At 71.6% G+C, this 57,392-nt stretch carries 47 protein-coding genes (1 of these 47 only partly in view); 18 read left to right on the top strand and 29 right to left on the bottom strand.

Annotated elements, in window-relative coordinates; translation table 11 throughout:
• Window positions 1–701 carry the 3' portion of a mannitol dehydrogenase family protein gene (locus tag ABEA10_RS38720; RefSeq protein WP_345472642.1) on the top strand. It extends 772 nt beyond the left edge of the window, so only the last 701 of its 1,473 coding nucleotides appear in the window; the start codon falls outside the window, past its left edge; the stop codon is at window positions 699–701.
• 4 nt (window positions 702–705) lie between these two features.
• Here the strand turns inward: ABEA10_RS38720 and ABEA10_RS38715 are convergent, their stop codons facing one another.
• The gene (locus ABEA10_RS38715) at window positions 706–1,704 is read right to left on the bottom strand and encodes a helix-turn-helix transcriptional regulator (protein WP_425551016.1); all 999 of its coding nucleotides are present in this window, start codon (window positions 1,702–1,704) and stop codon (window positions 706–708) included.
• A gap of 157 nt (window positions 1,705–1,861) precedes the next feature.
• Between ABEA10_RS38715 and ABEA10_RS38710 the strand changes: the two genes are divergently transcribed.
• From ABEA10_RS38710 to ABEA10_RS38700, 3 genes are all read left to right on the top strand, one after another.
• On the top strand, window positions 1,862–2,269 hold the full coding sequence (locus ABEA10_RS38710; protein WP_345472638.1) for a VOC family protein: 408 nt from the start codon (window positions 1,862–1,864) through the stop codon (window positions 2,267–2,269).
• A gap of 25 nt (window positions 2,270–2,294) precedes the next feature.
• Window positions 2,295–3,401 (top strand): winged helix DNA-binding domain-containing protein, encoded by a 1,107-nt coding sequence (locus tag ABEA10_RS38705; protein WP_345472636.1) that lies wholly within the window; start codon window positions 2,295–2,297, stop codon window positions 3,399–3,401.
• Window positions 3,402–3,807: 406 nt separating this feature from the next.
• Window positions 3,808–5,190, top strand: a complete 1,383-nt coding sequence (locus tag ABEA10_RS38700; RefSeq protein ID WP_345472634.1) for a helix-turn-helix domain-containing protein — start codon at window positions 3,808–3,810, stop codon at window positions 5,188–5,190.
• A gap of 44 nt (window positions 5,191–5,234) precedes the next feature.
• Here the strand turns inward: ABEA10_RS38700 and ABEA10_RS38695 are convergent, their stop codons facing one another.
• The 12 genes from ABEA10_RS38695 to ABEA10_RS38640 form a co-directional block, all read right to left on the bottom strand.
• On the bottom strand, window positions 5,235–7,124 hold the full coding sequence (locus ABEA10_RS38695) for a serine/threonine-protein kinase (protein ID WP_345472632.1): 1,890 nt from the start codon (window positions 7,122–7,124) through the stop codon (window positions 5,235–5,237).
• A gap of 183 nt (window positions 7,125–7,307) precedes the next feature.
• The gene (locus ABEA10_RS38690) at window positions 7,308–8,309 is read right to left on the bottom strand and encodes an NADPH:quinone reductase (RefSeq protein WP_345472630.1); all 1,002 of its coding nucleotides are present in this window, start codon (window positions 8,307–8,309) and stop codon (window positions 7,308–7,310) included.
• 126 nt (window positions 8,310–8,435) lie between these two features.
• A complete protein-coding gene (locus ABEA10_RS38685) occupies window positions 8,436–10,634 on the bottom strand; it encodes a heavy metal translocating P-type ATPase (RefSeq protein WP_345472847.1) in 2,199 nt (732 codons plus the stop codon).
• 69 nt (window positions 10,635–10,703) lie between these two features.
• On the bottom strand, window positions 10,704–11,594 hold the full coding sequence (locus ABEA10_RS38680; RefSeq protein ID WP_345472628.1) for a hypothetical protein: 891 nt from the start codon (window positions 11,592–11,594) through the stop codon (window positions 10,704–10,706).
• Window positions 11,595–11,652: 58 nt separating this feature from the next.
• Window positions 11,653–11,862: a heavy-metal-associated domain-containing protein gene (locus tag ABEA10_RS38675; RefSeq protein WP_329244704.1), complete on the bottom strand. Its 210-nt coding sequence runs from the start codon at window positions 11,860–11,862 to the stop codon at window positions 11,653–11,655.
• Window positions 11,863–12,221: 359 nt separating this feature from the next.
• Window positions 12,222–13,718: a hypothetical protein gene (locus ABEA10_RS38670; protein ID WP_345472625.1), complete on the bottom strand. Its 1,497-nt coding sequence runs from the start codon at window positions 13,716–13,718 to the stop codon at window positions 12,222–12,224.
• A gap of 85 nt (window positions 13,719–13,803) precedes the next feature.
• Window positions 13,804–15,048, bottom strand: coding sequence for a hypothetical protein (locus tag ABEA10_RS38665; protein ID WP_345472623.1), 1,245 nt, complete (start codon window positions 15,046–15,048; stop codon window positions 13,804–13,806).
• A gap of 64 nt (window positions 15,049–15,112) precedes the next feature.
• Window positions 15,113–16,258 (bottom strand): N-acetylglucosamine-6-phosphate deacetylase, encoded by a 1,146-nt coding sequence (locus ABEA10_RS38660; RefSeq protein WP_345472621.1) that lies wholly within the window; start codon window positions 16,256–16,258, stop codon window positions 15,113–15,115.
• Window positions 16,255–17,013, bottom strand: coding sequence for a sugar isomerase domain-containing protein (locus ABEA10_RS38655; RefSeq protein WP_345472618.1), 759 nt, complete (start codon window positions 17,011–17,013; stop codon window positions 16,255–16,257). Before ABEA10_RS38655 ends, ABEA10_RS38660 begins: the two co-directional genes overlap by 4 nt.
• Complete coding sequence (locus ABEA10_RS38650; RefSeq protein WP_345472616.1) at window positions 17,003–17,755, bottom strand: 6-phosphogluconolactonase; 753 nt, start codon at window positions 17,753–17,755, stop codon at window positions 17,003–17,005. The genes ABEA10_RS38655 and ABEA10_RS38650 overlap by 11 nt, the downstream gene beginning before the upstream one ends.
• Window positions 17,736–18,995, bottom strand: a complete 1,260-nt coding sequence (locus ABEA10_RS38645) for an AGE family epimerase/isomerase (protein ID WP_345472614.1) — start codon at window positions 18,993–18,995, stop codon at window positions 17,736–17,738. Before ABEA10_RS38645 ends, ABEA10_RS38650 begins: the two co-directional genes overlap by 20 nt.
• Window positions 18,988–20,514 carry a sodium:solute symporter family protein gene (locus ABEA10_RS38640; protein ID WP_345472612.1) on the bottom strand — a complete coding sequence of 509 codons (1,527 nt, stop codon included), beginning with the start codon at window positions 20,512–20,514 and terminating at the stop codon, window positions 18,988–18,990. Before ABEA10_RS38640 ends, ABEA10_RS38645 begins: the two co-directional genes overlap by 8 nt.
• Window positions 20,515–20,658: 144 nt before the next feature.
• Here ABEA10_RS38640 and ABEA10_RS38635 point away from each other — a divergent pair, with 144 nt between their 5' ends.
• The 4 genes from ABEA10_RS38635 to ABEA10_RS38620 all read left to right on the top strand — a co-directional run bounded on the left by ABEA10_RS38635 (window position 20,659) and on the right by ABEA10_RS38620 (window position 23,560).
• Window positions 20,659–21,690, top strand: coding sequence for a LacI family DNA-binding transcriptional regulator (locus tag ABEA10_RS38635; protein WP_345472610.1), 1,032 nt, complete (start codon window positions 20,659–20,661; stop codon window positions 21,688–21,690).
• Between the two features lie 149 nt (window positions 21,691–21,839).
• On the top strand, window positions 21,840–22,508 hold the full coding sequence (locus ABEA10_RS38630; protein WP_345472608.1) for a hypothetical protein: 669 nt from the start codon (window positions 21,840–21,842) through the stop codon (window positions 22,506–22,508).
• A gap of 95 nt (window positions 22,509–22,603) precedes the next feature.
• The gene (locus ABEA10_RS38625) at window positions 22,604–22,909 is read left to right on the top strand and encodes a trypco2 family protein (RefSeq protein ID WP_329244733.1); all 306 of its coding nucleotides are present in this window, start codon (window positions 22,604–22,606) and stop codon (window positions 22,907–22,909) included.
• A 9-nt stretch (window positions 22,910–22,918) separates the two neighbouring features.
• Window positions 22,919–23,560, top strand: a complete 642-nt coding sequence (locus ABEA10_RS38620; RefSeq protein WP_345472604.1) for a S1 family peptidase — start codon at window positions 22,919–22,921, stop codon at window positions 23,558–23,560.
• A gap of 74 nt (window positions 23,561–23,634) precedes the next feature.
• Here the strand turns inward: ABEA10_RS38620 and ABEA10_RS38615 are convergent, their stop codons facing one another.
• Window positions 23,635–24,792: an RNA-guided endonuclease InsQ/TnpB family protein gene (locus ABEA10_RS38615; RefSeq protein ID WP_345472602.1), complete on the bottom strand. Its 1,158-nt coding sequence runs from the start codon at window positions 24,790–24,792 to the stop codon at window positions 23,635–23,637.
• Here ABEA10_RS38615 and ABEA10_RS38610 point away from each other — a divergent pair.
• Window positions 24,764–25,861, top strand: coding sequence for a HEAT repeat domain-containing protein (locus tag ABEA10_RS38610; RefSeq protein WP_345472600.1), 1,098 nt, complete (start codon window positions 24,764–24,766; stop codon window positions 25,859–25,861). The genes ABEA10_RS38615 and ABEA10_RS38610 overlap by 29 nt on opposite strands.
• Here ABEA10_RS38610 and ABEA10_RS38605 read toward each other — a convergent pair.
• Complete coding sequence (locus tag ABEA10_RS38605; RefSeq protein ID WP_345472598.1) at window positions 25,851–29,810, bottom strand: S8 family serine peptidase; 3,960 nt, start codon at window positions 29,808–29,810, stop codon at window positions 25,851–25,853. The two genes, ABEA10_RS38610 and ABEA10_RS38605, sit on opposite strands and share 11 nt — an antisense overlap.
• Window positions 29,811–30,038: 228 nt before the next feature.
• On the opposite strand from ABEA10_RS38605, the gene ABEA10_RS38600 reads away from it, so the two are divergent.
• The 3 genes from ABEA10_RS38600 (at window position 30,039) to ABEA10_RS38590 (ending at window position 33,110) form a co-directional block, all read left to right on the top strand.
• Entirely contained in the window at window positions 30,039–31,169 is a 1,131-nt protein-coding gene (locus ABEA10_RS38600) for a helix-turn-helix transcriptional regulator (RefSeq protein WP_345472597.1), read from the top strand.
• A 145-nt stretch (window positions 31,170–31,314) separates the two neighbouring features.
• On the top strand, window positions 31,315–31,890 hold the full coding sequence (locus tag ABEA10_RS38595; RefSeq protein WP_345472595.1) for a winged helix-turn-helix domain-containing protein: 576 nt from the start codon (window positions 31,315–31,317) through the stop codon (window positions 31,888–31,890).
• Window positions 31,890–33,110 (top strand): MFS transporter, encoded by a 1,221-nt coding sequence (locus ABEA10_RS38590; protein WP_345472593.1) that lies wholly within the window; start codon window positions 31,890–31,892, stop codon window positions 33,108–33,110. Before ABEA10_RS38595 ends, ABEA10_RS38590 begins: the two co-directional genes overlap by 1 nt.
• Window positions 33,111–33,122: 12 nt before the next feature.
• Here the strand turns inward: ABEA10_RS38590 and ABEA10_RS38585 are convergent, their stop codons facing one another.
• Complete coding sequence (locus ABEA10_RS38585) at window positions 33,123–33,857, bottom strand: GH25 family lysozyme (protein ID WP_345472591.1); 735 nt, start codon at window positions 33,855–33,857, stop codon at window positions 33,123–33,125.
• Between the two features lie 36 nt (window positions 33,858–33,893).
• Window positions 33,894–34,367 carry a hypothetical protein gene (locus ABEA10_RS38580; RefSeq protein WP_345472589.1) on the bottom strand — a complete coding sequence of 158 codons (474 nt, stop codon included), beginning with the start codon at window positions 34,365–34,367 and terminating at the stop codon, window positions 33,894–33,896.
• 279 nt (window positions 34,368–34,646) lie between these two features.
• Here ABEA10_RS38580 and ABEA10_RS38575 point away from each other — a divergent pair, with 279 nt between their 5' ends.
• On the top strand, window positions 34,647–36,623 hold the full coding sequence (locus ABEA10_RS38575) for a WD40 repeat domain-containing serine/threonine protein kinase (RefSeq protein WP_345472587.1): 1,977 nt from the start codon (window positions 34,647–34,649) through the stop codon (window positions 36,621–36,623).
• Window positions 36,624–36,626: 3 nt separating this feature from the next.
• On the opposite strand, the gene ABEA10_RS38570 is transcribed toward ABEA10_RS38575, so the two are convergent.
• The 6 genes from ABEA10_RS38570 to ABEA10_RS38545 form a co-directional block, all read right to left on the bottom strand.
• Window positions 36,627–37,265 carry a nucleoside/nucleotide kinase family protein gene (locus ABEA10_RS38570; protein WP_345472585.1) on the bottom strand — a complete coding sequence of 213 codons (639 nt, stop codon included), beginning with the start codon at window positions 37,263–37,265 and terminating at the stop codon, window positions 36,627–36,629.
• Window positions 37,258–37,419: a hypothetical protein gene (locus ABEA10_RS38565; protein WP_345472584.1), complete on the bottom strand. Its 162-nt coding sequence runs from the start codon at window positions 37,417–37,419 to the stop codon at window positions 37,258–37,260. Before ABEA10_RS38565 ends, ABEA10_RS38570 begins: the two co-directional genes overlap by 8 nt.
• A gap of 69 nt (window positions 37,420–37,488) precedes the next feature.
• Window positions 37,489–38,490, bottom strand: a complete 1,002-nt coding sequence (nrfD, locus tag ABEA10_RS38560; protein WP_345472582.1) for an NrfD/PsrC family molybdoenzyme membrane anchor subunit — start codon at window positions 38,488–38,490, stop codon at window positions 37,489–37,491.
• Window positions 38,487–39,368 carry a 4Fe-4S dicluster domain-containing protein gene (locus ABEA10_RS38555; RefSeq protein WP_345472580.1) on the bottom strand — a complete coding sequence of 294 codons (882 nt, stop codon included), beginning with the start codon at window positions 39,366–39,368 and terminating at the stop codon, window positions 38,487–38,489. The genes nrfD and ABEA10_RS38555 overlap by 4 nt, the downstream gene beginning before the upstream one ends.
• 2 nt (window positions 39,369–39,370) lie before the next feature.
• Window positions 39,371–42,634, bottom strand: a complete 3,264-nt coding sequence (gene fdh, locus ABEA10_RS38550) for a formate dehydrogenase (protein ID WP_345472578.1) — start codon at window positions 42,632–42,634, stop codon at window positions 39,371–39,373.
• 118 nt (window positions 42,635–42,752) lie between these two features.
• A complete protein-coding gene (locus tag ABEA10_RS38545; RefSeq protein ID WP_345472576.1) occupies window positions 42,753–43,613 on the bottom strand; it encodes a DMT family transporter in 861 nt (286 codons plus the stop codon).
• Between the two features lie 173 nt (window positions 43,614–43,786).
• Here ABEA10_RS38545 and ABEA10_RS38540 point away from each other — a divergent pair, with 173 nt between their 5' ends.
• The 3 genes from ABEA10_RS38540 to ABEA10_RS38530 are packed head-to-tail and all read left to right on the top strand — an operon-like array spanning window position 43,787 to window position 49,941.
• On the top strand, window positions 43,787–45,586 hold the full coding sequence (locus ABEA10_RS38540) for a thiamine pyrophosphate-requiring protein (protein ID WP_345472574.1): 1,800 nt from the start codon (window positions 43,787–43,789) through the stop codon (window positions 45,584–45,586).
• On the top strand, window positions 45,576–46,757 hold the full coding sequence (locus tag ABEA10_RS38535) for an enolase C-terminal domain-like protein (RefSeq protein ID WP_345472572.1): 1,182 nt from the start codon (window positions 45,576–45,578) through the stop codon (window positions 46,755–46,757). Before ABEA10_RS38540 ends, ABEA10_RS38535 begins: the two co-directional genes overlap by 11 nt.
• 28 nt (window positions 46,758–46,785) lie before the next feature.
• Window positions 46,786–49,941: an FAD-binding and (Fe-S)-binding domain-containing protein gene (locus ABEA10_RS38530; protein ID WP_345472570.1), complete on the top strand. Its 3,156-nt coding sequence runs from the start codon at window positions 46,786–46,788 to the stop codon at window positions 49,939–49,941.
• A 36-nt stretch (window positions 49,942–49,977) separates the two neighbouring features.
• Here ABEA10_RS38530 and ABEA10_RS38525 read toward each other — a convergent pair whose 3' ends face one another.
• The 3 genes from ABEA10_RS38525 to ABEA10_RS38515 form a co-directional block, all read right to left on the bottom strand.
• Window positions 49,978–50,523 carry a DUF421 domain-containing protein gene (locus ABEA10_RS38525; RefSeq protein ID WP_345472568.1) on the bottom strand — a complete coding sequence of 182 codons (546 nt, stop codon included), beginning with the start codon at window positions 50,521–50,523 and terminating at the stop codon, window positions 49,978–49,980.
• Window positions 50,524–50,598: 75 nt separating this feature from the next.
• The gene (qcrB, locus tag ABEA10_RS38520; RefSeq protein WP_345472566.1) at window positions 50,599–52,209 is read right to left on the bottom strand and encodes a cytochrome bc1 complex cytochrome b subunit; all 1,611 of its coding nucleotides are present in this window, start codon (window positions 52,207–52,209) and stop codon (window positions 50,599–50,601) included.
• Window positions 52,210–52,214: 5 nt separating this feature from the next.
• Window positions 52,215–52,646, bottom strand: a complete 432-nt coding sequence (locus ABEA10_RS38515; protein ID WP_345472564.1) for a phage holin family protein — start codon at window positions 52,644–52,646, stop codon at window positions 52,215–52,217.
• A gap of 113 nt (window positions 52,647–52,759) precedes the next feature.
• Between ABEA10_RS38515 and ctaD the strand changes: the two genes are divergently transcribed.
• Window positions 52,760–54,406, top strand: coding sequence for an aa3-type cytochrome oxidase subunit I (gene ctaD, locus ABEA10_RS38510; protein WP_345472562.1), 1,647 nt, complete (start codon window positions 52,760–52,762; stop codon window positions 54,404–54,406).
• Here the strand turns inward: ctaD and ABEA10_RS38505 are convergent.
• Complete coding sequence (locus ABEA10_RS38505; protein ID WP_345472561.1) at window positions 54,396–54,695, bottom strand: hypothetical protein; 300 nt, start codon at window positions 54,693–54,695, stop codon at window positions 54,396–54,398. The two genes, ctaD and ABEA10_RS38505, sit on opposite strands and share 11 nt — an antisense overlap.
• 102 nt (window positions 54,696–54,797) lie before the next feature.
• On the opposite strand from ABEA10_RS38505, the gene ABEA10_RS38500 reads away from it, so the two are divergent.
• Window positions 54,798–55,175 (top strand): cupin domain-containing protein, encoded by a 378-nt coding sequence (locus ABEA10_RS38500; protein ID WP_345472560.1) that lies wholly within the window; start codon window positions 54,798–54,800, stop codon window positions 55,173–55,175.
• A gap of 28 nt (window positions 55,176–55,203) precedes the next feature.
• On the opposite strand, the gene ABEA10_RS38495 is transcribed toward ABEA10_RS38500, so the two are convergent.
• Both ABEA10_RS38495 and ABEA10_RS38490 read right to left on the bottom strand, forming a co-directional pair.
• Window positions 55,204–55,446, bottom strand: coding sequence for a hypothetical protein (locus ABEA10_RS38495; RefSeq protein ID WP_345472559.1), 243 nt, complete (start codon window positions 55,444–55,446; stop codon window positions 55,204–55,206).
• A 119-nt stretch (window positions 55,447–55,565) separates the two neighbouring features.
• Window positions 55,566–57,044, bottom strand: coding sequence for an aminotransferase class I/II-fold pyridoxal phosphate-dependent enzyme (locus ABEA10_RS38490; protein ID WP_345472558.1), 1,479 nt, complete (start codon window positions 57,042–57,044; stop codon window positions 55,566–55,568).
• Window positions 57,045–57,392: the final 348 nt, after the last annotated feature.

The following is a 57,392-nucleotide window of genomic DNA, read 5'->3' as shown; positions in this document are numbered from 1 at the left end:
AGCCGTTCTGCCAGTGGGTCGTCGAAGACCGCTTCCCTTCCGGCCGGCCCGCGCTCGAGCGCGTCGGCGTTCAGTTCGTCGATGACGTCGAGCCGTACGAGCTGATGAAGCTTCGCCTCCTCAACGCCGGTCACCAGGCGCTCTGCCACCTCGGCTATCTGGCCGGGTACCGATTCGCGCACGAGGTCTGCCGCGACCCCTCGTTCGTCCGGTTCGTCCGCGCCTACATGGAAGAGGAGGCGACCCCGACGCTCGAGCCGGTGCCCGGCGTCGACCTGCCCGCGTACAAGACGCAGCTCATCGAACGCTTCTCCAACCCGGAGATCAGCGACACCCTGGCCCGGCTGTGCGCCGACGCCTCCGACCGCATCCCCAAGTTCCTCCTGCCCGTCGTCCATGCCCGCCTGGCGGCGGGCGAGGATGTCCGGCGGTCCGCCCTGGTGGTCGCGGGCTGGGCCACGTACGCGCAAGGAGTCGACGAACGGGGCGAGCGGATCGACGTGGTCGACCGGCGTCGAACCGACCTGACGAACCGGGCGGCTCGCCAACGCACCGACCCCCTGGCCTTCCTCGAGGACGAGACGCTGTTCGGCGACCTCCGTCATCAGCCCGCCTTCGTCGAGCCGTACGTCAAGGCCCTCGACAGTCTCCACAGCGTCGGCGCCCGAGCCACCGTCGAGCAGTGGGAGGGCCGCCTGTGACGCCTCAGGAGCGCCGTGCGGCGTTGGCGTAGCGCTCGGCGAGGCGCGCGAACGCGGTGGTCAGCTGCGGCGGGCCGATGACCTCGATGTCGGTGTCGAAGCGGCCGATCGCGGCGGCCAGGCCGGTCCATGACCAGGAGCCGAGAGTGAGCCGGCAGCGGTCGGGGCCGAGTTCTTCGACGATTCCGTCCCGGGCGAAGGGGGCCACGGCCGTGGCGGGGAGGTTGAGGACGACTTCGCCGCGGCAGGGCCAGTCGGTGGTGGTGCCGTCGGTGCCGCGGAAGCGGCCGGTGACGAAGGCGGACACGTCGCCTCCGGGGAGCTCGCGCGGGGTGAAGCGCGGGCCGGTGGGCGTGCGGGGGCGTACGCGGTCGGCGCGGAAGGTGCGCCAGTCGTCGCGGTCGAGGTCCCAGGCGATGAGGTACCAGCGGCCCTGCCAGGTGACCAGGTGGTGGGGCTGCGTTCTGCGAGGTCGCTCAGCGGCGGGGTGTCCCTGGTCGTAGTCGAAGCGAAGCTCCACACGGGCGTGGATGGCGTTGCTCAGGTCCATGAGCAGCCGCGTATCGCCCGGTGAGGCGTTGTCGTTCGGTGAGGCGTTGTCGTTCGCCGGTGGCTGGACGGCGGTGATCCGCAGCAGGTCGATGCGGTGACGCAGACGGGGCGGCATGACCTGCCGGACGGTGGACAGGGCCCGGGTGGCGTCTTCGCCGATCGTGGTGTCGGTGGCCGCGGTCTGGAGTGCGACGGCCAGGGCGACGGCCTGGCCGTCGTCGAACAGCAGTGGGGGCAGCTGAGAGCCGGCGTCCAGCCGATAACCGCCGGAGGGCCCCTTGAAAGCCGTGATCGGGTATCCGAGTTCCCGCAGGCGATCGACGTCGCGGCGTACGGTCCGCGGGGTGACGTCGAGCCGCTCGGCGAGCTCCTCACCGGACCGGTCACGACGCGTCTGAAGCAGCGAGAGCAGCGCGAGCAGCCGCGAGGACGTTTTCTGCACGCTCACCATTCTGCGTCGGTACAGGACACGACCTGTCCGCTACTCCTGCGATGGTGGCCACCAGAGCCACCGAGGGGCATCGCCCCCGGCGACGGGTCGCCGCGCCCGTGGGCTCTGTCGTGGCAGCGGCACACGTCCGTCGAACACAAGAGCCAGGAGCAGAGACATGTCCGTCACCACCACCACCCACCTGAACTTCCGGGGTGCCGCGCGTGACGCGCTGGACTTCTACCGGTCCGTCTTCGGCGGACGCGTCGTCGCCGTCACGTACAAGGACGCCGGCGACGTGCGGAACGAGAACGAGGCGGACTGGGTGATGTGGGGTGAGGTCGCCGGCGACGACGGTTTCCACGTCATGGCGTACGACGTGCCCTCCCACCTGCCCTGGAACCAGGGGGAGAACCCGTTCTTCGTCTCCGTGCGCGGCGATGACGCCGACGAGATCAGCGCGCTGTGGCACAGGCTGGCGGAGGGATCGACGGTGGTACGCCCCCTGGACGCGGCGCAGTGGGCACCTCTGTACGGCATGCTCACCGACCGCTTCGGCGTGACCTGGGTCCTCGACGTCGCATGATCCACCAGGCGATGGACGAGCAGCCATGACCGTCCTCGGCGCAGGCGCCCTCAACCGCGCGACCCTCGCCCGCCAGTACCTGCTCGAGCGCGCGGACGCGCCGGTCCGCGACGCCGTGGCGCACCTGTGCGGCATGCAGGCGCAAGAACCGCAGGAACCCTTCATCGGCCTGTGGTCCAGGCTGCGCGCCTTCAAGCCCGAGGAGCTGGACGGGGCGCTGACGGACCGTACGGTCGTCCGCACGCACCTGATGCGCCGCACCGTCCACCTGGTCACCGCCGACGACGCACTGGCCTGGCGGGCCCGCCACGACGCCATGCTGCGTCAGCGGGTCACGGCCACCTACCGGCGCGAACTCGCCGGAATCGACCTGGAGGAGGTCGCCGCGGCCGGCCGGGCGGTCATGGCCGACCACCGGCCGCGCACCATGGCCGACCTCGTCCAGGCACTCGGAGACCGCTGGCCCGGGCCGCCACGCCGTGCCCTGGGCGAGCTCCTCGTCGCGGCCCTCATCCCGATGGCCCAGCTCCCGCCGCGCGGGTTGTGGCACACGAAGGCCGGCGTACGGAATCTGCCCCTGGCCGGCTGGATCGGGCGTGAGATCGCCCCGCTCTCCGCCGAGGCGGACGATCCGGTCGGGCAGCGACTGGTGCGGCGCTACCTCGCCGCCTACGGGCCCGCGGCGACCGCCGACGTCCGCGCCTGGTGCGGTCTCGCCGGCCTTCCCGCCGCCGTCACGGCCATCCGCGAGCAGCTCGTCACCTTCCGCGACGAACGCGGACGCGAACTCCTCGACCTGCCCGACGCACCGCGCCCGTCCCCGGACACACCCGCCCCGGTCCGGTTCCTCCCAGCCTTCGACAACGCGATCCTCGGCCACCACGACCGCGGCCGCATCATCGACGACGCCCACCGCGGTCTGTCCGTCGCGGGCGAACGCGTCGTGCTCGTCGACGGCCGCGTCGCCGCCACCTGGGCCGTGCGCGACCAGCGGCTTCACGTCACGCCGCTGCGGCTCCTCACCGCCGCGGAGCGAGAAGCCGTCGGCGAAGAAGCCCACGACCTCGCCGTCTTCCTGGACGAGGGCATCGCGCACGTGGAGATCGGCCACCCATGCCGGCCGTCAGGGTGAGGTGCCCGCCGTCACGGCGGCGTGCCGGAGTCGGAGGCCGCGGCGACCAGCGCGGCGTTGTAACCGGCCTGGAACCGCCGCTCATGGCCGCTCGCAGGTCGGCGCCCTCACCGGGTCTGAGCGTGAGGACCGGCACGGGGGTGGGGCGGTTCAGCACCGCGGCCGACGCCGCCGGTGACACGGTGGCCCAGACCGTGTACGACGCCTACGGCCTGAAGCACTCCGGAGGCCGGTGACCGCGGGCGGCGCGTGGGTGCCTCTTCCCTTGCCCGTACCGGCGTGAGGGGAGTGGCACCCGCGCCGCGCTCGGCGATTCATTGGGCGCTGAACCTGCGGTCCCGGTTGTGATCCGGGTTCGTGTCGAAGAAGCCGAAAAATTTTCGGCAACCGGGAGATGCAGCGAGCGGTGACGCGTCCGGACGGCCTCGAACGCCTCCTGCGCTGGCTGGCGCGGCGCGTGTCGGGCCCCGCGGTCCTGCTCGACCGGGCCGGCGTGCCGCGGCACGCGTTCCCCGGGCTCCCCGAGGACGTCATCGAGCAGGCCTCGGCCGACGTCGAGCGCGTGGTGAACGGCGAGGCCCGCGCCGCCGCCGCGGACATCGGTACCGGGGTGGTCCACATCCAGGCGATCGGCGAGCGGACACGGGACGCGGTGCTCGTCGTCGCGCGGCCCGAGCCGTTCTCCTCGGCGACACGGGCCGTGATCGGCGACGCGTCGCGGCTGCTCGCGCTGCGCTGGCGCGCCGAGGACCTCGGCCGCCGCCGGCACGCGCTCGACGAGGCGGAGGCGCACGCCAGGGAGGCGGTGCTCCATCTGCTCCTGGTCGGTGAGCTGCAGGCCGCCCGCCGTGTCGCCGAGACCATGGGACCGAGCCTCGCCGACGAGATCCGCGTCTATGTGGTGGAAGGCCCGCCGGAGCGCAGGGACGAGTCGGCCGCCCAGTGCGACCGGGCGTCCGGCGGCCGGGCGTGGGTCGTACGGTGTCCCATCTACACCGGGCACGTCATCGCGCTCGCCCCGGCCCCGGAGCCGGCCGGCGTCATGGAGGGGATGCTGCGACGCTACGCCGCCCGGTCGAGCGGCGTGGCCGTCGGTCGCGGCGACACCGTCCCGCTGCCGGAGATGGCGTCGGGGTACGGGCAGGCGTTCCATGCCCTCGCGGTCGCACGCGGGAACGCCGAGCACTACGCGGTGTTCAGCCCGAGAGGCGACCTGGCCGCGCTGATCCGGCCCCGTGGCCATGCGTGGGCGCGGGGCGAGCTCGCACCGCTTCACGACTACCGGCCCAGCCGCGTCCAGGATCCCGACGCGGCGGAGCTGACCGCCACCCTCGGGTCGTGGCTCGACTTCTACGGCGGCGCGGCGCGGCAGCTGAAGATTCACCGCAACACCCTGGCGGCCCGGCTCCGCCGCATCGAAGAGCTCCTCGGCCGCGACCTGGACGACCTCGAAACACAGGCGAGGCTCCATCTCGCGCTGCGCGTGCTCGACGGCCGGGGACGGATCGGTGTCGCGGCGCCCCTCGAGACGATCCTCCGAACCCCGGACGTACGGCACTGGGCCGAGATGCAGCTGTCTCCGCTGGCTTCGCGGCCCCTCCTGGAGACGTTGCGCGTGTGGCTGGGCGACGACGCGCGCCTGGAGGCGACCGCCGCGGCACTCGGCATCTCGGCACCCGGCGCGCGAAAGCGCCTGACCCGCATCGAGGGACTGGTCGGACGGTCACTGCTGAACGGCCCGTCGGCACGCTATGACCTGTGGTTCGCCCTGAAAGTGCATGACTCCTGACCCCGAGGCCGCTCGGCGTGGTCGCGGCGTTCGTACGAGATCGCTCAGGCCTGGCGCAGCGCGGCGGCGGCCGAGCGGGCGAGGCCGGTCGTGATCGAGCAGAGGCGTGTGGTGGACGGAGCGCCCTGGACCACGAGGTAGAGCAGCTCGGCGGTCTGGTCGCCGCTCCGGTCGATGTACGTCCGGTAGACGGCCTGGGCCACGCACGTGTCGTCACCGTCGCCGCGTGGCTGGACGAACGCGCGGTAGCCGCTGAGCCGGATCAGGCGGCCGTCGTCGGAGGTGAGGGGCTGGTTCCGGTCGAAACGCAGGTTCACCTGGATGTCCTCACTGGTGCTGGACCACCTGCAGTCCCATCCGGCGAACCCGGCGTCGACCTTTCGCGCGTCGATCCCCGGGACGGCCTTGAGCGCGCCGGCGTCCAGCAGCGCGCAGGCGTCGTGGTGTGCCAGCGAGCCGGCCGGCAGGGGCGGGGAGCGCCGTGCGAGCCGCCCCTTGCCGAGGGCCTTGGCGGCGCTGAGCGTGGCCACGTCGGCCACCTCGCACAGGGGCGCCGATCCCTTCCCGTTCCGCTTCGCGGTGACCGTGACGTTGGTGTCGCCGTCGGGCGGCGACAGCAGAAGGGTCCGGCTGCACTCGTCGCCGTCGAGCCGGTCCGCGATGACGGCGATGCCCTCGACGGTCTTCGCCCCGGTGGTCTGGTCCGGTCCGGGCTCGCTGTCGAGGTCGACCTCCACGTCCACGACGTTCTCCCCGCCCGTGTGGATGAGCACGTCGCAGCGGTTGAAGTTGCCGTAGTCGTCGTCGACCTCCGTACGGCCGTATCTCCCGAGCGGGGCCGGGTCGGTCAGGGCGCACGGGTCGGCCGTGCGTGGTTCGCCGATGACGGACCCGCCCGGTGGCGTCGCCGGCGGGCGGTTCGCGCCCACGTGGTGGTCGTGCCCCGTCATCAGCGGCGTGAGCGCGAGCCCGGCCACCAGCGCCACGGCGACCGCGACCCCGGCGATGCGCCGCGGACGGCGCTTGACGAACGTCGTCACCTCTCGCCAGAGCGCCGGCCTGCCGCCGTACGACTCGGGCCCCGGCTCCGGCGGCCGGGTCTCCAGGCCGGTCAGCGTCGGAATCGCGTGGAGCGGGAGTTCGGGTGCCGCCGTGCCCGCGACCGCCAGCAAGGACCTGTGCGCCTCGGCGGCGTCCGGGCGATCCGCCGGGGCGGGCCGGAGCATCGCCGCCAGGACCTCGCGCACCGGCCCGGCGTCGGCCACCGTCTCGAGGTGGCCGAGGTCCGCGGCACCGGAGACGCCACCGCGAACGGGCTCACCGGTGATCAGCGCGGCGATCGTGACACCGAGCGAGAACACGTCCGACGCCGGCTCGGGCCGTCCTCGGATGACCTCGGGGGCGGCGTACGCGGGCGTGTGGCTGATGGCGCCGTTCGGCGTCACCGTCTTGCGGCCGTCGATCCGGTAGGCGGCACCGAAGTCGGTCAGCTTCGCCGTGCCCTTCGCGGTGACGACGATGTTGCCCGGTTTCACGTCACAGTGCACGATGCCCTCGGCGTGCAGCGCGGCCAGCGCCTCCGCGATCTGCGCGCCGATGTGCGCCGCCGACTCCGGCGAGATCCTCGGCCACCGATCCAGGCTCCCGCCGGGGACGTACTCCAGCACGAGCCACGAGGCGAGGCGCGTTCGCGTTCTCACGCGGACGGCGTCGTACAAGGTCACCACGTGCGGATGGCTGAACCGCGCCAGCGCGCGGGCCTCGGCCCTCAGCCGGTCGAACGCGGGCGCGCTGTCGTCGCCGAGCAGGGCGCGTTTGAGCACCACGGGCCGGCCCAGCTCCTCGTCGTGGGCCAGCCAGATCTCGCCCGCTCCTCCTCGGACGGGTCCCTCGGTGAGCCGGTACCGTCCCGCGACCTGCGCTCCCAAGCGCACCGTGTTCCACCTCCGCGGCGACGCCCACTGCTCTGCGGCCGAACCCAACCTACTGGGTGAGCTCCCGGACACACAGGGCATCGGTGATGTCCGGGACGTCCCGGCGTCGTTGTGGCGCGGTACAGACCCCGGCGGGAGCGGGAGCGGGAGCGGCCCGGCCCGCGCCCGCGAGCGGTCCGTCCGTCAGGGCAGGACGACGATGCGTCCTCGCGGCCGTTGCGGTCCCCTCGTCTCCTGGAGACGGTGCGCGTCGGCCGCCCTGGTCAGCGGAAGCGTCGTCCCGATGCGGGCGTGCAGGCGGTCCGCCGCGAGCAGGGCGTTGATCGTGGCGGCGGCGGACCGGAGATCGGCCACCGACGCCTTGCTGATGACGAAGCCGTGAACGCTCACGTCCCGGGTGTAGATCTCGCCCACGGGCAGGATCGGCCGGCTGCCGGGCCCGGACATGACGATGATCCGCGCTCCGTCGGCCAGCACCGGCAGTGCGGCCTCGATGTCGTTCCTTCCGGTGTTGTCCCAGAAGATCGCCGCCCCTTCCGGCACCGCCTCCCCGACCCGGTCCATGGCCTGCGGATCGTGGTGGTCGATCACGGTGTGCGCGCCGAGCGAGCGGCACCATTCGGCGTCGCGTCCGGACGCCGTCGCGACGACCTTCGCGCCCGCGAACGACGCGAGCTGGACGAGGGCGCTGCCGACACCGCCCGCCGCTCCGGTCACGACCACCGTCTCACCCGCGCGGAGTCGCGCCTCGCGGAACAGGCCGATGTGCGCGGTCGCGGCGGTGTGCAGCACCGCCACCGCGGCGCCGGGGTCGGCCGCGTCCGGCAGCCGGTAGAGCCGCTCGACCGGGACCAGGGCGTACCGGGCGAACGAGCCCTGCCGGCCGGCGTGTCCGAGGCTGTTGCACCACACGCGGTCCCCCGCGCGGAACTCCGCGACCCCGGCCCCGCGGGCGGCGACGGTGCCGACCAGGTCGCGGCCGATGACGAACGGGAACGGCGTGTGCGTGCGGTAGGAGCCCGACCGGACGAACGCGTCGACGTGGTTCACCGCCAGGGCCTCGGTGCGGACGATCACATCCGTGGGTCCGGGCTCGGGGACCGGCAGTTCGCCGACCCGGATCGCGTCCGGGGAGCCGTGGCCGGTGATGTAGGCGGCCGTCGTGACCGTGGGAACGTCACCCATACGCCCTCCTTGATGGCCGATATCGACCCAGGTGGCCGGATCGCCGAACCGAACATCCCCGCCGAGCGCCGCCGTGAACGCGGCGCCCGGTCCCGCCGGAGGGCGGAACCGGGCGCCCGGCGCTTCTCAGCGGGCGGGCCGGAACCGGCGGAGCCGCAGGCTGTTGCTGACGACGAACACGCTGGAGAACGCCATCGCGGCGCCGGCGAGCATGGGGTTGAGCAGGCCGGCGGCGGCCAGCGGCAGGGCGGCGACGTTGTAGGCGAAGGCCCAGAACAGGTTGCCCTTGATGGTGCCGAGCGTACGGCGCGACAGGCGGATCGCGTCGGCGGCGGCGCGCAGGTCGCCGCGGACGAGGGTCAGGTCGGCGGCCTCGATCGCAACGTCGGTGCCGGTGCCCATGGCCAGCCCCAGGTCGGCCTGGGCGAGGGCGGCGGCGTCGTTGACGCCGTCGCCGACCATCGCCACCGTCCGGCCCTCGGCCTGCAGGCGCTTGATGACGTCGACCTTGTCGGCGGGCAGGACCTCGGCGATGACCTCGTCGATGCCGGCCTCGGCCGCGATCGCCCGGGCGACCGTCTCGTTGTCGCCGGTGAGCAGGACCGGCCGTAGTCCCAGGGACCTCATCCGGGTGATCGCCTCGGCGCTGGTGTCCTTGATCGTGTCCGCCACGACCAGGACCGCGCGCGCCTCGCCGTCCCAGCCGACGGCGACGGCCGTCCGGCCGCCGGCTTCGGCGGCCTCTCTGGCGCGCTCCAGCTCGGCGGGCAGGTGCTGGGACCACTCGGCCAGCAGGCGCGTACGGCCGGCCAGGACCGCGTGCCCGTCGACGACGCCTTGGACGCCGAGACCCTCGATGTTCGCGAAGTCCTCCACGGCCGGCAGGCCGCCGACCCGCTCGACGGCGCCCTTGGCGATGGCCTGGGCGATCGGGTGCTCGGAGGAGTCCTCCAGCGCCCCGGCGAGTCGCAGCACCTCGTCGGCGTCCTGGCCCTCGGCGGTGACGACGTCGGTCAGGGTCATCCTGCCGGTGGTGACGGTGCCGGTCTTGTCCAGCACGATCGTGTCGATCCTGCGGGTGGACTCCAGGATCTGCGGGCCCTTGATGAGGATGCCGAGCTGGGCGCCACGGCCCGTACCGACCAGGAGGGCGGTGGGCGTGGCCAGGCCGAGGGCGCACGGGCAGGCGATGATGAGCACCGCGACGGCCGCGGTGAACGCCGCTGTGGCGCTGCCTCCGGTACCGAGCCAGAACCCGAGCGTGGCCACCGCCAGGGTGATCACGATCGGCACGAAGATCCCGGAGATCCGGTCGGCGAGGCGCTGCACCTGTGCCTTGCCGCTCTGGGCCTCCTCCACCAGCTTGGCCATCTGCGCGAGCTGGGTGTCCGCGCCGACCTTGGTCGCCTCGACGACCAGGCGGCCGCCCGCGTTGACGGTGGCGCCGACGACGGTGTCGCCGACCCCGACCTCGACGGGCACGGACTCCCCGGTGAGCATGCTCAGGTCGACCGCCGAGCCGCCCTCGACCACGACGCCGTCCGTGGCGATCTTCTCGCCGGGCCGTACGACGAAGCGGTCGCCGGTCCTGAGCCGCTCGACGGGGATGCGTTCTTCGCGGCCGTCGCGCAGCACGGCGACGTCCTTGGCGCCCATCTCCAGCAGCGCCCGCAGCGCGGCCCCGGCGCGCCGCTTGGAGCGGGCCTCGAAGTAGCGGCCGGCCAGGATGAACACCGTCACCCCGGCGGCGACCTCCAGGTAGATGTTGCCCGCGCCGGAGGCGCGCTCGACGGTGAGGCTGAACGGGTGCCGCATGCCCGGCTTGCCGGCGGTGCCGAAGAACAGCGCGTACAGCGACCAGCCGAACGCCGCGACCGTGCCCAGCGACACCAGCGTGTCCATGGTCGCCGCGCCGAGCCTGAAGTTCTTGACCGCGGCGCGGTGGAACGGCCACGCGCCCCAGACCAGCACCGGCGCGGCCAGCGTCAGCGACGCCCACTGCCAGTACGTGAACTGCAGCGCCGGGACCATCGCCAGCGCGATCACGGGGACGGCCAGCACGGCGCTGACCAGGAGCCGGTCGCGCAGGGCGCGCACCGGGGCGTCCTCGGCCTCCGACGCCGTCTCCTTCTGATCCGGCTCGGCCGGGGCGGGGAGCGCGGCGGTGTATCCGGCCTTCTCCACCTGGGCGATCAGGTCCTGTGGGGAGACGCCGGGCCCGAAGTCGACGCTGGCCTTCTCGGTGGCGTAGTTGACGGTCGCGGTGACACCCTCGAGCCTGTTGAGGCGTTTCTCGACGCGGTTCGCGCACGACGCGCAGGTCATGCCCCCGATCACCAGCTCGACGCGATCGAGTGTCGTGCCCGTGGTGCTCACTGGTGCACCCTCCCTGATCTAGTGACGGGTGGCGGCGTCGGCCGTCACGGTGAACTCGGCGGTGTGGACCACGCCGTCGTGCTGAAAGTCCAGGTAGAGACGGTAGGTGCCCGCCGACGGCGCCTCGGCGTGGAAGGTGACCGTCGGACCCGGCTTCGTCCTGCCGTCGCCCGGCTCGCCGTCCGGGTGGACGTGCAGGTAGGCCAGGTCACCTTGGCGCAGCGCCACCAGGTGCCCGTACGCGGCGAGATAGGGCTGCAGGTCGGTGATCGGCCGGCCGCCCCGCGAGACCGTGAGGTCGAGCCGGCTCGCCCGCCCGGCCGTCAGTGTCCCCTTGAGGGTGACGGTGTAGCCGTCGACCGAGGCGGTCGTGGCCGGGGCGGGCAGCGGCCGGGGCGTGACCTCGCCCGGCACCTCGGCGTCGATGCCGAGCGTCAGCGGGCCGGCGCCGGTGGGCTTGAAGTCGGCGAACGCCCGGTAGGTGCCCGGTCCGCCGAAGGGCGCGGCGACCCGCCAGGTGCCGTCGGCGTCCATGGTGGGGTGCACGTGCCGGAAGCCGGACAGGTCGCGGCGGACGACGATGAGATGCATCCGCTTGTCATGCTCGGTGTCGAACGCCGTAACCGCCCGCCCGTCCGGGCCGATGATCCGGAACGCGAACCCCCCGGTCGGCGCGGAGGCCGTGGTGAGGGTGTAGCCGTGGTCGGAGACGAGCAGCCCCCCGGGCATCGCCGCGTTCGCCATGTCGTGGTGCTCAATGCCGTCGCTCATTCCGTTCATTCCGCCGTGGGAGGCGTTCGGTCGGTCCGCGGCTCCGACGGGACCGGCCAGGCGGCCGGCCCCGAGCGCCGCGCCGAACACCGCCGCCAGCCCGATCGTGAAGAAGCCGAGCCTGGCCGGTGTGTTCATCGCTGCCTTCCTCTTCTGCTTCGGGCCCTGCTCCGGAACGGTCCGGAGCAGGGCCGGGTCAGGAACCGGCGATTTCGTAGCCGGCCTCGTCCACCGCATCGCGTACCGCCTGCTCGTCGAGGGGGGCCGTGCTGGCGACGGTGACCATCCCGGAGGCCAGGTCGACCTTGACGTCGGTGACACCGTCAAGGGCCCCGACCTCGGCGGTGACGGCCGACACGCAGTGGCCGCACGTCATGCCCTTGACCTTGTACTGAGTGGTGGTCATCTGTTCTTCTCCTTCGGCGACGTCCGTCGTGGCCGGTCCCTCCCGGCCGATTCCTAAGGTACCCATACCGGGTATATGGATAGCAGGGAGACCCGATACGACCCGGCCGCCGTACGGCGAGGGTTGCGTGCCGTACTGGAGCCGAGGTCGTTCTCGGATACCCCGGGGGGGTAGGTCGTGATGACCATAACATACCCTATGGGGGTTTACTAGAGACAGCTTCGTCCGAGTACGAGAACGCCCGTACGGGCGGCATGCGGTCCGCGCCCGCGGCCACGGCGCGGCCGATGATCGGCTACTGGGTGGAAATGACAGAGCGGCCGGCCGCGCGGTGCGAGCGGCCGGCCACCCCTTGGCGGCTACGAGGCGAACGCCCTGGCCACGGCCTGGAAGACGTGGGTGGGAAGGTCGGGGTCGTAGACGTTCATCTCCGGGATGAGGTTGCCGAAGCTGGACTCGGTCCGCCAGCTGCCCGGCTTTTCGAACCCGGGGTCGGTGACGTCGAACCCGGAGGCCTGGACCGTGTCGAACGCGGTCAGCGACCGGTAGTTCGCCGCCTGGTCCTCATACAGCCGGAACGTCAGGGTCGCCTGCTTCTTGCCGCGCAGGTAGCTCGGGTCGATCTCGATCGGGCCCTCGTTCTGCATCCACCGGAACTCGTGGTTGCCCCCGGACATGTCGGTCGCGAGGTCGGAGGACCATACGACGTGCCCGTCGACGAGCACCTGCATGAGCCGCCCGGCCGTCGGCGTGCTGTAGAAGCGGTTGTAGCGCCAGAGCGAGATGGTGTAGCGCGGCGCGTCGGGGTCGACGCGCACGGTCTGGGACGCCGACTCGTAGGCGCCGGCCGGAGTCGAGCCGCCGTAGTTCTGAAACACCAGGCTGCCGCGCCCGTACATGGCGAGCACGTCGGAGCTCACGGCCGGAGCCCCCAGGTGCGGCGTGCCGTAGGAGGCGATGCCCTCGATGCGGCCCTGGCGGGCGTAGCCGAGCCCGACGTCGAGGGCCCGCTTCACGTAGTCGGGGGTCGGCTCGTCGAAGGTGCTGTACCGGCCCGTGTAAACCATCAGCACCACCTTGGTGTGGTACTTGTCCGCGTGCGGCAGGATCGTGTCCAGCTCGGGGCCGAGCGTCGAGGTGACCTGGGTGTTGTAGTACGGGTAGTCGCGGAACGGGAAGATGATGCCGCGGATGTACGGCGCGTACTTCTCATAGAACGCGTCGCTGATCGCCGTGGGGTAGTAGGCGGTGGTGTACAGCCCGAGCTTGGGGTTGATGCCGTCGGTGATCTGCTTGATCTGCTGCATGTACTCCGGCGTGAACTTCTGCGAGTTCTGCCCGTTCGTGAAGTCGTCGATGGCCCAGCCGGTGAGGTTGGGGTAACGGGTCGAGAGCTGGGCGACGTTGCGGGCCCAGGTCAGGTAGTCCGTCTCGTACGGCTCTGAGCACCAACTCTTGCACTCGGACGGCGGGACGAGGTACGCCCACACGTTGATGCCGGCCCGCTTCGCGGCGGCCATGAACTCGCCGCTCAGGTCCTGCCAGTCGGCCGGCGAGTGCCAGATGAGGAACAGGAACGTGTTGACGTGGAGCTTCTTCAGTTGGTTGATCGTCGCCGGGGTGTCGACGTGGTAGTAGCCGTCGGCCCGCGGCCGCTTCTCCCGGATCTCCGTGTCGATGGTGTTGCCGCCGGGGTAGCTCGCCAGGACGGTTCCCTCGGGGAGGGTACTCGCCGCGGTCCGCCGGCCGGCGTCGGCGGCGTTCGCCCGGGGCGTCGTGCCGCCCCAGGTGAAGCCCACCAGCATCACGGCCGCGACGAACGCGGCGACGGTCGTCACCCAGAACTTTCGCGACATGCGGTTCCCTTCTCGTGCGGTGACGGGACAGGCGCGCGGGCCGCTCCCCCGACCAGCGGATCCGCGTCGCGTACAGGGGGTGCGATCAGAGGCCGCTCGCCAGGGCGACGGCGGCCTCGGCCAGCGACTCGGCGGCGCCGGGCGCGAACGGGGCCGGCATGCCGTAGTAGCGGTGTGCGTCCTCCACCTCGTATCCGCCGTGGTCGTACTCGGTGGCGGGCGGCAGGTAGCCGGGGCAGCCGTCGCTGTAGCCGATGACGATGACGTCTCCACGCAGCCGGCCGGCGATGTCGCGGGCGGTCACCGAGAACGGCTCGCCCGGCAGCGCCACCAGGCGCAGGCTCCCCCACCGCAGCGCGGTGACCCGGCCGGTCCAGGACGTCCGCGTCCGCGGAGCGACGTCGCGTGCCCACGTGAGCCAGGCGCGCAGCAGCTCGCGCCGGTCCGCGCCGGCTCGCGGCAGCTCCCGCTCCCACTCCGTGACCAGGGCCGCCGTCTCGGCCGGATCCGCCGACCGCAGGGGCAGGCGGACCCGCTCCGACGCACCGCCCGTTCCGCTGCCGGCGTCACGCGTCGGTACGGCGAGTGCCGCGCCGGCGATCCGCCGGCCGATCCGCTCGGCCGCCGCGAACGTGCGCTCCGCCGAGGCGCCGGCCGACATGGACGCGTACGGGCTGTGCCCGGTGTTGAGCTCGCCGCAGCACCCGGTGAGGAACAGGCACACCGAGTTCGGCTCGGCCTCCTCCACCGCCGTGCGCACCACGCCCGGGTAGTCCGCCGTCCAGTGCCGGTTGTCCGCGCCGAGCACGACCGGATGGCAGCCGTAACCGACGACGGACGCGGCGCAGGTCCCGTCCGCCCGCCGGAACCGGACGACGCCCAGCGGGGCGTGCACCGGGCCGTCGGCGCGCCGCCGGTTGCGCGCGATCCCCGGGTCGGGCCCGGCTCCCACCTCGATCGACGCGGGTTCGCGCGCCGCGCGGGCGGCGTGCGCGGCGGCCACACACGTCGCGTGCAGCCGCGCGGCGTAGGCGGCGTCCACCGGCCCGCCGAGCCGGCCGGGCATGGTGGCCGGCCCGCCGTGCGTGTGCGTCGCCGCGACCACCACGGACGCGCAGTCGGCCAGCTCGGCGCGGACCCGGTCGCAGAAGTCCTCGTGCAGCCCGCAGGCGTCGACCGTGATCAGCACACTGTCGTCCACGGCGAGCGCGCGCACGGTGAGCGGATCGTGCGCGCCGACCGCCGGTCCGGTGCGGGCCGCGAACCCCGACATGGCCAGGCCGGTCGGCGGCGTGCAGTCGCGGACCGCGACACCGACCATCGCGCTCACGGGCCCTCCTTCGTCGGGGGAGAGACCATGCGCACCTGTCTTCTGACTCGCTCGATCCGCTCGCTCATCCGGTCACCACCGGCGTCCCGGCGACCACGACCGTGCGCACGTCCAGGGTGGTGTCCCCCGGCCGCCAGGCGAACGTGATCAGGTCGGCGGGCGCTCCGGGCCGCAGCACGCCGCGCCCGCCCGCGAACCGGCCCGGGTTGGCCGTGGCCAGCCGCAGCGCGGTGGACAGGGTGAGGTCGCCCATGGAGATCGCGGTGGCCACCCCGTCCGCCAGCGACCGTGACGCGCCGGCCAGGTAGGGGGTGCCGACGTAGGACAGCCGGCCGTCCTCGGACAGCTCCACGTCGCCGCCGACCGCGGTCCGGTAGCGCCCCGGGGGCATCCCGCCGAGCGCGGTCGTGTCCGAGACGAGGTGGGAGCGCTCGATCCCCTTGGCCCGGAGCATCGCCCGGAAGGTGTCGGCCGGGAGGTGGTGACCGTCGGCGATGAACCCGGCGTACAGCCGGTCGTCGGCGAGCTGGGTCCACAGGTGGTTCGGGTGGCGGGGAAGCACGGCGTGCGCCCCGTTGCCGAGGTGGGTCGCCAGCTCGGCCCCGGCGTCGACGGCCCGGGTGATCTGGGCGGGATCGGCGTGCGTGTGCCCGATCGCGCAGCGCACCCCGAGACGGACGGCCCCGGCGATGAGGTCGATCGCCGCGTCGTCATGCGGGGAGACCGTCAGCATCCCGACGAGGTCGCCCCAGCGGCGCACCTCGTCCAGGTCGGCGCGCCGGACGTACCGCGGGTCGTGCACGCCCCGCGGACCGTCCTCGGCCGAGATGAACGGCCCCTCCACGTGGGCGTACGGGATCGCGTGGGCGACGAGCGGGTCGGCGGCGCGGGCCCGCGCGACGGCGGACAGCGCGGCGCGGATGCGCTCCTCGGGAGCGGTCACGACCGTCGGCACCACGGTGGTCACTCCGGCACGCCAGACCGCGTGCACCAGCTCCGTCACGACCGTCTCGTCCACGTCGTCGGCGTTGACGTCGTGTCCGGCGAAGCCGTTGACCTGGAGGTCGACGAGGCCGGGCGCGAGCCAGAGCCCGGCCGGCTCGTCCGTGGCGCGGACCTCGGCGATCCGCCCGTCCTCGACGGAGACGCGCAGCGTACGCCCGGTCGCCGGGTCCCGGCCGGTGAGCCGCAGAGGCCGCCCGCCGCTCACAGCTTCCGCACCCGGGAGCGGAAGGCGTCGAGGAACCGCGCGTTCGCCTCGTCGCCGCCCGGCGCGTTGCCGCTGCGCCACACCGGCGGTTCCACCCCGGACTCGGCGAGGCGCTGCACGGTGCGCAGGACCAGGGCGTTGAGCGCGTACGCGTTGGCGAACGTCGACACCGCCGCGAGCGGTTCGGCCACGCCGGCCATCGTGATCACCGCGTCGCCGATCGGCACCTTCGTGTCGATCGCGATGTCCACCAGGTCGTGCAGGTTCGCCTTGGTCGGGTGGCGGGCGGGATGCCCCGGGTCGGTCCGTTCGGCGTGCTCGCGTGAGCTGACGCCGATCAGTGTCACGCCCCGTTCCTTCGCCTCCAGCGCGGCGTCGATGAGCGCGGCGTTGATGCCGTAGGCGTTGACGAGGATCAACAGGTCGTCCGGGGTCAGCCCGGCGTCGGCGATCACGACCCGTCCGTACCCCGGGGTGCGCTCGATGGCCATCGACCGCAGCGCCCCGTTGGACAGCAGCGTGCCCTCGTCCAGGATGGCCGAGACGTGCATCAGCCCGCCCGCGCGGAAGAAGACCTCCTGCGCGGCCAGGTTGGAGTGGCCGCCGGGGCCGAAGATGTGCACCAGCCGGTCGGCCCGTACCTGCTCGGCGACGCGCTCGGCGGCCCGCAGGATCGCGTCGGACTCCTCGTCGTGGATGCGTTCGAGCAGCGCGGTGACCTCGCGCAGATAGGTCAGGGTCGGGTCAGCGGGCATCGGGGGCGGACTCCTCGTCGACGTAGATCGTGCAGCGGGGATGGGTGCGCAGCGCGCTCGCCGGCAGCCGGCCGTCGATCGGGCCGTGCAGGGCCCGGGTGACCGCGGGCCGCTTCGAGGCGCCGGGCACCATGCAGAACACCTGGGCGGCGGACAGCAGCGCCGGCACGGTCAGGGTGATGGCCCGCCGGGGCACCTCCTCCGGCGTCGTGAAGGCCCCGTCGTCGACCTGCTGGCGGCGGCAGACCTCGTCCAGCTCGACGACCTTCACCAGCGCGGGGTCGTGCAGGTCGGCGGGCGGGTCGTTGAACGCCAGGTGCCCGTTGACGCCGATGCCGCAGCAGACGAGGTCGATCGGCGCCGCGGCCAGCAGCGCGGCGTACCGCGCCGCCGCCGCGTGCGGGTCGTCGCCCGGGTCGATCAGGTGGGCGGCTCCGATCGGCACCCGGTCCAGCAGCACGGTGCGCAGCCAGTTCCCGAAGCGCCGCGGGTCGTCGGCGGCCAGTCCCAGGTATTCATCCATGTGGAAGGCCGTGACCCGTTTCCAGTCGATGTCCGGCCGGTCGGCCAGCGCCCGCAGGGTCGCCTCCTGGCTCGGCGCCGAGGCGAAGATCATCCTGACCTCCGGCCGGTCCGCCAGGAGGCGGACGAGCGCGTCGGCGATGTCCTGCGCGGCGGCGCGGCCCAGCGCCTCGGCGTCGGGCAGGCGGCGGACGACGGGTTCATAGGTGGTGTCGGGCATCGGAATTCGTGTTCTCCCCCAGTTCGGCCAACAGCAGCAGGGCCCGCGCGATGTGGAAGGGGTCCTTCACCGGCAGGGCCACGACCTCGTCCAGCGGGGTGCCGTCGCGCGCGCGGATCTGCGTCCACTCGCGGCCGGGCCCCTCCGGGAAGGTACGGAACGTGTAGTCGCGCACGCGCTCGTGCCATTCCCCGAGCCGGTCGTCGTCGTGCCGCTCGGCGAGCAGCGCCGTGGCGTACAGCGCCTCGGCGTGCGGCCACCACAGCTTGGTGTCCCACGTCCGTACGACCAGGTCCTCGTACGGGTCGCCGAGCAGGTCGCCCCGTGGCTCGCCGCCCTCGGCGTCGACGTACCGGAACAGGCCGCCGTCGCGCCGGTCCCAGCCGAGGTCGAGCGCTGCCAGCGCCGTACGGGCGGGCCAGCCGGGGTCCGGCACGACGTCGGCGACCCCGGGCACCTGGTCGCCGGCCCACGTGAGGAACCACGCGAACTCCAGCAGGTGACCGGGCGTGCGGTGCCGGGCCAGCAGAGTGGACTCCAGCCCCGCGCGCCGGGGCGCCAGGTCCCGTACGTCGGTCCCGTCGGCGAAGCCGCCGGTCAGAGCCGTACGCGCGGCGGTCAGCGCGATCTCGCGGCTGCGCTCCGAGCCGGTCGCGGCGTGCAGCTCGGCGGCGACGTGCATCAGCATCATCGGCTCGGACAGACCGCGGAACCGCGGGTCGACCGGGTACGGCTCGGTGCGTGCGGTGCCGGCCGCGATCCGCTCGTGCGCGGACGCGACGAGCGCCTCGGCGAGCCCGCCCCACCGCCCGGCCGCCCCGTCGGCGCCCGCCAGCCCGGCGAACCCGAGCGCGGCGAACAGGTCCGCGAACACGCTGGCGTGCGGGTCGCCGTCCGGCCCGTACGGCCGGACCGTGCCGTCCCCCACCGTCACGTACGCGGTCGTGCCGTCGCCGAGCAGGGCGTGCGCGGCGACGAACTCGCCGGTCGCGACGGCCTGGGCGAGCAGGTCGTCGGCGTCCAGCGAGATCAGTCCGCGCCGGGCGGCCCGGGACAGCCGGGCGAGCAGCCACGCCCACCGGCCCTGTGACCAGGTGTACTTGTCCGTGGAGACCAGCGTGTCGCCGGAGCCCGCGAAACAGGTGCGTACCCCGCCCCGCTCGCGGTCCGGGCCGTGCGCCAGCCACCAGGCCAGGACGTCGTTCTCCAGGTGCTCCCGGTAGAACCGGACGTCACGCATGGGCGATCGCCTGTTCGGGCGCCGGGCCCTCGTCCGAGCTCAGCGCGTCGATCAGCTCGTCGGAGGCCGGGTCCCGCCACGGGCGCACCAGGCCGGTCACGGCGAACACCACGAACGCCACGATGACCGGGCCGGCGACGGTGACCGTGGACACCCAGTTCTCGCCGAGCCGCGCCACCTGGCCGTCGAAGACGTACTTGGTCAGCGCGAACACGATGAGGCCGGCCGCCCAGGACAGGATCGCCGCCGAGGGACCGCTGCGCCGGAACCAGGGCAGCATGCCGAACAGCATGGGGATCGCGATCGGCCCGACGAGCGCACCGAACCAGAGGATGAGCAGGCCGAGGACGCCGCCGAAGTGGTCGGAGGTCAGTGCGATGACCAGCGACAGGGCGATGAAGGAGAAGGTCGCGATCCGGCCCGCCGCCAGTTCGGCGCGGGCGCTGAGGCTGGACCGGCCGCGCATCAGGCCCGGGATGATGTCCCGCACCACCACCGCCGAGATCGCGTTGGCGTCCGAGGAGGTCATCGCCATCGTGTGCGCGAACATCCCGGCCAGCACCAGTCCGATCAGCCCGCTCGGCAGCAGATGGGTGGTGAGCAGGGCGTAGGACTGGTCCGGCTCCTTCAGGCCGGGGAGCAGCAGCGGCGCGGCCCACATCGGGAAGAACAGCACGAGCGGCCACACCAGGTACAGCGCCCCGGAGAGCACGGCCGCGCGACGCGCCTGCGCGGCGTTCCCGGCGGCGATGAAGCGCTGGGCGAGGTTCCACGTGCCGCCGTTGTAGGAGAGCGTGTCGATCAGCAGGTAGACGAGGAAGAACGCCACGGTGTAGCTGCCGGCGAACGGCTTGGCGTGACTCGCGGGCAGCCGGTCCCACATCGTCCAGACCGACGAGATCCCGCCGAGCTTGGACAGCGTGACCACCAGCATCGCCACACCGGCGGCGAGCTGGATGACGAACTGCCCGAGGTCGGTCAGCGCGTCGGCCCACAGCCCGCCCACGGTCGAGTAGACCAGCGTCACTCCGCCGGTGAGCAGCACGCCCCAGTGCAGCGGCACGCCGGCGAAGACGTTCAGCAGGACGGCGCTGGCCGTCCACTTGGCGCCGACGTCGAAGATCTTCAACGCCGCGCCGCTCCAGGCGAGCACCTGCTGCGCGGGCAGGTTGTAGCGGGTGGTGAGGTACTCCAGTGGGGAGATGATGCCGAGGCGCTCGCGGAGCCGGGGCCACTTCGGCGCGAACAGCACCGAACCGACCGCCATCGCGAACACGATGCCGATCGCCCACCAGACGTACAGCGCGAAGCCGGTGGTGTAGGCGATGGCCGCGTACGCCACGAAGACGGCGGCGCTGTAGCCCGACATGTGGTGGGAGATGCCGGCGAGCCACCACGGCATCCGGCCGCCGGCGGTGAAGAAGTCGCGGGCGTCGTGCACCCGGGACTTGGCCCACCAGCCGATGACGATCATCAGCACGAAGTACAGCGACAACACGATCCAGGCGACAGAGCCCACGACCACCTCCGGGGGTAGGACACGCTGGTTGGGTAGACCTGCTGGTTGCGTAGACGTGTTGGTTGCGTAGATTGACATGCAACCGGTTGCACACACAAGGGCCCGGCGCACCTTTCCGTGTTACGTCTGCGCTACCGTTTCCCCATGGCGACCCCAGACGGGACCGTTCCGACGATCAGCGTGATCGCCAAGGAGCTGGGCGTCTCCCGCTCGACGGTGTCGCGCGCCTTCACCCGGCCCGACCTGCTGAGGCCGGAGACCGTGGAGAAGGTGCTGGCGAAGGCACAGACGCTGGGCTACGCGCCGAACAAGGTCGCCCGCGCGCTCTCCACCGGCCAGAACGGCGTCATCGCGCTGATCGTGCCGGACATCGCCAACCCGTTCTTCCCGCCGTTGATCCGCGCCGCCCAGGTCGGCGCGGACCACCAGGACTTCTGCGTGCTGCTCGGCGACTCCGCGGAGAACCCGGCCCAGGAGAGCCGGCTGATCACCCGGTTCACCCCGCAGGTCGACGGTTTAGTGCTCGCCGCCTCCCGGCTGGAAGACGCCGCCCTCGCCGAATACGCACGTCGACGGCCGGTGGTCTTGATCAACCGGGACGTGCCACGGATGCCGCGGGTGCTGACGGACTCCCACACCGGGTTCATGCAGGCGATCGCGCATCTGGCCGAGCTCGGCCACGAGCATCTCGCCTATGTCGGCGGGCCGCCCGGGGCCTGGTCGGATCATCAACGGCGCCGCGGCATCGCCGCCGCCCGCGCCGACCACGGCATGACGCTCACCACGCTGCAGGCCGACCCCGCGACGTACGACGGCGGCAAGGCGACCGTGGAGGCCATCCTCGCCTCCGGCGCCACCGCGGTCCTGGCCTACGACGACGTCGTGGCGCACGGTGTCCTGGCCGGGCTCACCGAGCACGGCGTGCGGGTGCCGGAGGACATGAGCGTGATCGGCTGCGACGACGTCTTCGCCGCGACGACGTATCCGCCGCTCACGACCATCTCGTTGCGCTGCGCGGAGGCCGGGAAGATCGCCGTGTCGGTGCTGCTGGACCTCGTGGCCGGCCGGAGCGTCGGCGACGTCCGCCACAGCCTCGACTCACATCTGATCGTCCGGGCGACCACGGGCCCGGCGCCGCGCGCCCGCCGTCAGGGGCCGCCCGCACAGGGATCTTGATGCACAGGCGGGTGCGTCGGTAACACCCCGGATCCGGTGTGTCAATGGATCTGCTTTCCGATTCGATCCACAGGCCTGCGCCATCGTTTCGCGCGGGCCGGGCGAAGAGGCTTGGTGTCGATCATCGACCCCTTCGAAGGAATGCTCCGATGCGCACCGCGATCTCGATCCTGCTCTCCGCCACGGCTCCCCCGCTCGGAGCCGCCACGGCACACGCCGACCCGCCACCGCACTTCGAATACCGCGACTGCCCGCCGATCCCGTCGTGGGCCGATCCGGCCGAGTGGCGGTGCGAGGACCACGTCGCCACCGGCACGCTCACCGTCGGCGGCGTCGGCCCGATCCGCGTCCGCATCATCTCGATGACGCACGCCGAAGGCCCACGGCCGGACGGCACCTCCGGCCAGGTCTTCGGCCGGCTCCAAGCCGCCGCCGAACGGGTCCCCGGCACCCGGCTGCGGCTGCGCCCGGAGTCGGCGGGCCCGTCCGACTTCCTCACCCCGGGGGGCGTGATCAACCTGCGCTTCCGCCTCACCGGCCCAGGGCTCGGCCGGCACTGCACGCTGGGCTCGGCCGGCGACCCGATCCCCATCCGGCTCACCCTCGCGCCGGGCGGCCCGGTCCAGGTATCGGCGAACCCGCCGATCCGGCGCATGCAGGGTACGGACACGACCTTCGCCGTCCCGGCCGCCACCGGTTGCGGCCCCGCCACCCCCCGGATCGACCGCCGCTTCGGCCTGCCCGCCGCCTCCGGCGCCAACCGCCTCGCGATGACGGTCACCTACTCGTACAAGACCTACGATCGACTTCCCGGCTGAGCTCGGACAGGCCGCCGCCCGCCCGGAAAAAACGGCCGTTCATCGGATCTACCCGTATGAAATGCTGACGATCACACAACTGCGGGGAGATGAATGTGATCGAGCTGGCCGACGTGGTGAAGGATCTGCGCGAGGAGTTGTATCGGGCGATCGACGGCGGCGAGAACGAACGTCTTCAGTTCGAGGTCGGCTCGATCGAGCTGGAGCTCAGCGTGAGCGTCGAGCAGACCGACGGCGTGCACGGCAAGGTGCGTTTCTGGGTGCTGGACCTGGGCGCCGATATCAGCGACAAGAACACCTCGACGCAGAAACTCAAGCTCACTCTCACCCCGACTCTCCAGAACGGCGATGGCCGGATCACTCCACGCGTGTCCGGCCAGGCCGAAGACGGAGAGGAATGATTCCGCGGAATGGCCGGACTCGACGTCGACCGTGTCGCGCAGATCGTCACCGGTGAGGACGGAAAGCCGGGCCTTCGCGGGTCGGGCTACCTCGTACGCCGCCGGACGGTGCTGACGGCCGCCCATGTCGTCGCGCCCGACGCCCGGGTCCGCGTCCGGTTCGTCGCCGACGACGGCACGGCCCGGATGGAGCCCGGCCAGGTGGTCTTCCACGAGGAGGCCGTCGACGTGGCGGTCGTCCGCCTCGACGCGGGGCCGGAGGTGGAGCCGGTCCGCTACGGCGGGATCCCCGAGCCGTCGCCGGTCGAGGCCGTCGGGTTCCCGCGTTTCCGGCTCCACCGGGGCAGGGACGCCGACGGCAGGGAGGTGGTGTTCCGGGACACCCGCCACGCGCGCGGTACGGCCGCCCCCGCGTCCTGGCGGCGCGAAGGAGGGCTGGAGATCATCGTCGACCCGCCCGCCCCCGACCCGGACCGTTCGAGGTCCGCGTGGGAGGGCATGTCCGGCGCGGCGATCTGGTCGGTCGGCCACCTGGTGGGCGTGGTGAGCGAGCACCGCCTCGGCGACGCCCTGGACACCCTCACCGGCAGCCGCGTCGACCGCTGGTACACGGAGCTGGAGTACAAGCGGGTCAACTTGACCCGGCCCTGAAGGGTCCCGAAGGGCCGGGCTTGGAGGTAGCTCCCAGCTGGCTGTTGGGTGGGCTCCTCCGTCCAGCACCCCTTCTATGGGGTGGCAGGGACGCGTGACTCACGCCCCGCGGTCCACGCAGCTTCGCCTTTGCGGGCGATGTTGCGGGAGGCGTTGCGGTCTGCGTGGGCAACGACCCCGCAGTTCCGGCAGCAGAAAACCGACTGGCTGACCCGGTTGTTGGTGTTGATGTGGCCGCACTCGGCGCATTGTTGTGAGGTGTAGGCCGGATCGACGAAGACTACGGGCACGCCGGCTCGTTTGGCTTTGTAGGCGATGAAGTCGGTGAGCTGTGCGAAGGCCCAGGAGTGCAGCGCGACCCGTTGGGGCTTGCGGAGCCGTACCCTCTGCCGGATTCCCTTGAGGTTCTCTAGGGCGATTCCGGATGAGGTGCGTTCAGCCTCGGTCACGATCGTCTTGGCGATGATGTGGTTCTGGTTGGCGGCGTGGCGCTTCTCGCTGCGTCGGCGTTTCTTGAGCAGCCGCTTGGCGGACTTGGTGCGCTTCTTCTGGAGCTTGCGGCGTAGTTCGAGTTGCCGCCTGCGGTGCCGGTTAAGTCCCCGCCCGGCGGCCTGGTAGCCGGTGGAGGTGGTGGCGATGGCGGCGATGCCGAGGTCCACGCCGATGAACCGGCCGGGCTCGTACCGTTCGGCCTCGGGCACCTCGCACGTGGCGATCAGATAGAACACCCCATCACGCCGGACCAGATCGGACTCGCCCTGCCGGTGGGCCTGCAGCGTCTTGAGCGCACCCGCAGAGCAGGCGAACCGGACGTTCTTCACCCGGCCCTCGACCGTCCACACCGACACGGTCCCAGCGTCGTACTGCCACGACAAACACCGATCGTCATACGGCTGCGCCGCCTCGAGACGAAACACAATCGGCTTCGCCTCGGCCTTGAGACGACGACGAGAACCCGGCCTGCCGAGATTCCCCGCAGCGATGTTCGCCTTCAACGCGGTGTAGGCGTCACGGACCTTCTTGATCACATGCTGGGCAGCTTGTGCCCCCAGGCCCCGCGACTTCAACTCGCCATAGGTGTACTTACGCAGCTCATACAGGTGCGGCACACCACGGTCGAACGCCACGGCCGATACCCAGTTCGCCGCCTCGTTCACCGCGTGCAGGGTCCGCTCAAGCGCCAGCGCCTGCCCGGCATCCGGCATGAGCTTTACCTGCACCACGATCTTCACAACCCGTAACCGTAACGTTCTTCTGTGTCACACAGGAGGGGAATCTCCCGATAACTCCAGGGGTAACCAGGCGTCCCGCAGCCTGCGCAGGCTGGTCCGCCGCAAGCGGGCCTATTCGCTCGTCCACCGGGCGCGCGCCGCGGCCGCCCTCGCCGAGCTGGACGGCGGGACGTCCGACGCCCTGGCCGACCTGTCCACGGAGCCGGACGCCCTCGGGCTGCCGGCGCTGAAGAGCGTCGATGACGAGTGGCGGTTCACCGACATCCTGCGCTGCTTCGGCGGCGAGCTGCCCCGGGTGTTCGTCGCGCTGAAGCTCGCCGAACGCGGTGACCCACGGGGCACCGCGCTGCTCATCGCGATGACGCGCGACACCTACCTGCTTCCGTTCACGAGGGTGCACAGCGCGGGCGCCCTCGCCGATCTCGGCCACCCCGACGCGGCGGAGATGCTTCACGGCATGGCCACCGACCGGACGATCGACAACACCCACCGCGCGCTGGCGGCGAGGCTGCTGGGGCTGAAGCTGGGTGACCGCCGCGCAGTGAGCCTCCTGCTCACCATGGCCCGCGACGAGGAGAGCAGGCCGTACGTGCGAATGCGGGCGGCGTTCGGCCTCGCCCGCCTCGACGACGATCGCGGCGTGTCGATCCTGCTGGCGGCCACGCGCCGCAAGACCTCCGCGGAGGTGCCGCTCGCGGGCTACAGCAGGTTCCAGGCCGCCCGGTACCTGGCGCGCCTGGGCGATCGGCGGGCTCTCGCCATCCTGGGCGCCCTGTCGCGCGACGACACGATCGCGCCCGTGCTGCGCCGGAGGGCAGGCGCCGCCCGCAAACGCGCCGCGACCAGGGACTACTTCGACCTGCCGGTCGAGCAACGGGTGCTGGATGAGTTCACCGGCGGGCGGGTCCGCCGCCGGCTGATGCCGCTCCTGGCCCGCCCGGCCGGGCTGTTCCTCCCCGTCATCGTCCGGCGCTACGGCAGCGACATCGACGCGATGTTCGGCGACGCGAGCCCCGCCGACGCCCTGGAGGACGCCGGCGGGGCCGCTGACCGCGTTCTCAGTAGGTGAACCGCTCCAGGCCGGTCCCCCAGGCGTTGACGACCCAGCCGGTCCGGGACGCGGGGTCGACGTACAGCCCCTGCCGGGACGTGAACTCGAAGTTGGACCCGGCGACGGTCGAGTAGACCAGGTTCGCGACCGGGTGCCGGGCGAGGACCTTCCCGGTGTCCGGATCCAGGACGGTGATCTCGCTCATGGCGTTGTTGTCCGCCTCCGCGCCGCTCTCATAGAGACCGGCCTCCACGGCGACGTGGTGCACGGAGTCGTACACGGGCCACACCGGACCGTGGGTGTCGATGGTCGCGGTGGCCCCCGCCGCGAGCGTCTTCTGGTCCAGGCCGAACCAGCTGCTGGCCGGGAAGGTGTTCCGGAAGCCCTGGGCGGCGCCGACCGACACCCACACCTTGCCGCCGTCGCCGTCCGGCAGCAGCCCGGCGGTGCAGATCGGCAGGGTGGTCACCGGTGTCACGTCGCCCGTGTCGAAGTCGGCTCGCACCACCCCGTACGGCGCGTGTCCCTGGAGGCAGGGCCCCATGGTGCCGGTGGTCGCCACGAACGCCTGCCCGGTGGCGCCGTCGATGACGACGTCGCGGAACGAGCGTCCGGGGTTCTTCGCGTTGATCACCAGCGGGGCGCCGACCGTGCCGCTCGCCATGTCGACGGGCCACAGGCGGGTCAGCCCGGAGCTCGGGTCGTACGTGGTGACCGCTCCCCGGTGCCGTACGGTGTCGACGGTGCCGCCCTCGATGTAGCCGTTCCCGCCGGACAGCGACTCGGTCTCGGTCACCTTGACCGTCGCTCCGGTGCCGGCGTTCCGCACGTCGATCTGCGGGCTGGACGAGCCGGAGTAGGACGGGTGCACGATCAGTGCGGTCCCGGTCTTCGGGTCCGAGCCGATCACCAGCTGCTCCAGGTCGCCCCCGGTGTTCTGCGTGATCGGCGAACCCAGGACGCCGTCCTTCAGCGCGTACGGCGTCGTCGCGGAGCGGTCCAGCCGGTACGACTGCCCGTCGGGGGAGCTGAACTCATCGGTGCTGATGAGCGCCCGGCCGCCGGACACCGTGAAGCCCTCGACGGTGCCGGACATCTCGTCACCGTCACGGTACTGCAGGAACGACGTCGGCGACGCCTGGCCGACCGGCCGGCCGTGACGGGTCGCGATCACGCGCACCGGATACTGCAGCCCGGTGGGCACGTTCAGCGCCGCCAGGTCGAGCGTGGTCCGGCCCTTGGCCGAGGGCAGCGCCCGCAGCAGCGTCGAGGCGTGGTCCACGCCGTTGTCGTCCCGGCCGCTGCCGTTCTGGTTGGTGACGGTGTTGAGCGTTCCGTAGAGGGTGGGGGCCGGCGCCATCAGCTCGATCTGCGCGCCGTCGGCGCCCGGCACCGAGGTGACGTCCCAGGAGACGGCCAGCCTGCCGTTCGCCCGGGTGAGGTCGACGGCGTGGACCGACGCCCTGCGGCCGGTGCCCAGGAGCGGGGCGGCGGGCCGTTCGGCGGCGCCGGCTCCGACGCGGATGGCCCGGAAGGCGCCGTAGACCGGATAGACGCCGCCCGACTGCTCGACGCCCACGCCGTAGATCCCGGCTCCCCCGGCGGCGAAGGCCGAGGCGGGGATGGTCACGGTTCCCTTCGGCTCCGTCAGCGGGGTGCTCCACTGCGCGCGGAAGAGGTCCACGCCCGCGTTCGGCGTGTAGTGCCCCACGGAGGACAGGATGAGGCGCGGAGAGCTCAGCCCGCGGACGCCGGTGAGGTCGTAGTGCACGGTGACCGGCCGGCCCAGCGGAACGGCGCCGGGCAGGTCCGGTGCCTGCGCCTGCTCGTAGGTCCCGTCGTTCGCGGTGAAGGTGAGCTTGCGGGAGACCGAGGCGAGCACCCGGCCGGCCCGCAGGGCCTGGAAGGTCACGTTCACACTCCGGGAGTCCTCGGAGGTCGCCGGCAGGCCGGCCGCGGAGAGCAGCTCGCCCGGCAGCACCCGCAGGCTCGGCCCGGAGGCCGGGATGACGCCCTTGTCCCCGATCTGGAGGCGGTAGGTGACGCCCGTACGGTCGCCGGTCATGTCCAGGCCGAAGGTGATCGGTGACACGGCGTTCTGGCCGGACGGCGCACCCGCGGCGTCCGCCGGGCCGGCCAGGTCGATGGCGGCCGGATCGGTGCTCTCCACGAAGTACGTCGCCTGGGCGCTCGGCAGGAGCTGCCGCTGGGCCACCGACATCCGCACCGCGGAGGGAGTGATGCGGACGGTGCGGGACAGCACCTTCTCCACGGCCGCGGTGACGTCGAGCCGCGTGCCCATGTGCAGCGTCTGGTCGGCCTGCGGGGTCTGCGCGATCGGACGGCCCGTGGCGACCAGGAGGTCACGCACCTGGCGGGGCGTCAGCCTCTGGTGGGTGGCCTTGGCCGCCTGCAGGACGTCCGCGACGGCGGCGGCGATCATCGGCGCGGACGCGGACGTCCCGCCGTTGAGGACCACGCTCACGTCCTGCGCGTCGCAGTTCTGTGAGCACACGTGCTCCAGCGCGGGCAGGTTGTCGCCCGGCGTCGCGAGGTCGACGCGGGAGCCGAAGCCCGACGAGTAGGCCGTCGACCCGTTGTAGCGGGTGGTCGGGTACACGCCGTTCCGGATGTCGGAGGAGCTCAGCGTGTCGTCCAGGGTCGTGGCGCCGGCGGAGATCACGCCGGTGTCCTTGACCACGGACGGCGTCGTGGTCGGCGTGACGTCGTCGATGTCGGTCTGCGCCGCCGCGCTGTTCGTCCGGTTCGTCGGGGTGCTGCCGCCGTCGGGACCGACCGAGACGGGCAGGGCCAGCCGCGTGCCGTCGTTGGACGAGACGACCACCGCGATGCCGGACTTGACGATGTCCGCGAGGGTCGCGCGGATCGTCGGGTCGTCCTCCAGCCACCGGGAGGGGAACCCGAGGCTGCCGTCGGTGCCGAAGCCGAGGCTGGCGGTGATGACGTCGGGGCGCGGTGTCTGGGCGGCCGCGGCGCGCAGGGCCGCGCCGATGCCCGCGCTGGAGGGCTCCTTGGGGACGACGAGACGGTAGTCGGCGCCCGGGGCGATGCCGAGCAGGTCGGTCACGCCCTGGCCGGTCGCCTCCGGCCGCTGCCGGTCGTGCGGCAGCGGAGCCATCATGGAGAAGTCCAGGAGCACCTCGCCCAGGGCCGGGTCCTGGCCCTCGGTGGAGCCGGTGGCGTCCAGGTGGGCGTTGTCGTCCGCGACGTAGGTGGGGATCAGCGGCATGGACGGGATGTCCAGGTACCGCTGCCCGTTCTTGACGACGGTCGTCGGGCCGTAGTGCGCGACGTAGGCGTCGCCGGCGTCGGCCATCGACTGATCGGTCAGGTCCCCGATGGAGACGTTGGTGATGGTCTGGCCGGCGCCCGGGAGCGCGTGCAGGTAGGTCGCGGCGTCGTGGAAGGCACCGACGGCGTTGACCCCTTGGGCGTTCAGGTAGGACTGCAACGACGACGTCAGGCCCTCGTTCGTGGGCACGCCGGATCCCGCGCCGGTGTCCGGCGCCGTCGTGGCCTTCGGCGCCCGCGCGGACCGCTTGACGTCGGCGCCGACCGACGCGGGCAGCTTCACCGGGCCGGTGTTCATCGGCTGGATCCGGGTGGTGGCCTGTTTCGCGGCGGAGCCCGAGCCGAGCGTGTACGCGGGCCCCTGGGCGGCATCGGCACGGGCCCGGATGGCGGTGTCGGGAGCCGTCAGCGTCGCCTTCAAGCCGCTGCGCCCGGCGGACCGCGGGACGGGGAAGGCCCTCGTCCTGCCCCGCTTGTCGGTCAGGGTGCCGGTGCCGTCGTCGGACCATTGGACCTTCGAGCCGTCGGCGAGCTTCAGGGAGTGGGTGGCCGGCTGGGGCTTCTTCGCCGTCGCGGCTTGGGCGGCGATGGGGGCGGAGGTGAGCGGGATCGTCAGGACCACCGCGATCGCGGCGCGTCTGAGACGTCTGTGCATCAGGCCTTCTTTGCGGGGGAGGGGCGGGCGGCGTTCAGCGGGGGGAGAAACGCAAGATCACCTTCAGCCCCGCCCGGCTCGTCGACAAGGCCTTTCCAGTGCGACTCTGCGCAGCTTCACAAACGTGCAGTGAGCGAACATTTCGCCCAGTGAGCGCGATCCTGGCAGGTTCCCGGCCACCGGATAAGATCGACACGCATGCCCGTCCTCCCGGGAAGGGAGCCGTCGATGGCCGAGTCGCCCGATCCCTGGGACGGCACCGGCCTGGCCCCTCTCGCCGGGCAGATCCTCGAATACCTCGTCGAGCATCCGGAGTCGAGCACGACGGAGATCGCCTCGGCACTGGGAACGTCCTCCGCCGCGGCGAGCCGCACGCTGCGGACCCTGGAGACCGAACTGCTCGCCGTCCCGGTGAGCCGGCGGCCCCTCCGCTGGAGCGCCACCCCGCCCCGGCCCGCCCTCGCGTCCCTGCTCGCCCGCCGCCGCGAGGAGCTGGCGCGGGTGGAGATGCTCGCGGAGCGGCTGCACGACGCGTACAGCTCAACGTCGCATCAGCGGTTCGCCTCGGACCAGTTCGAGATCCTCGACACCAAGAGGCGGGTCACGGCGCGCTACACCCACCTGCTGCAGACGAGCCGTCACGAGGTCCTGCACCTGGTGATGCCCCCGTACGTGACGGTGCTGGAGGCCACGCCGCACCGGCTCAACATCCAGGCGGCGGCGATCCGCCGCGGGGTGCGGTTCCGATCCATCTACGACAGCGACACGTTCACCGACGACATGTCGCTGTACACCGCACAGCAGGGCGTCGCCATCGGTGGCGAGATACGCCTGAGCGGCGGCCTGCCGATGAAGCTGGTCCTGTTCGACGGCACCAGCGCGATCATGCCGCTGCGCGAGGACGACCCGGCCCAGGGATCGCTGCTCGTGCACTCCCCCACGCTGCTGTACGTCCTGGCCGCGCTCTTCGAGAGCCTGTGGGAGCATGGCGTCCCGTGGCGCAACGGTTCCGCCCGCCCGCCATCCGCTCCTCCTGGACGCGACCGCCCCGACGAGCGGACGCGGGAGATCCTGCGGCTGATGTCCCTGGGGATGAAGGACGAGGCGATCGCCCGGGTCATGGGGCTGAGCCGGCGGACGATCCAGAAGCACATCACCGACATCGGCGCCGCGCTGGGAGCCAGGACACGCTTCCAGATCGCGCTGTCGGCACAGGAACGCGGATGGCTGCCGCCCGCCGCGGAATCCTCGTCCCTGCCGAGCCCCCCGGCGCCGCCCGCCGTCCCCGGTCACGGACGGTCCGCGCGTCCCTCCGCGCGCTGCTCAGGGCCACCCGCCCAGCACGCCGACGCCGGATAGCGGCCTCCGAATGGCCGTTACCGGCCGTTCCGCGTTTCCCGTACGCCTTCGGCCACTCCGACCTGCGATGACGCTGCCGTACGACGCTGGTGACGGCTATCAAAAGAGTCTTTGAAAAGACTCTTTTGCAGGCTACCGTCCCCGTATGGACGGATCCGAGAGGAAGCTTCGCGAAGCACCCGAACTGCGCGCGCTCGCCCACCCCGTACGCATGCGGCTGTGCCAGGCCCTGTACGAACGGGGTACCGCGACCGCCACCGAACTCGCCGAGATGATCGGGGAGAGCCAGGCGAACTGCTCCTGGCACCTGCGCCAGCTCGCCAAGTACGGATTCGTCGAGGAGGCGGGCGGCGGCAAGGGCCGGAATCGTCCATGGCGGCCCGTAGCGCGTCCCCTGTCGTGGGGCGACAGCGACGAGTCCGGCGAGGTGGCCGCCGCCAGCGACGCGCTCAGCGCACAGTTCGTCGAGCAGGAGTTCGCCGGGCTGCGCGACTGGCAGGCGTGGCGCCGCACCGACCCACCCGAATGGCAGGACGCCGCGAACTGGGTACAGAACATCGACTGGCTCACCCTCGACGAGCTGAAGGAGCTCAACAAGGCCCTCGCCGCGATCGTCGGCCGCCACAAGGACCGCCGGGACCCGGCGAACCGTCCCCCGGGCGCCCGCCGGATCCGGATCTTCGCCTGGGCGGTGCCGGCGGCGCCGTACAGCGAAGACTGATGCGCGCCGTTCTCCGGCTGCCGGCGTTCCGGCTGCTGTTCGCCGGCCTGGTCGCGAGCATGGCCGGCGACGCCCTGTTACTGCTGGTGTTCGCCATCTGGGTCAAGAGCCTCACCGGCTCGAACGGCGAGGCGGGACTGGTCACCCTCTTCATGGCGGTGCCGTACCTCGTGGCGCCGCTCGGCGGCCGGCTGGTCGACGGGTTCCGGCACCGCCCCTTCCTCGTGGTCGCCAACCTCGCCTCGGCGGTGATGCTGCTCCCGCTGTTCGCCGTCCGTGACGCCGCCGATGTGTGGATCATCTACGCGGTCGCCGCGCTCTACGGCATCTCGTCGGTGACGATCGCCGCCGCGCTCGGTGGCCTGCTGAAGGGACTGCTCACCGACGACCTGCTGGCCGGCGCCAACGGCGTCCTGCAGACGGTCAGGGAGGGGCTCCGGCTGGGCGGCCCGCTCGCGGGCGCGGCGCTGTTCGCGGCGCTGGGCGGCGCGGCCGTCGCCGCGATCGACGCGGTCACGTTCCTGGTCGCGGCGGCCGCCATCGCCCGCATTCGCCTCCACGAGCCGGCGCCGGCGCGGTCGGGCCCGCACTGGCTGAGTGAGCTGACCGCGGGCCTCACCCACATCAGGACCGAAGCGGCGCTGCGTCGCATGACGATCGCCACGGCCGTCGGCTTCCTCGTCATCGGCATCAACGAGTCGACGCTGTTCGCCGTCGTCGGCGAGGGGCTGCACCGGCCGCCCGCGTTCGTCGGCGTGCTCGCGTCGGCCCAGGGCGTCGGCGCCATCGGCGGAGGGCTGCTGGCCGCCCGGCTCATCGGGAGCGTCGGTGAGCTCGCGGCGATCGCGATCGGCATGGCGACGCTCGGCGTCGGCAACGGCCTGCTCGTGTCGCCGTGGCCGCCCGTCGTCTTCGCGGGTATGGTCGTCGGCGGTCTCGGCCTGGCCACGATGGTCGTCGGATCCACCACCGTCGTACAGCGGCGGACGCCCGGCCCGCTGATCGGCCGGGTCTCCACCACGGCCGAAACCCTGACCGGCGGACCGCAGGCGCTCTCCATCGCGGCCGGCGCCGCCCTGGTGTCCGTCGTGGACTACCACCTGTTGCTGACGGTCGTCACCGTGGGGATGCTCACCGCCGCCGCCTCGCTGTGGCCCGCACGCCGGCTGACCGCGGTGGATCGCCCGAGCGCGTCTCCGAAGGTCACCGAAAGCCACTGACGGCGCCGGCGATCAGCCGCGCCGGAGCAGCCGCCGCATGAGCTTCGCCGCCGTCGATCGCCCGTTTCCGGCGAGTTCGTCGAGCGTGAGGGCCGTGACGTCGGCGTCGAGGCCCTTCCAGTTATCGGTGAACTGCCAGATGTCCGGCTTCTTCCATCCGGTCGTGTTCGTTTTCGGTAGCCACGGCGTGACGGCCGACGGCCACCGCGTCGTCAGGGCGGCGATCGGCGCCCGTTCCGGCGGTGACGACGACCGGTTCGCCGTCCGTACCGTCCACGCGTCCGTTCCGGCGCGCAGCTGGTACGCGCCCGGGTACTGCGGATACCACCAGCGGCCGAAGTGCTCGCTCAGGCCGCGGCCGGTGCCGTTGCCGGCATAAGCGCTGCCGAGGTAGACGCCGGAGGTCACCTTCGGCGCGTGTTCGCGTACGTAGTCGCCCCACGCCCGCGCCCAGGCGTTCGTCTTCGCCTGGCCCAGGCGGCTGGTCTCGAGGTCGAGCCAGACGCTCTCGCCGGGCACGGGCCGTACGACGTCGAGGAACCGCGCGGCCTGCGACGCGGCGGAGGAGGCTTCGGGCCGCGCGAAGTGGTAGGCGCCGCGGTGCTTGGCCCGCGACTTCGCCGACCTCCACTGCGCGGCGAACCGCGAGGAGGTGTACGTCGAGCCCTCGGTGGCCTTGACGATGACGAAGTCGGCGGCCGGAGCGGTGTCGGAGTCGTAGGCGGAGATGTCGAAGCCGTGGAGCATCACGCCACCGCCGTCATCTGCCGGCGCGACATCTCCTCAGCCCGCCCGGAGTTCGTCGGCCGCGATGTGGTCCCACCACTCGCCGTAGCCCATGATCTGACGGTCGCGCGAACGCTTGACGAGCCGCACCTCGTCGTCGTGGTTCCCCTCCCACGCCCAGATCGCCGAGGCCTTGAAGTGATCGACCATGCCGATGTGGTTCGCGCCCTTCGGCGTGCCGGCCCAGTCGTACCAGACCAGCCGCCTCACCTTCGGCTGCGAGGAAATCCGGTGGTGGGTTTTCATCCAGTCGAACCACACCTGGACCTCGGCGAAGTGCTTGTTCAGGCCGCCGGCCGCGGCCGTCCACAGTGCGCCGCCCTGGGCGATGACCCAGAGCTGGAACGCTCCGCACCAGTCCGCCTCGGCGTAGACGCTGGTCTTCGGCGGCTGGTCGTCGAGCCAGGCGCCGTACTTGCTGGAGCCGTCGGCGCGCTCACCGATACCTTTCTGGGATCTGGCGATTTCCATGACATCCAACGCAATTCCCCCTTTTCGGGTAGCCGCTTAATCCGACCCAACACAAAAGTCAATCTTGACTTTCGGCAACCGTTCCTTTACTCAGCGTCGCAGACAACGACAGCTTCGGACCGACCGCAGTCACTGCCGCGCCAGTCTGGTTGTCGTAGCCATATGGGCAGGTCAGAGGTAATTTCCGAGTTCAGGAAAGGCGCACCGGATCGCACGGACGATCCGCTATCGAGGGCATATGGGACTGGTCCCGGAACCATTGCGGTTAAATGTCCGAGTGTGACACAGGGCAACGAAGGGCTCATCGCCGGCAAGTACCGGCTGATGGACAAGCTCGGCGAAGGCGCCATCGGGGTCGTCTGGCGAGCTCATGACACTTCACTCGACCGGCACGTCGCCATCAAGGAGATCCGGCTTCCGGCCGGGCTCGACGGTGCGCACGTCGGATCGCTCAAGGCACGCACCCTGCGCGAGGCGCGCGCCGCGGCGCGCCTCAGTCACCCGGGGATCGTCACCGTCCACGAGGTGGTCAACCAGTGTGACCGGCCCTGGGTCGTCATGGAGCTGGTCCACGGTCACACGCTCGAGCACATCCTCAAGGAGGACGGGCCGCGGTCGCCGCAGGACGTGGCGGAGATCGGCGCCAGGATCCTGTCCGCGCTGCGCGCCGCCCACCGCGCCGGTGTCGTGCACCGTGACGTCAAGCCGAGCAACGTGATGCTCGATGGCGAGCGCACCGTGCTCACCGACTTCGGCATCGCCGCCCTCGACGGTGGCACCGTCCTCACCCAGACCGGGGCGGTGCTCGGTACTCCCTGCTTCATGGCCCCCGAACAGGCACGCGGCCGGTACGCGACGCCCGCCTCCGACCTGTGGTCGCTCGGCGCGACGCTGTACGCGGCCGTCGAAGGGCGGCTCCCGTTCAACGGAGAGTCCCTCGCGGCCGTCCTCGCCGCCGTCCTCACCGAGGACCCGCCGCCGCCCCGTCGCGCCGGCCCGCTGACCGCCGCGCTCTCCGGCCTGCTGGTCAAGGACCCCGCCCGGCGGATGACCGCGGACGCCCTCGCCGCCGAGCTCGCCCGGGTCAGGGACGGCCACGACGTCGCGGCGGCCGTGACTCTGCCCCCCATCGCCGGACCGCCCGCACCCCGGCCCGCCGTACACCACGATCAGAGCATGCCGCCGTACACCGCGGAGACGACCGACGGCCGGCACCGCCGACGGCGGTGGCCCGCCCTCACCGCGGTCGCCGCCGCCCTGGCGACCGCAGTGACCTGCGCGATCATCTTCTGGCCGTCCGGAAGGACGCAGCCCCGGCCGCACGCGAAGGCGAGTCCGGTCGCTTCCGTCTCCCCGTCCGTACGCCTCGCCGGGAATTTCCCCTCCCAAGCGCTCAAGCCCGGCACCAACGTCTTCAGCATGGCCTTCAGCCCCGATGGCAAGACGTTCGCCTGCGGCGGCTCGGACAGCACGATCCAGCTCTGGGACGCCCGCCGCCGTATCCAGCTGGCACAGATCCCCGGCAATGACTCGATCGAAGACATCACCTTCAGCTCGGACGGGAAGATGCTTGCGACGGCCGGGGACGACAAGACGGCGCGACTGTGGGATCTCACCTCGAACACACAGATCGCCAAGTTCACGGGCGCGAAGTCCGAGATGTGGAGCATTGCTCTCAGCCCCGACGGCAGAACCCTCGCCGGTGGCTCCAAGGACCACGACATCCGGATCTGGGACGTCGGATCCCGTCGGCTCCTCCACGTCCTGCGTGGGCACAGCGACGGAGTCACCACGGTGAAGTTCAGCCCCGACGGCAAGACCCTCGCCAGCGGATCTTGGGACGAGACGGTCCGGCTCTGGGACACCGCTTCCTGGACGCAGAGGACGGTCCTTCGCGGGCACACCGGCTCCCTGCACAGCGTCGCGTTCAGCCCGGACGGCAAGAGGCTCGCCAGCGCCGCCGCCGACGACAAAATCCTGCTGTGGGATCTGCGGACCCACCTCGGGGTCGGCGTCTTCACCGGTCACAAGGGAGGGATCCTGTCGGTCGTCTTCAGCCCGGACGGACGCTATCTCGCGAGCGGCGGAAACAAGGATCACAAGATCCTGTTGTACGACGTCGCCGCGCACACCACGCTCGCCGATCTCAAGGGACACAAAGGTTCGGTGGACTCCGTCGTGTGGAGCCCCGATGGAAAGACTCTCGCGAGCGGCGCCGAGGACAAGAGCATCCGGTTGTGGGACCTCGACCGGTAGCCCTCATTCCGCTGGACCGATGGACGACATGTCGACGACCAGGTCCGCTCTCCCCCGCCCGGCGGCGATCAGCCGGGCGTTGGCGTCGTCGACCGTGGCCACCCACCGGCGCGCCTCGGACTCGCTCTTGCCGAACAGCACATGGCGCGCGATCAGCCGTTCCCGGCGCACCGTCTCGTCCAGCTCGCAGTACCAGACCTCGGCCAGTTCGGCGTGTACGCACGGCCACGGCTCCGCGTCCGCGAGCAGGTAGTTGCCCTCGGTGACGACCAGCCGGACGTCCGGATCGACGGCGATGCTGCCGGCGATCGGCTGATCGAGGTCGCGCTCGAACCCGGGTGCGTAGACGGTACGGCGCAGGTCGGTGCGCGCCCGGCGGAGCAGGGCCAGGTAGCCGTCACCGTCGAAGGTGTCGATGGCGCCCTTGCGCCCGCGCCGCCCCAGGCGTTCCAGGGCCACGTCGGCCAGGTGGAACCCGTCCATCGGGACGAGGGCGACCGCCTCGCCATCCTCCGCGAGCCGGCGGACCAGGAGTTCGGCGAGAGTCGACTTGCCCGCTCCCGGACAACCGGCGATGCCGAGGATCGTGCGCTCGCCGGCGCGCCGGAGCCCACGGGCCCGGGCGACCAGTTCCTCAAGCACTCAGCACCACACCCGCCGGCGCCAGGCGGGTGGCCAGGAACCGCCGGGCGTGCGCGGCCGGCGCCTCGCCGTCGGTCCACAGGTCACGCCACACCGCGAGGTCGTGGGACAGGCCGGGCGCCACCACCGCGGAGGAGAAGGAGTCGAATGTCACCGACCCGGTGTACCCGATTTCGGCCAGTGCGTGGAAGAACCGGTGGGTAGTTCCACGGAAGGCCCGCCGTCAGCCGGCGCCGGCCTCCAGGCGCCTGCGCTGCGGCACGACGGTGTACTTCGGGTCGTTCGCCGACCGCATCCCGGCGTCGAAGACGCCGAACCGGGTGCAGGCGGACGCGGTCAGGAGGGCCGCTCCGCCGAGCACCGCCGCCGTACGGCTGCGTCCGCCCAGCAGTGCCGCACCGGCGGCGCCGGCGGCCGAGAGTGCCGTCGCCGCGCGCATCAGCCGGCCCGCCCGGCCCTTGCGGTAGGTCTCGCCGATCATGCCGAGCCGGTGTTCCATCAGCTTGGCGGCGGCGACCTCCACCGCGGCGCCGAAGACCGCCGCGCTGCGGGCGGGGGCGTTCTCCCGCGCCGGGGCGGCGACCAGGGCCATGCCCGAGGCCGCGGCCGCCGCCGAGCCGACGAACACGAAGGGCAGCTCCCGGTACGCCTCGTGCCACGCGGGCACGGCGGTGTCGGCGGCCAGCACCGCGGTGTAGGCCGCGACCGCCGGGCCCAGCGTCGCGGCCCCCGCGGTCGCGACGCGCCCGAGGCGCGGGAAGAGCCCGGTGAGGTCCAGAGCCGCGGCGGCACCCGCGGCCGGCCCGTAGGCCGTCAGCAGCCAGGAGCCGAGACTCATCGGCGAGGTCGGTTTGATCACCCGGAGCATGTTGAGGAACCGGGCGGGACGGCCCAGGTCGTGGACCAGCGCGGCGAGCGAACCCGAGATCGCCACCGCCGAGGAGATCTTCAGGGCTCGTGCGGTGCGCGGACGGCCGGTGAGCTGGGCGCCCGCGGCCAGCACCGAACCGGCACCGGCCAGGCCACCGAGGAAGAAGTAGCCGGCGATGTCCAGCGGCTTCCACACCGGCGCGTTGATGATCGGCTTGCCGTAGTAGGAGGTGAACGTCGCGTCCGGCACCATCGCCCGCTCACCACGTCCCCGGCGGCGGCCCTTGCGGCGGCCCGGTCCCTTGCCGACCAGCGCCTCGCGTCCCGGGCGTTCGTCACCGGCCGAGCCGCTCATCGTTTCCCTCCGGTCGGTCCGTGGGCGGCGAACACGGCGGCCAGCCCGCCCAGCAGGGTCAGCGCGGCGGCTCCGGCGTGGCGCCACATGGACGGCAGGTCGCGGGTCGTGACCACGGGATCCGGCGGCAGCCCGTACACCTCGGGCTCGTCGAGCAGCAGGAAGAACGCTCCGTCGCCTCCGACGCCGTCGTCCGGGTCGTGGCCGTAGAGGCGTGCGTCCGCGACGCCGACGTCGTGCAGTTGCGTGAGGCGCTCGCCCGCCCGGGCCCGCAGTTCGTCCAGCGGTCCGTACTGGATGGACTCGGTGGGGCAGGCCTTGGCGCAGGCGGGGGTCAGCCCCTCGCCGATGCGGTCGTAGCACAGCGTGCACTTCCAGGCGCGGCCGTCGTCCTTGCGCTGGTCGATGACGCCGTACGGGCAGGCGGGGATGCAGTAGCCGCAGCCGTTGCAGACGTCCTCCTGGACGACGACCGTGCCGTACTCGGTGCGGAACAGGGCGCCGGTGGGGCAGACGTCGAGGCAGCCGGCCCGGGTGCAGTGCTTGCACACGTCGCTGGCCATGAGCCAGCGCAGCTCACCGCTCGATCCTGGCGTCGTGGGCGTCATGGGCGCCTCGGCGGGCGGTGTCCCGGAGTCCGGCACCGGTCCGGTGTGGTCGACGCCCGGTTCGGCGAGCCCGACGGGTTTGCGCTGTTCGATGAAGGCGACGTGCCGCCACGTGTCGGCGCCCAGGCCCTCGGTGTTGTCGTAGGACATCCCGGTGAGTTTCAGGCCGTCCTCGGGGATGGCGTTCCACTCCTTGCAGGCCACCTCGCAGGCCTTGCATCCGATGCACACCGAGGTGTCGGTGAAGAAGCCCATCCGCGCCGGGGACATCGTCACATCTCCATTCCGGTCTCGTCGGTGATGCCGGCGCGCCGCCGGTAGTCGCGGACGAACTCCAGGAGCGCGGGGCCGCGCGGTCTCCGGCCCGGCCGGATGTCGCAGGCCATCGCCTTGACCTCCTGAATGTGGGTGTTGGGATCGAGGACGACGGGCGCCAGCTCGTTCGCCGCGTCGCCGGTGGACAGGCCGTTCGGCCCCCAGTGGTAGGGCAGGCCGACCTGGTGCAGCGTGCGGCCGGCCACCCGCAGCGGGGTCAGGCGCTCGGTGACCAGCACCCGTGCCTCGACGGCGGTCCGCGCGGTCACGACGGTCGCCCAGCCCAGGTGCTCCAGGCCGCGCTCGGCCGCCAGCTCCGGCGACACCTCGCAGAAGAACTCCGGTTGCAGCTCCGACAGGTACGGCAGCCACCGCGACATGCCGCCCGCCGTGTGATGCTCGGTGAGCCGGTACGTCGTCGTCACGTACGGGAACACCTCCGATCCCGGCGGCTGGTACCGGTTCTCCGGGTGCTTGATGACCTGGCGCACCGGGTTGCTCTGCTGGGAGTACAGCGGGTTGGTGAACGGCGACTCGTGCGGCTCGTAGTGAACGGGCAGCGGCCCGTCGACGATCCCCGCCGGGGCGTACAGCCACGCCTTGCCGTCCGCCTGCATGATGAACGCGTCGGTGCCGCCCAGCGCGTCGGGCCCCTTCGCACCCTCTTCCGGCCGGTGGTCCGGGGCCTTGTCCGGCTGGAAGTCCGGGACGTCGTGGCCGGTCCACTTCTGCCCGTCCCACCAGACGTAGGCCTTACGTTCGCTCCACGGGCGGCCGTCGGGGTCGGCGGAGGCCCGGTTGTACAGGATGCGGCGGTTGGCGGGCCAGGCCCAGGCCCACTCCTTGGCCACCCAGTCCTGCTCGGTGTGCGGCTTGCGCCGGTCGGCCTGGTTGACGCCGTCGGCGTACACCCCGCAGTAGATCCAGCATCCGCAGCTCGTCGAGCCGTCGTCCTTCAGCTCGGTGTACGCGCTCAACGGCTCGCCGTCGGGCCCGGAGCCGTTGATCTCGGCCAGCACCGCCTCCGCATCCGGCTCGGCGGTCGGGCCCTGGACGGGATAGTCCCAGGTGAGGTCCAGGAGGGGACGGTTCATCTCGTCCGTGGAGCCGGCCAGCTTCTCGCGGATCCGGCGCCCGAGGTGGTAGGCGAACCACAGGTCGCTGCGGGCGTCGCCCTGGGGCTCGACCGCCTGCCGGTGCCACTGGAGCAGCCGCTGGGTGTTGGTGAAGCTGCCCGACTTCTCGGTGTGCGCGGCGGCGGGCAGGAAGAACACCTCCGTGCCGATCTCCTCGGTCCGCAGCTCCCCGGTCTCGATCTCCGGGCCGTCCTTCCACCAGGTCGCGCTCTCGATCAGGGAGAAGTCACGCACCACCAGCCAGTCCAGCTCCGCCATGCCCAGCCGCTGCATCTTCGCGTTCGCCGAGCCCACCGCCGGGTTCTCGCCCATGAGGAAATAGCCGCGGCAGGTGCCCTCCAGCTGCGCCATGACGGTCTCGTACGTGCTGTGGCTGCCGGTCAGGCGGGGCAGATAGCCGAACGCGTAGTCGTTGTCCTCGGTCGCCGCCGGCCCCCACCAGGCCTTCAGCAGGCTGACCAGGTAGGACCGCATGTTGCCCCAGTAGCCCTTCTCCGCGCCCTCGGCCTCCACGAACTTCTCCAGCGTCTGGTTCCGGTGCGCGTGCGGCATCGGGATGTAGCCGGGCAGCAGGTTGAACAGCGTCGGGATGTCGGTGGAACCCTGGATGCTCGCGTGCCCGCGCAGCGCGAGGATGCCGCCGCCCGGCCGGCCGATGTTGCCGAGCAACGCCTGCAGGATCGAGGCCGTCCGGATGTACTGCGCCCCGACCGTGTGCTGCGTCCAGCCGACCGCGTACGCGAACGCCGTCGTACGCTCCCGGCCCGAGTTCTCGGTGACCAGCTCGCACACGCGACGGAACGTCTCCTGCGGCACGCCGCACACCTGCTCGACCATCTCCGGCGTGTAGCGGGCGTAGTGCCGCTTGAGAATCTGGAAGACGCACCGCGGATGGGTCAGCGTCTCATCGGTGTGGATCTCCCCGGGCACGGCGGCCCCACCGGACCCGTGCGCCTCTCCCCGGGCGGCCTCCCGGATCGCGGACTCCGCCCCGATGCGCTCCTCGTACTCCTCGTCCCGCTCGCCGGAGGCGGCCTGCACCAGGGCGCCCTCGTACTGCCAGGTCATCGGGTCGTAACTGCGGCTGTCCGGATCCAGGCCGGAGAAGACGCCGTCGAGGTCCTCGGTGTCGCGGAACTCCTCACCCACGATGGTCGCGGCGTTGGTGTAGGCCAGCACGTACTCCCGGAAGTCCTTGTCGTTCGTCAGCACGTGGTTGACGAGCCCGCCGAGGAACGCGATGTCCGACCCCGCCCGCAGCGGCACGTGCAGGTCCGCCAGCGCGCTCGTCCGGGTGAACCGCGGATCGACGTGCACCACCGTCGCGCCACGCGCCTTGGCCTCCATCACCCACTGGAAGCCCACCGGGTGGCACTCGGCCATGTTCGAACCCTGGATGACGATGCAGTCGGCGTTCGCCAGGTCCTGCTGGAACGTCGTGGCGCCGCCACGCCCGAAACTGGCCCCCAGACCGGGGACGGTGGCGGAGTGTCAAATACGGGCCTGGTTCTCGATCTGGATCGCGCCAAGCGCCGTGAAAAGCTTCTTGAGGAGGTAGTTCTCCTCGTTGTCGAGCGTCGCCCCGCCGAGGCTCGCGAACCCCATGGTCCGCCGTACCCGGGCCCCGTCCTGCTCCCACTGCCAGCCCCGCTCGCGCGCCTCGATCACCCGGTCGGCGATCATGTCCATCGCCTCGTCGAGCCCCAGGCGTTCCCACTCCGTGCCGTACGGCCTGCGGTACAGCACCTCGTACCGGCGCCCCGGGCCGGTGGTCAGCTGGAGACTCGCCGAACCCTTGGGACACAGGCGGCCACGGGAGACCGGCGAGTCGGGGTCCCCCTCGATCTGGACGACCTTCTCGTCCTTGACGAAGACGTCCTGCCCGCAGCCGACGGCACAGTACGGACAGATCGACTTGACCACCCGATCGGCCGTACCGACCCGGGGCCTGAGCTCGGCCGTGCGGCGGCTCATCGCGGCCTCACCCCGGCCGGACCGGTCCTCCCCGCGGACCTGGCGGTACACCGGCCAGGACTCCAGCCATCTGCGGACCACGGATCCCCCTTCGGACTCTGGGTCGGTCATCTCGTAGGACCGGCGCTGCCCTCGAAAAACGCGATCAAACACCGGACTCCGCGGGACCCCGGTCCAGTCCTACCCCGCCACCCGCACCGTGACCCGGTGCCCGCGCCGGCGAGGGCGGTCAGGCGGTCTCGGACTCGGCCTGCATGCGGATGGGCGCCGACCGGCTGAGCCGGATGCTCCCGATCAAGATCAAGGCGAACCCCGCGAATTCGGCGATCCCCCACGGCCCCGAACGGACGTCCTCACCGAACATCGTGGTGCCGTAGAGGACCGCCGACACCGGGTCGGAGATCGTCAACGCGGGCTGCGCGGCGACCAGGGTGCCGCTCTGCAGGGCGTTCTGCAGCAGGTAGACGCTCGCGAAGCCGGCCACGACCATCGCGTACGGCTCCCACGAGGTCAGCAGTGTGACCATGCCCTTGTCCGTCAGATTCGTGGTCGCCTTCATGAACGTGGCGGTGAAGGCGAACCCGATGCCGGCGGTCACTCCGAGCACGGCCGCCCGGAGCGCGCCGCTCAGCCACCGGGCCAGGAAGACCAGCCCGAGGATCACCAGCACGGTGATCATCGCCGCCACGATCCAGTGCAGCGCGTCCGGTGTGTGGCGGCCCGCCGTGGGCGACGCCGCGCCGAGGAACAGGCCCAGACCGGCCGTCATCGCCCCGACGTCCACCCAGGTGCCCCGGTCGAGCTGGATGCGCGACATCCGGGCGAGAAGGATCATGGTGAAGGGCAGCTCCGCGATCAGAAGCGGCTGGACCAGGGCCAGCCCGCCGTTGGACAGCGCCAGCGCCTGGAGAAGGAAGCCGGCGATGAGCGCGCCGATCCCGCCGAGCCACACCGGCCGGCGGATCAGGCTCCACAGCAGCGCCGGGCGGAAGGCCAACTGCTTCGGGGCCGAACGCGCGGCGCGGCGCTGCAGCACCGACGCCAGAGCGTTGCTCGCCGCGGCGAGCAACGCGAACAGGACCGCGATCACCCTCAGTCACTACCCGCCTTCACGCCGGGGATCGCGGACGGCCGCCTTGTCGAGTCTTTGCCGGTAGGTGGCCGCACGCGCTCGACGTTCCGGGTAGCCCGAGCGGTACGTGCCTCGCCCACGCACGGTGCCGATCACGGGCGGGGTCGCGAACGGCGACGCCAGGAGGAGCGATGGGACAGAAGGTCAGTGACTACATCCTCCAGCGGCTCACCGAGTGGGGGATTCACCGCGTCTACGGCTACCCCGGCGACGGCATCAACGGCTTCCTCGGCGCGTACGACCGTGCGGGCGGCGACCCGGAGTTCATCCAGCCGCGGCACGAGGAGATGGCCGCGTTCATGGCGTGCGCGCACGCCAAGTTCACCGGTGAGGTCGGCTGCTGCACCGCGACCTCGGGGCCGGGCGCGATCCACCTGCTGAACGGCCTGTACGACGCCAAGCTCGACCACCAGCCGGTGCTCGCGATCATCGGCCAGCAGAAGCGGATGTCGCTGGGCACGCACTACCAGCAGGAGGTCGACCTGGTCACCCTCTTCAAGGACGTCTCGGAGTTCGTCCAGGTGTGCATGGAGCCGGCGCAGGCCCGTCACCTGGTGGACCGGGCGCTCAAGACGGCCCTGACCACGCGGGGCGTCGCCACCATCATCGTGCCCGAGGACGTGCAGGAGTCCCCGGCCGAGCCGTCACCGCCCAAGGAGCACGGCGCGGTCTTCTCCAGCGTCGGCTGGGCGAAGCCGCGGATCCTGCCGAATGAGCAGGAGCTCCGCAAGGCGGCGGAGGTGCTCAACGCCGGGAAGAAGGTCGCCATGCTCGTCGGCCAGGGCGCCGCCGAGGCCACCGAGGAGGTCGTCCAGGTGGCGGAGCTGCTGGGGGCGGGCGTGGCCAAGGCGCTGCTCGGCCGCCAGGTCCTCGCGGACGACCTGCCGTTCGTGACCGGTCCGATCGGTCTGCTCGGCTCCAAGGCGAGCGACGAGATGGTGATGAACTGCGACACGCTCTTCATGATCGGCACGAGCTTCCCGTACGCGGAGTGGCTGCCGGACGAGGGCCAGGCCCGCGGCGTGGAGATCGACATCGACGGGCGGATGATCGGCATCCGGTACCCGATGGACGCCCATCTGATCGGTGATTCCAAGGAGACCCTGCGCGCGCTGATCCCGCTGCTGGAGCACAAGACCGACCGGTCGTGGCGGGAGCAGATCGAGGCGAACGTCCGCGAGTGGTGGCGCATCGTGGAGCGCCGGTCCCATCAGCGGTTCGACAAGATCAACCCGCAGCTGGTCGCCTGGGAGCTGTCGAGCCGGCTGCCCGACAGGGCGATCCTCACCGCCGACTCCGGCTCCTCCACCACCTGGTGGGCACGGCAGGTGAAGCTCCGCGAGGGCATGAAGGCGACGTTGTCCGGGACGCTTGCCACGATGGGCCCGGGCACCCCGTACGCGATCTCCGCGAAGTTCGCCTACCCCGATCGGCCGGTGATCGCGTTCGTCGGCGACGGGGCGTTCCAGATGAACGGCATGAACGAAATGATCACCGTGAAGCGGTACGCCGACCGGCTCGGGCGCTCGCCTTTGATCTTCTGCGTGTTCAACAACCAGGACCTCAACCAGGTGACGTGGGAGCAGCGGGCGATGGCCGGCGACCCGAAGTACATGGGCTCGCAGTACATCCCGGACGTGCCGTACCACGAGTGGGCCCGGCTGCTCGGCCTGACCGGCGTCTACTGCGAGGACCAGGACGGGGTCGGCGCCGCCTGGGACCGCGCCTTCGCCGCGGACGGGCCGGTCGTCCTGGAGTTCAAGGTGGACCAGGAAGTGCCTCCGATGCCCCCGCACATCATGTGGGAGCAGGGAAAGAAGGCCGCCAAGGCCGCCCTGCACGACCCGGAGAGGACCGGAATCGCGATCAAGGGATTCCGGCAGAAGCTCGCCGAGGTGTACGAGGCCCTGCCCGGACGCGATGCGCGCTGACGACCCGGCCATGGGTGGTGAGCCGCGTGCCGTCGCCGAGGAGGCGGACCGTTCGGGCGCCACGGTCGAGCGGCTGGAGGTGCACGCCTTCACGGTCCCGACCGACGGCCCGGACGGGCAGGAGTCCGACGGGACGCTCACCTGGGACTCCACGACCATGGTGCTGGTCGTCGCGCACGGCGGAGGCCGCATCGGGATCGGCTACACCTACGCCGACGTCTCGGCGGCGAGGTTCGTGGAGTCCAAGCTCGCCCCGGTGGTGTGCGGAGGCGGCGCGCTGGCCCCGCCCGTCCTGTGGCACCGGATGTTCGCCGCGATCCGCAACGCGGGGCGCCCGGGCCCGGGCGCGATGGCGGTCTCGGCGGTGGACGTGGCGCTGTGGGACCTCAAGGCCCGCCTCATGGAGGCGCCGCTGACGGACGTGCTGCCCTCCTTCCACGACGCCGTGCCGGTCTACGGCAGCGGCGGCTTCACCAACTATCCGCTCGAACGGCTGACCGCCCAGCTCGCCGGCTGGGTGGAGAAGGGGATTCCACGGGTGAAGCTGAAGACCTCCCGCGACCCGGACTCCGACCCCGCACGGCTGTCGGCGGTCCGCGAGGCCATCGGGGCGGCCCCCGCGCTGTTCACCGACGCGAACGGGGCGCTGTCCCGCAAGCAGGCGCTGTACTGGGCACGGCGTTTCGCCGAGGAATGGGACGTCCGCTGGTTCGAGGAGCCGGTCAGCTCCGACGACCGGGCGGGGCTGCGCCTGCTACGCGACGCCGGGCCGCCGCGTCTGGACATCGCGGCCGGCGAGTACGGCTACGTGCTGCGCGACTTCATGGACCTGCTCGGCGCGCGGGCGGTGGACTGCCTGCAGGCCGACGTCACCCGGTGCGGCGGGATCACCGGGCTGCTGCAGGTGGCCGGGCTGGCGGCCGGTCACCAGGTCGACCTGTCGGGGCACTGCGCGCCCGCGCTGTCCGGGCATGCCCTGTGCTGTGTCGAACGCCTGCGCCACCTGGAGTACTTCCACGACCACGTCCGCGTCGAGAACCTCCTCTTCGACGGCGTCCTGGCGCCACACGACGGCGTGCTACGCCCGGACCGCTCCAGCCCCGGCCTCGGCCTGACGGTCAAGTGGGCCGACGCCGAGCCCTACCGCGTCCACGGCGGCGCCACCGGATGACCGGTTCGCCCGTGACGGAAGGAGAACCATGGCCCGTACGAGCGGCCGTGTCCAGATCCCGGTCAAGACCGTGCCGCGCATCCCGGCACCGCCCCGCTCCCGGCAGGTCGTCAACGTGCGCAAGCTCGAACGTGCGCTCGCCGCGGAGGTCGAGGGCGAGGTGCGCTTCGACGCCGGCACGAAGGCGATGTACGCCTCGGACGCCTCCAACTTCCGGCAGGTGCCGATCGGCGTGGTCGTCCCCAGGACGCTGGAGGACGTCGTGGCCGTCCACCGGGTGTGCGCGCGTTTCGGCGCGCCGATCCTCAACCGGGGCGGCGGCACCAGCCTGTCCGGCGAGACGGTGAACTACGCCGTCGTCATCGACCACAGCAAGTACCTGACGGTCATCGGTGACGTCGACGTCGACCGCCGGCTCGTCACCTGCGAGCCCGGAGCGATCAACGAGAAGGTCAACGAGAAGACCGGTGAGTACGGCCTGGTGTTCGGGCCGGACCCCTCCTCGCACTCGCGCTGCGCGATCGGCGGCAACATCGGCAACAACTCCTGCGGCATCCACTCGTTGCAGTCCCAGCTGTACGGGCCGGGGCCGCGCACCTCCGACAACCTGCACGCCATGGAGATCGTGACCTACGACGGGTCGCGGTTCTGGGTCGGCAACGGCGAGGAGGAACGCCTGGACGAGATCATCGCCGTGGGCGGTCGCAAGGGCGAGATCTACGCCGCGCTCCGCGACCTGCGCGACCGGTACGCCGACGCCATCCGCGCCGGCTACCGCCCGGTCTCGCAGCTGCCGCGCCGGGTCTCGGGCTTCAACCTCGACGAGCTGCTGCCCGAGCGCGGCTTCAACGTCGCCCGCGCGCTGGTCGGCACCGAGAGCACGTGTGCCACCGCCCTGCGGGCGACGCTCATGCTGACGCCCGCGCTGATGATGCGGACGACGGTCGTGGTGGCGTTCGACGACATCGCCGACGCCGCCGCGCACGTCCCCGAGATCGTCGAACGCTGGCGGCCGATCGGCCTGGAGGGCATCGACCGCGCGCTGATCGACGACCAGCGGCAGGAGGAGCGGAACGTCGCGGCGATCGGGCAGCTGCCGCACGCGGCTCGCGCCGGCGGCTGGCTGCTGGTGCAGTTCGGCGCCGACAGCGCCGAGGAGTCCACGGCGACGGCACACGGCTTCGTCACCTGGCTCCGGCGCGCCAAGGGGTACGAGGCGGACCGGATCGACGTCCTGCGGAGCAAGCAGGAGGGCGGGGTCAGCGAACGCGTGTGGGCGATCCGCGAGGGCGGCCTGGGCGCCACCGCGTTCCCGCCGGGTGGCAAGGACCACTGGCCCGGCTGGGAGGACTCCGCCGTGCCCCCGGAGCGGCTCGGGGACTACATCCGTGACCTGCGCCGGCTCTGGGACCGCTACGGCCTTCAGGGCCAGATCTACGGGCACTTCGGCCAGGGGTGCCTGCACTCGCGGATCAGCTTCGAGCTGCGCACCGCCCAGGGCATCGCGGACTACCGGGCCTTCTTGGAGGACGCCGGCGATCTCGTGGTGTCCTACGGCGGCTCGCTGTCCGGCGAGCACGGCGACGGGCAGCAGCGCGCCGAACTCCTGGAGAAGCAGTTCGGCCCGGAGCTGATCCAGGCGATGCGGGAGTTCAAGCTGATCTGGGACCCCGAGTGGAAGATGAACCCGGGCAAGGTCATCGACCCGTACAGGCTGGATGAGAACCTGCGGCTCGGCACGTCCTACAACCCTCCCCGGCCCCGCACGAAGTTCACCTACCAGCAGGACGGCGATGACTTCGGCCACGCGGCGCTGCGGTGCGTCGGCGTCGGGAAGTGCCGCGTCCCCGAGCCGTCCGGCCAGGTGATGTGCCCCAGCTACCACGTCACGCGGGAGGAGAAGCACAGCACCCGGGGCCGCGCGCGGCTGCTGTTCGAGATGCTCCGGGGCGAGGTGATCACCGACGGGTGGCAGTCGCGGGAGGTCTACGACGCACTCGACCTGTGCCTGGCCTGCAAGGGATGCACGAACGACTGCCCCGTCACCGTGGACATGCCGACCTACAAGGCGGAGTTCCTCCACCACCACTACCGCTCGATGCGCCGCTGGCGACCGCGGTACGCCTACGCCATGGGCTTCATCGACCAGGCCTGCCGGATCGGCGCCCGGATCCCCGAGGTCGCCAACCTGTTCGTACGCGCGCCCGGCCTGGCCCGGCTGACCAAGTGGGCCGGCGGCGTGGACCGGCGGCGAACCGCGCCGTCGTTCGCGCCGATGACGTTGCAGCAGTGGTTCCGTGCGCGGGGCGGCACCAGGAACCCGTACGGCCGCCCCGTCGTCCTCTTCCCCGACACCTTCAACAACCACTTCCACACCGACGTCGGCGTCGCGTGCGTGGAGGCGATCGAGGCCGCCGGCTGGCAGGTCGTCATCCCCGAGGGTCACCTCTGCTGCGGCCGGCCGCTGTACGACTACGGATTCCTCGGCGTCGCCGAGCGCTACCTCCACCAGGTCATCGACCGGCTCCGCGACCACATCCGGGCCGGCACCCCCATCGTCGGGATGGAGCCCAGCTGCCTCGCCGTCTTCAAGGACGAGCTGACCAAGATGCTGCCGCACGACGACGACGCCCGGCGGCTCGCCCGCAACGCTTACCACTTCGGGGAGTTCTTCCGCGCCTTCGACGTCGAGCCGCCCCGTCTCTCCGGCCGGGCCCTGCTGTGGGGGCACTGTCACCACAAGGCCACCGGAGGGCTGGAGCCCGAGCACGACCTGCTCACCCGGATGGGCGTCGACGTACAGGAGGTGAAGGGCGGCTGCTGCGGGCTCGCGGGCTCGTGGGGATTCGAAGAGGGCAAGTACGACATCTCTCTCGCCTGCGGAGAACAGGCCCTGCTGCCCGCCGTACGCGACGCCGACCCCCGGACGCTGATCGTCGCGAACGGTTTCTCCTGCCGGAGCCAGATCGCCGACGCCGGCACCGGCCGCCGCGCACTGCACCTCGCCGAGGTCCTCGCCCTCGCCCGGCAGGAGGCGCCGGCGGGTCCCCGTCCCGAACAGGACGCGAAGAGCGCCCGGCCGGCTCCCCCGCTCGGCCGCCGTGCCGCCCGCGTCGCCGCGGTCGTCGCCGTGGCGCTGGCCGCGGGCGGCGTGCTCGCGCTCCGGAAGACCGGCGACCGCTGACGGCGGGTGCCCGCGCGGTGCCTCCGTCGAGCTGCGTCAGCCTTCACCGGACGGCGGGTCGACCGCCTCCCGCAGCCCTGCTCGTACCAGCTCGGGCGGCTCGGCGACCGAGTGCGCCCCGAAGACCACCGTCAGGCCGCCCTTGGCCTCGTACAGAACGAAGCGCACGTCGGACAGCTCGAACACCCCCCGCTGCCGAAGCTGCGCGAGCAGGTCGCTCTCGGTCAGCCCGCAGATCATCAGCTGGTGGCGGCGCACCTGGCCATGGGCGACGAGGACGCGGATCCGGTGGTCGGTGAGGCGGCGGAACAGCGGCTGCGACCGCAGCCCGCTGACCACGCGGTGCATCACGACGAGGGTGACCAGCGCCACGGCTCCGGTGACGAACGACTGGTCCGACGCGATCGCCGTGCGCCCCACGATCGCCCCCACCGCCACCGCGGCCACGGAGTCGACGATCGTCCACTGGGCCAACGTGCGTCTCTCTCCGACGCGTAGGGCGCCCATCGCCGTCACGTACATCAGAGCGGCCTTACCCGCGACCGCGCCCAGGTGCGTCCAGTCTCCCGCCAGCCACGACATGCCCGCTCCCCCAAGCGCCGATCGGGGCGGCGCCGCTCATCGCCCCTCGGGGCATACGTTCCCCGCGGGGGCCGCTCAACGATCCGACGGAGCGCTCTTGTCGACTTCGGTACGTCCGTCGGGGCTCGGGACCTCGGCCTGGTACTTGGTGTACGTGCGGTTGATGCGGGACCGCACCTGGGCGGTGATGCGGCGCGGGGTCGGCAGCGGGATGATGTGCCGCGGCAGCCCTCGCACCAGCTCGGCCGGGTGTTCGGCGTCCCGGACCAGCTCCTGTTCCGGGTCGGGGCGGTCGTGCGTCTCGACGAACTCGCCGCTGGGCAGGCGCTTGATGATGCCGCTCTCGATGCCCTCCTCCGCCTCGGACGCGTCGCGCCGCTGGGCGGACAGGCACAGCCGCCGGGTGACGGCGAATCCGATGATCGGGGCGGCGAAGAAGCCGACGCGGAAGATCCAGGTGGTGGCCTCCAGCGGGATGCCGAACGTGGCGGACAGGACGTCGTTGCCGCCGGCCGCCCACAGGTTCCCGTACCAGGCGATGGCGGCGACGCCGAGCGCCGTACGCGTCGGGGCGTTGCGGGGGCGGTCGCACACGTGGTGCGGCCGGGAGTCGCCGATGACCCATCGTTCGAAGAAGGGGTACAGGGCGATCAGGGTCAGGAACACCACCGGCAGCACGACGGCCGGCAGGAAGACGTTCCAGCTGATCGTGTGGCCGGCGACGTCGGTGCTCAGCGGCGGCATGATCCGTAGGGCGCCTTCGAGGAAGCCGACGTACCAGTCCGGCTGGGAGCCGGTCGACACGGCGGCGGGCTGGTACGGCCCGTACAGCCAGATCGGGTTGATCTGCGCGAATGTGGCGAGCGCCGTCAGCACGGCGATGGCGAACATCAGGAACGCCGTCGTCTGCAGCGCGAACTTGGGGTAGGTGGGGTTGCCGCCGACGTTCGACTCGGTCTTCTCCGTGCTCGGCCAGTGCGTGTGCTTCTGATGCCAGACGGTCATCAGGTGCGCGCCGATGAGCGCGAGCAGGAGCCCCGGGATCAGCAGGATGTGGAGCGTGAACAGGCGGGGGATGAAGTCCTCGCCGGGAAAGACGCCGCCGAAGACGAAGAAGCTGACATAGGTGCCGATGATGGGGATCGACAGCATGATCCCCTGGGCGATGCGCAGGCCGGTGCCCGACAGCAGGTCGTCGGGGAGGGAGTAGCCGGCGAACCCCTCGGCGAGCGCCAGGGCGAACAGCGTGGTGCCGATCAGCCAGTTGACCTCCCGCGGTTTGCGGAAGGCGCCGGTGAAGAAGATCCGCATCAGGTGCACGCAGATGGCGGCGATGAACAGGATCGCGGCCCAGTGGTGGATCTGGCGGACCAGCAGGCCGCCGCGGACGTCGAAGGAGATCCTTAGCGTGGAGGCGTACGCCTGGCTCACGTGCACCCCGCGCAGCGGCGCGTACGAACCGTCGTAGACGGTGTCCGACTCGCCCGGCTTGAAGAACAGGGTGAGGAAGGTTCCGGTCAGGAGCAGGACGATGAAGCAGTACAGGGCGATCTCGCCCAGCAGGAACGACCAGTGGTCGGGGAACGCCTTGCGGATGTTGCGCCGCAGGAACCCGGCCGTGCCGAAGCGCTCGTCCACGGCGCGGGCGGAGTCGCCGACCAGGGACCGGTTCTTCTTCGCCGTCATCGCCCCTACTTCCTCGCGCCCTCCGCGATCGCCCGGGCATCGGCCTTCACCCGTTCGGCGGCGTCCTTCGGCATAAGCGGGAACGCCAGCCGCAGCTTCCGCCGGCCGAGCAGGGCCAGCACACCGCTGCCGGTCAGCAGCCCGCCGCCGATGATGAGGGCCGCCGCCCAGGCCGGCAGCTCGGTCGCCAGCGCGGCGATCAGTCCGGCGACGACGGCGCCCGTGCCGTACACCGCGAGTGCGCCCGAACCGCCCAGCAGCGTGCCGCCCATGCCGGCCCGGCTCGCCTTGGTCATCAGCTCGTCCCGTACGAGCTCGACCTCCTGGCGCACGAGCCGGGACGTCTGCTCGGTGAGCTGCTCGAGCAGCTCCGCGATCGTCATGTCGGCCGGCCGGCCGGACCCGGACCGCTCGATCCGCTCGCTCCGTTCGCTCATGGCGGTCTCCTCTCGTGCCATGGGGCGCAGCGCTACCCGGCGACGGACCGGTTAATCGCCGCTTCGGGGGTAGGGCACCGCCTCATCAGTGGCCTGCGGCGAGGAGGGCATCGATGGCGACGGTGGGTGAGGGCGTCCGGCCGGGCAACCGCGAGGCGCTGGCACGTCATTCGCTGGGACGCAAGATCGGTGACGTGCTCGCCACCACCGACCACAAGGTCGTGGGCTACCTGTATCTCGGCACGTCCTTCACGTTCTTCCTGGTGGGCGGGGCGATGGCGATGCTGATGCGGGCCGAACTGGCCCGCCCGGGAGAGCAGGTCGTCGACGCGAGCCTGTACAACCAGCTCGTCACGATCCACGGCACCGTCATGCTGCTACTGTTCGCCACACCGCTGTTCGCCGGCTTCGCGAACGTGCTCGTGCCCCTGCAGATCGGGGCGCCCGACGTGGCGTTTCCCCGCCTCAACACCATGAGCTACTACCTGTTCGCGTTCGGCGGGCTGATGGTGCTGTCCGGCTTCGCCACGCCGGGCGGGGCGGCGGCCTTCGGCTGGTTCGCCTACACCCCGCTCTCCGGCGCGGTCCGCTCCCCGGAGATGGGCGGTGACCTGTGGGCGATGGGCCTGATCCTCTCCGGCCTGGGCACCGTGCTGACCAGCGTCAACCTCATCACCACCATCATCTGCATGCGCTCGCCGGGCATGACGATGTTCCGGATGCCGATCTTCACGTGGAACGCGCTGTTCACCGCGCTGCTGGCGCTCATGGCCTTCCCGGTGCTGACGGCCGCGCTGTTCGCCCTGGAGGCCGACCGCAGGCTCGGCGCGCACGTGTACGACCCGGCGAACGGCGGGCCGATCCTGTGGCAGCACCTGTTCTGGTTCTTCGGCCACCCGGAGGTCTACATCGTCGCGCTGCCGTTCTTCGGCATCGTCACCGAGATCATTCCGGTGTTCTCCCGCAAGCCGGTGTTCGGCTATCTGGGAATGGTCGGGGCGACGATCGCCATCGCGGGGCTGTCGATGACGGTCTGGGCGCACCACATGTTCGCCACCGGCCAGGTGCTGCTGCCGTTCTTCTCCTTCATGTCCTTCCTCATCGCCATTCCGACGGGCATCAAGTTCTTCAACTGGATCGGCACCATGTGGCGCGGCCAGATCGTCGTCGAGACGCCGATGCTGTTCTCCATCGGGTTCCTGGTGACCTTCCTGTTCGGCGGCCTGACCGGCGTGATCCTGGCCTCACCCGCGCTCGACTTCCACGTCACCGACTCCTATTTCGTCGTCGCCCACATGCACTACGTGCTGTTCGGCACCGTGGTCTTCGCGATGTTCGGCGGCTTCTACTTCTGGTGGCCGAAGATGACCGGGAAGAGGCTCAGCGAACGCTGGGGCAAGGTCCATTTCTGGACGCTGTTCGTGGGTTTCCACGCCACGTTCCTCGTGCAGCACTGGCTCGGCGCCCAGGGAATGCAGCGGCGGATCTCCGACTACCCCTCCCGGTTCGGCACGCTCAACCTCATCTCCTCGGCCGGCGCGTTCCTGCTGGGCGCCTCGACGCTCGCCTTCCTGTGGAACGTCTGGCAGACCCACCGCCGGCCCGCCCCGGGCCTCCCGGACGACGCCTGGGGCTACGGCGGCTCACTCGAATGGGCCACGTCCTGCCCGCCGCCGCGCCACAACTTCCGCGCCGTCCCCCGCATCCGCTCCGAACGCCCCGCCTTCGACCTGAACCATCCGGATCCGCCTAGGCCCTGACGCCGTAGCCGCCCAGCGACGGCTCGAGCAGGTCGAACGCGCGGCCGGCGGCCGCCGCGAGCGCCCGCCGGATCTCGTCGAGCGGCCGGCCGGCCGCGCTGCGGCTGAGGCCCTCCCACCACAGCACCCGGTCGACCGACGCGAGCTGGGCCGCCACGATCCGCTGTTGCACGTCGTCCGCCCCGGTCTCGGCGGCGATGGCATCGCCGAGCGCCCGCTCGCGCAGTTCGGCGATCTCCAGGGCCCGGCCGGTGAGGGCGTGGCTGTTCTGGACCAGCCGGGCTTCCACAACACCCGCCGACAGCCGCAGTCGTGACCATCCCGGTCAACGATCTCTGTACCTACCAGTATGTACACTGCCTCGTGGCAGCATCGAAGGGAGCACGAGACCATGCGTACAGAGTCCGCTGGGGCCGGAGGACGGGCTGAGCCGACGCCGCCGCTCAGCCGTGAGATCGTCCTGGACCAGAGGCTGCCGGAGCCGCTGGTCACCCGGCGCGTCGAGATTCGGCGGATCACCATCGCGCCCGGGTACGCCGCGGGACTGCACGTCCACAACGGTCCGGTCTTCGGCAGTGTCGAGGCGGGCTCGGCGGTGTACCAGATCGAGGGTGAGGCCAAGACCGTGCTGACGCCCGGCGACGTGTTCTACGAGCCCGAGGGCGTGCGCATCGCGCGCTTCGACGCGCAGGAGGACGGCGTGACCTTCCTGGGGTACTTCCTGCTCACCGACGGCATGGACGCCGAACTCGTCTTCCCCGGAGCCTGAACAGCGAGGTCGCGTCCTCTGGAGCGGCTCAGCAGCGGTGAGCCGCCCACAGGTCCGGCCACAGGGTGGACTCGTTGGTTCCGGCGGGATCCGCGGGGGTGCGCGGCCGCTTCGCGACGCTCTCCGGGCGTTCGCGCGGAGCCGTCGGATCCTGCGCCGGCGGGTTCTGCGCGTCGATCTCGCCCGGCGCGGAAGACGCGGGCTCGGCCTCGGCCCGGGCTCGGCGGCCGTGGACTCGGCGAGCCAATGCGAGGAGGTTCTTCTCAGGCATGCACGCGCCCTTCTGGATCTGTCCGAGGGGCCGCGCTGTTGGACCCGGCGTCCGTCGGAGCCCGGCGGACGCTGCTCACCTTCGACTACCCCGAACCACCGGCCTCACACATTCGGTGTTCACGGCTCGCGGTAGACCCGTACGCTCTCCAGCTTCGGGTCGGCGGCGTCGGGGATCACCATGCCAGCCTTCACACCGCTGCGCAGGTAGTCGAGGACGGCGGTGTTGAGACGCTCGCCGGGGAGCGCGGCCGGGATCCCCGGCGGGTACGGCGTGAGCATCTCGGCCACCACCCGGCCGGCCGCCCGGTCGACCGGCACCTGCTCGGTGCGGCCGAAGAAGGCGTCGCGGGGCAGGTGCACGAGTTCCATCCGCAGTTCCTCCGGCGTGGGCACCCGGATCTCGCCCGCGCGGTCCAGGGCCTCGTTTCCCCGTGCGGCCTCCCGGCTCAGCCGCCGCAACGCGTCGAGGAGCGGCCGGGTGGTCTCCTCGTCGTCGGCGTACGTGAGCTGCGCGCTGATCCGCCGGTGGTCGGAGACGTGCAGGTTGATCCCTTCGTGCTCGCGCAGCCAGTCGGCCGCGCTGTAGCCGGTCACGCCCAGCGCTTCGATGTCGATGATGATCTGCAGGGGGTCCATCTCGGCGGCGCGCCCCGGGCCGAGGAAGTCGGCCTCCCGGTACACGTGCATCCCCTCGATGCCGGCGATCTCCGCGCGTACGGACCGGGCCAGATCCAGGACGGCCTGCAGCAGGTCCCGACCTTGTTCGACCATCTGGCGCCGCCAGCCGTCCAGCGCCGCGTACACGAGCACCGACGAACTGGTCGTCCCCAGCAGGTCCTCCCGCGCGCTCAGCACCTCCGGCGCCACCCGGTCGCCCTGGAGGTGGAAGACCGAGCTCTGCTCCAGACCGCTGCCCATCTTGTGCACGCTCGTCACGCACACATCGGCCCCGGCGTCCATCGCCCAGGCCGGGAGTTCCGGGTGGAACGGCAGGTGAGCGCCCCAGGCCTCGTCCACGATCAGCGGCACGTCGCGGTCGTGGCACACCCGGGTGATCGCGGCCAGGTCACCGCTGGCTCCGTACGGAGTCGGGCTGGTCACCAGCGCGCCCCGGGCGTCGGGATGCTCGGCGAGACACCGCTCGTACGCCTCCGCGCTCGGCGGATGCGCCAGCCGCAGCTCCGCATCCCACTGCGGCTCCACCCAGATCGGGCGGATGCCGGCCAAGATCAGTCCGGCCACCACCGACTTGTGCGCGTCCCGGCCCACCAGCAGCTTCTCGTGCGGGCCGGCGACCGACAGCATCGCGCTCTTGACCGACAGCGAGCTGCCACAGGTCGAGAAGAACGCCTGCTCCGCCCCGACGGCGTCCGCCATCAGCTCCTGAGCCCGCTCCAGCACTCCGCCCGAGGACATCCGGTCGTCCAGCCCGGCGGTCGCCAGGACGTCGGACCGGAAGACGTCGTCGCCGACCACCGTGCGTACCCGCGGGTCGGTCCCGCGTCCCTGCTTGTGCCCGGGCGGGGTGAACGGCAGATAGCCGCGCCGGTGGTAGGCGGCCAGCGCGTCGAGTACGGGTGCCTGCGAGTGGTCCATAGCCCAGCCGCTTCCCGGCCACCGATCGGAGAAACCTCCTCCGACCTCCCGAGCCACCGCCGGGCACCGCCCGAGACCGGCTGAAACATGTCCGCCCCCGAGCCGCCACAGTCCGCACAACGTCGGTTAGCCTCAAAACAGACGGTATTCGGGAAAAATTGAACGCTCACCGATCGCGCTGGGCATGGTGGGCGTGAACGCAAGCGTCGCGGACGAGTCCGCGCAGGTAGAACGATCGCCGTCGTCCGTACGACGCCACTCCACGTCCGCCGGCCGGTGCCCGCTGATCAGACTGTCGACGCCGAGAGTCGATCACTCATCGTCATCGCGGTGATCAAGCGGTGTGCC

Origin of the sequence: Actinoallomurus oryzae (assembly GCF_039541955.1) — a bacterium.
GTDB lineage: Bacteria > Actinomycetota > Actinomycetes > Streptosporangiales > Streptosporangiaceae > Actinoallomurus > Actinoallomurus oryzae.
This window is presented reverse-complemented; position numbering and strand designations above follow the sequence as displayed.

What these genes read in the sequence shown, in the direction of transcription:
- ABEA10_RS38715 (WP_425551016.1), bottom strand. Translation starts at nt 1,704, where the DNA reads ATGGTGAGCGTGCAGAAAACGTCCTCGCGGCTGCTCGCGCTGCTCTCG.
- ABEA10_RS38710 (WP_345472638.1), top strand. Translation starts at nt 1,862, where the DNA reads ATGTCCGTCACCACCACCACCCACCTGAACTTCCGGGGTGCCGCGCGT.
- ABEA10_RS38705 (WP_345472636.1), top strand. Translation starts at nt 2,295, where the DNA reads ATGACCGTCCTCGGCGCAGGCGCCCTCAACCGCGCGACCCTCGCCCGC.
- ABEA10_RS38690 (WP_345472630.1), bottom strand. Translation starts at nt 8,309, where the DNA reads ATGGGTGACGTTCCCACGGTCACGACGGCCGCCTACATCACCGGCCAC.
- ABEA10_RS38685 (WP_345472847.1), bottom strand. Translation starts at nt 10,634, where the DNA reads ATGACCTGCGCGTCGTGCGCGAACCGCGTCGAGAAACGCCTCAACAGG.
- ABEA10_RS38680 (WP_345472628.1), bottom strand. Translation starts at nt 11,594, where the DNA reads ATGAACACACCGGCCAGGCTCGGCTTCTTCACGATCGGGCTGGCGGCG.
- ABEA10_RS38675 (WP_329244704.1), bottom strand. Translation starts at nt 11,862, where the DNA reads ATGACCACCACTCAGTACAAGGTCAAGGGCATGACGTGCGGCCACTGC.
- ABEA10_RS38670 (WP_345472625.1), bottom strand. Translation starts at nt 13,718, where the DNA reads ATGTCGCGAAAGTTCTGGGTGACGACCGTCGCCGCGTTCGTCGCGGCC.
- ABEA10_RS38655 (WP_345472618.1), bottom strand. Translation starts at nt 17,013, where the DNA reads ATGCCCGCTGACCCGACCCTGACCTATCTGCGCGAGGTCACCGCGCTG.
- ABEA10_RS38650 (WP_345472616.1), bottom strand. Translation starts at nt 17,755, where the DNA reads ATGCCCGACACCACCTATGAACCCGTCGTCCGCCGCCTGCCCGACGCC.
- ABEA10_RS38645 (WP_345472614.1), bottom strand. Translation starts at nt 18,995, where the DNA reads ATGCGTGACGTCCGGTTCTACCGGGAGCACCTGGAGAACGACGTCCTG.
- ABEA10_RS38635 (WP_345472610.1), top strand. Translation starts at nt 20,659, where the DNA reads ATGGCGACCCCAGACGGGACCGTTCCGACGATCAGCGTGATCGCCAAG.
- ABEA10_RS38630 (WP_345472608.1), top strand. Translation starts at nt 21,840, where the DNA reads ATGCGCACCGCGATCTCGATCCTGCTCTCCGCCACGGCTCCCCCGCTC.
- ABEA10_RS38620 (WP_345472604.1), top strand. Translation starts at nt 22,919, where the DNA reads ATGGCCGGACTCGACGTCGACCGTGTCGCGCAGATCGTCACCGGTGAG.
- ABEA10_RS38610 (WP_345472600.1), top strand. Translation starts at nt 24,764, where the DNA reads ATGAGCTTTACCTGCACCACGATCTTCACAACCCGTAACCGTAACGTT.
- ABEA10_RS38605 (WP_345472598.1), bottom strand. Translation starts at nt 29,810, where the DNA reads ATGCACAGACGTCTCAGACGCGCCGCGATCGCGGTGGTCCTGACGATC.
- ABEA10_RS38600 (WP_345472597.1), top strand. Translation starts at nt 30,039, where the DNA reads ATGGCCGAGTCGCCCGATCCCTGGGACGGCACCGGCCTGGCCCCTCTC.
- ABEA10_RS38595 (WP_345472595.1), top strand. Translation starts at nt 31,315, where the DNA reads ATGGACGGATCCGAGAGGAAGCTTCGCGAAGCACCCGAACTGCGCGCG.
- ABEA10_RS38590 (WP_345472593.1), top strand. Translation starts at nt 31,890, where the DNA reads ATGCGCGCCGTTCTCCGGCTGCCGGCGTTCCGGCTGCTGTTCGCCGGC.
- ABEA10_RS38585 (WP_345472591.1), bottom strand. Translation starts at nt 33,857, where the DNA reads ATGCTCCACGGCTTCGACATCTCCGCCTACGACTCCGACACCGCTCCG.
- ABEA10_RS38580 (WP_345472589.1), bottom strand. Translation starts at nt 34,367, where the DNA reads ATGGAAATCGCCAGATCCCAGAAAGGTATCGGTGAGCGCGCCGACGGC.
- nrfD (WP_345472582.1), bottom strand. Translation starts at nt 38,490, where the DNA reads ATGAGCGGCTCGGCCGGTGACGAACGCCCGGGACGCGAGGCGCTGGTC.
- ABEA10_RS38555 (WP_345472580.1), bottom strand. Translation starts at nt 39,368, where the DNA reads ATGTCCCCGGCGCGGATGGGCTTCTTCACCGACACCTCGGTGTGCATC.
- ABEA10_RS38540 (WP_345472574.1), top strand. Translation starts at nt 43,787, where the DNA reads ATGGGACAGAAGGTCAGTGACTACATCCTCCAGCGGCTCACCGAGTGG.
- ABEA10_RS38535 (WP_345472572.1), top strand. Translation starts at nt 45,576, where the DNA reads ATGCGCGCTGACGACCCGGCCATGGGTGGTGAGCCGCGTGCCGTCGCC.
- ABEA10_RS38530 (WP_345472570.1), top strand. Translation starts at nt 46,786, where the DNA reads ATGGCCCGTACGAGCGGCCGTGTCCAGATCCCGGTCAAGACCGTGCCG.
- ABEA10_RS38525 (WP_345472568.1), bottom strand. Translation starts at nt 50,523, where the DNA reads ATGTCGTGGCTGGCGGGAGACTGGACGCACCTGGGCGCGGTCGCGGGT.
- qcrB (WP_345472566.1), bottom strand. Translation starts at nt 52,209, where the DNA reads ATGACGGCGAAGAAGAACCGGTCCCTGGTCGGCGACTCCGCCCGCGCC.
- ABEA10_RS38515 (WP_345472564.1), bottom strand. Translation starts at nt 52,646, where the DNA reads ATGAGCGAACGGAGCGAGCGGATCGAGCGGTCCGGGTCCGGCCGGCCG.
- ctaD (WP_345472562.1), top strand. Translation starts at nt 52,760, where the DNA reads ATGGCGACGGTGGGTGAGGGCGTCCGGCCGGGCAACCGCGAGGCGCTG.
- ABEA10_RS38500 (WP_345472560.1), top strand. Translation starts at nt 54,798, where the DNA reads ATGCGTACAGAGTCCGCTGGGGCCGGAGGACGGGCTGAGCCGACGCCG.
- ABEA10_RS38495 (WP_345472559.1), bottom strand. Translation starts at nt 55,446, where the DNA reads ATGCCTGAGAAGAACCTCCTCGCATTGGCTCGCCGAGTCCACGGCCGC.
- ABEA10_RS38490 (WP_345472558.1), bottom strand. Translation starts at nt 57,044, where the DNA reads ATGGACCACTCGCAGGCACCCGTACTCGACGCGCTGGCCGCCTACCAC.